Below are 56159 nucleotides of genomic sequence, written 5' to 3'. Positions count from 1 at the left end.
CTGGCCTCGTCCGCATTGGCAGCCACCGTAATGCGAAAGCCGCTGCCGGTCAGATATTGCGACAGCAAGTTTCGAATCCGGGTGTCATCGTCGACAATGAGCAGGTGCGGCGCATCGTCTGAAAGCGGAAGTTCTTCACTCACCAAAATCATTCCTTCTCTCTCCGGGCATTGGCGCCCGCCCTTGGTCCCCGGACGTCCCTATCCGGCATAAACTATCCTGCCTGTGGCAGACTGTCGATCTGTTGCCTTTGGCCCGGATTGACCATCGCTTTGAGGAAATGTTCGATCACGGCCCGGTCAGCCAGACCGATTTGCTCCAATGCACTGCCAATGCGGCGTGATTGCGGTGCGGCAAGCTCAAGCGCGAGTTCTCTGCCCTTCATGGTGGGATAGAGTTCGCGCTGCCGCCGGTCGCGCGGGCCGGGTATCTGCACGACATGGCCCGTGTCGATCAGCTGCTTGAGAACACGGGCGAGACTCTGCTTGGTGATTTGCAGCACATCCAGAAGTTCCGCAACGGTCATGCCCGGCTTACGGTTGATGAAGTAGAGAACCCGGTGATGGGCGCGGCCGAAGGTCAGCTTTTCCAGAATCAGATCCGGGTCGGCGGTGAAGTCACGGTAGGCAAAGAAAAACAGCTCGATGAGGTCGAGTTCGCGCGCATCCGCCTTGGTCAGGGCTGTCTCAATATGCCGATCCGGTGTATAAGGTTTCATGCAGGGCTCCCGCTCTCATTCATGTGTCGCCGAATAATATGTCAGTCTTGTTGACTTAATTTTAGACTGCTGATAATTTTTGGCAAGCTGTTGGCCGCATTTTGAATGAAACGAAAAGCCAATAAGTGTTTCCGGGACATTTTTCCTCATCGAAACGCCTATTGCTGCCACGCATGATCCGAAAATCGGTGCGATTTTCATCGGGGATCAGGCGGGAATTCAAAATGGACAGTGTCCTTTGCACGTTCAAGAAGAACGCGCGGCGCTGTCGGGAGCCAAGGTTCACCAATTGTGAAACGGGAACAATTGGCGTCGTCTCAAACCCGTCAAACGATCAGGAATCAAACGCCTGGAGGAAAACATGGCATCCGTACCATTTGATCAGCTTGAAGGTTACATCTGGATGAATGGCGAATTCGTTCGCTGGGCAGATGCTAAGGTTCACGTGCTGACTCATGGCCTGCATTATGCAAGCTCGGTCTTTGAAGGTGAGCGCGCCTATGGCGGCGAAATCTTCAAGCTCAACGAACACACGGAGCGTCTGCACGAATCGGCGCGTATTCTTGGCTTCACCATTCCCTATTCGGTCGAAGAACTGAACGATGCCTGCCGCAAGCTCCTTGCCAAGCAGGGCTTTCAGGATGCCTATGTGCGCCCGATCGCGTGGCGTGGCAGTGAGTCGATGGGCGTTTCGGCCCAGAACAACAGGATCAACGTGGCCATCGCCATCTGGCAGTGGCCAAGCTATTTCGACCCGGCGCAGAAGCTCAAGGGTATTCGTCTGGATATGGCGGAATATCGCCGCCCGGATCCGAAGACGGCTCCCTCCAAGTCCAAGGCCGCCGGCCTGTACATGATCTGCACGATCTCCAAGCACGCCGCCGAAGCCAAGGGCTATGCGGACGCGCTGATGCTCGACTGGCGCGGCCAGGTGGCCGAAGCCACCGGCGCCAACGTGTTCTTCGTCAAGGACGGTGTCATTCACACGCCGAAGCCGGATTGCTTCCTCGACGGCATCACCCGCCGCACGGTCATCGAGCTGGCCAAGCGCCGCGGCTATGAGGTTGTCGAACGGGCGATCATGCCGGAAGAACTGGAAGGTTTCGAACAGTGCTTCCTGACCGGGACGGCTGCGGAAGTGACGCCGGTTTCGGAGATCGGGCCACACCGCTTCACCGTTGGCGAGATCGCGATCAACCTGATGAACGATTACGCCGCCGAAGTAACACCGAAGAAAGCAGCGGCTGAATAACTCGCAGTATCAGAGCGCAAATAAGGCGCGCTCAGCCCGATACTGCAAGCTTGCTAACGAAAACAACCGGTTGATACCTCTTTATTGAGGCATCAACCGGTTTGACATTGCCCAAAACTTAGTCAACATGCCAGTGTCAGGCATGAGTCTGACGCGAAACGTTGACGGGGTGTCAATTATGGGTGCACTTCTTCCTCTCATCATCCAACTGATCTCAGGGGCTGTCGGCGGCAATATTGTCGGCGGTATTCTCAAGAACCTGACTCTTGGCCCGACTGGCAACACGATTGCCGGCGGCGTTGGTGGACTAGTGGGTGGCTACTTGACGCAATACCTTGGCGCCGGTGGTGCCCAGCTCGTGGCAAACGCAGCATCATCGTCGGGATTGGATCTCGGCTCAATCATCGGCAATGTTGCCGGTGGCGGTGTTGGCGGTCTTATCCTCACTGCAATCGTTGGTGCGATCAAGAACGCGCTGGCCAAATCCTGATCATCACAGGACGCAAGCGATTTTCAAGGGCGGTCCCATTGGCCGCCCTTTTTATTTGGGCTAAAGCCTGATGTACGAGATTTCCGAAAGCATAGGGTTAGAAGAAAATGGGACAATTGCAGGCCGGTATTATCCCCGTGACGGCCTTTCAGCAGAACTGCACGATCCTCTTCGACAGCGATGACAAGCATGGCGTCCTGATCGATCCGGGCGGTGACAATGATCAGGTGCTCCATGCCATCCGCTCCAACGGCATCACCATCGACGCCATCTGGATCACCCATGGCCATATTGATCATGCGGCGGGCGCCATGGACATGAAGGAGGCGCTCGGCGTCGATATCATCGGTCCGCACGAGGCTGATAAATTCCTTCTTGATTCAATGGAGGAGAAGGCGGTCCAGTACGGCATCCAGGGCAGCGGCGTGCGCAACTGCACGCCGGACCGCTGGCTTGCGGATGGCGATACGGTGTCCTTCGGGTCGCATGTGTTCGAGGTGCTGCATTGTCCGGGCCATGCGCCGGGCCATGTGGTTTACTACAACCGGGCCGCCAAGTTCGCGCATGTCGGCGATGTCCTGTTCAACGGTTCGGTCGGCCGCACGGATTTGCCGGGTGGCGACCACGAGACCCTGATCAACTCGATCAAGAACAAGCTGTTTCCGCTTGGCGACGATATCGGCTTCATCTGCGGGCATGGCCCCGGCGGCCGTTTCGGCGAAGAGCGCCGCACCAATCCGTTCCTGACCTGACAAAAAGGCCGCCGGAGCGATCCGGCGGCCTTTTTTCAATCCGGCTGATCAGCGATCAGTTGGCGTTGCAGAAATATGCACGTCCGTCATAACCGCGGAACGTACCGGTTTCTGGATTGAAAGAGCGGTAGCGGTCGGCGCAATAGCGATACCAGGCGCGTGACCACGGCTGGGCGCTGCCATAATAGACCGGGCGCACTTCGCGATAGACGCGAACCGGCGCGGCGCGATAGACGGGACGATCATCGTAGTCGCGATAGATCACGTCGGGTTCGCGTGGCTGGGCGAGTGCGCCGCCGATGAGCGCACCTGCGGCAAGGCCGATAGCGCCGGCTGCGAGTGCATCGCCACCGCCGCGATGATGATGACGGCGCCAGCCCCAATCATCAGCCGATGCCGACGAAGCAAGCGGAACGGCGATCGTTGCAAAAGCTGCCGTCGCAAGAATGGCAATTTTCATACCTTTAAACATCTGTGCCTCCTTTGAAGCATCCTTGGCGGAACTTTTGGAACCGCCTGATCGTGTTGGGCTGGACTTTCAGTGGGGGCGCCAGCCGTGATGTGTGTTTTAAACGTTCCAGAATGAATGCAAGCTGAACGGAAAGCGGGCACTTTCGTTCCCTGCATCCCATGCGGGAAAGGCACATCGACATCATAATATCAGCAAATCCATGGCAAGGAACGCGCGAAGGGTGCCGAAATTGGATAATTGGGGGGAATTTCCACGCAAAGCATCCGCTTTACGGACGCGCAGCCATCGCCGCGACCGGGGAGGTGGACTTTCAGGGAAAACCCCCGGGCGTGTCCGGGGGTCCCGAAGCGGCTTACGCCGCCTGAATTATTCCGTAACCGTGATGTTGACGGCCTTGGGGCCTTTGCCACGACGGTCAGGCTCGGTATCGAAGGAAACCTTCTGATTGTCTGCGAGACCTGTGAGGCCGGATGCCTGAACGGCGGAGATATGGACAAAAATGTCCGCTGCGCCATCATCCGGTTTGATAAAGCCAAAGCCTTTTTCACTGTTGAAGAATTTGACCGTACCGGTCTGTGCCATGCTCCGTTCCTTTTCCTTACTTACCGCGTTCCCCTCCGGGCTTGCGGGATTGGTAGTGCCGCCTTTTGTAAGATACATCCGGCGTAAATCATGCAGGCAGTTCTCGAATTCAGGAAAGGAGCCGATCATTGCCGGGATTTCTCCCGACCCGGTATTCTTGCGGTTCCGGCGCGCCGTTCTTCCAGTCTTCCAGTGTTCGCAGATGCCCGAACGCTTTGAGACTGCTAGAATAAGTGTTTTTTGGCAAGCAAAAGTTTTTCCATCGTTTAGGCGACTATATCGAACAGCTGTGCAGCCGACATACTTCGCCGCGCAAAATCGTTGCCTGCAACCCATGTATTAACCGCGCGGGCCGCCGCAATTCGAGGTTGTATGCGGTAGTGACGCCGCATAAAACTGTCCAAATGGTCAAATTTTGGCTTCTAACTCTAGCGGTTGCGCAGAACAATACATGCGCCGCCGGCGCCATGCAGCTTGGCGCAGATGGCATTGGCCTCGCCGCGCGTATCGGCGCCGATGCGCACGGCATAGATGCCGCGCCGGCCCATCGGCGTGCGATAGCGGCTGATGACCGGCTCGTGCTGGTTCAGGATGGCCGGAAAGGCGCGGCGCAGCCGTTCCATCTGGTTCACGGCGGCTGAGCGGCGGAAGTTTCCGGCAATCTGGATGCCCCAGGGTTTCGGCTTGATCTGCGCCATGGAGATCGTCGCCGAGCGGACAACCGGCAATTGGCGGCAGGCGGCATCGAAGCCCAGTTTGACATTGAGCGGCGCGGCGCCGATCTCCGCGCCCGCCGCAAAATCATCGGCCGGACGCCCTGTGATATCAAGCACATAGTCTTCGGTTTCGAGTGGCAGGAAACCGCCGCTCGACAGCCATTTCGACACGCGTGTCGGTCCGGCATTGTAGGCGGCCGCTGCCAGTCCCCAATTGCCGAAGGTGGCGCGCAGGTCCTTGAGCAGCGCCGCCGATGCCGGAAGCGCCTGGGCGAAATCGAAGGGATTGGCCAGTTGCCGCTCCCGGGCGGTGCCCGGCATGAACTGGGCGATGCCTTGCGCGCCGACCGGGCTTTCCGCCTGATCGTCGAAGCGGCTTTCCTTCCAGATCAGGCGGGCAAAGAAGTCGCGCGGCACGCCGTGGCCGTCGGCCTGGGTGGCGATGGCGGCGCATATCTGGCTGACGGTCGGGGCGGGCGGTTGCGGCGGTGCCGGTACGGACGGGTTATCGGCCGCAAGCACAATCGATGCGGTCAGCAAGGTGAGTGATGCCCCCAGAGCGATCTTACAAAGCGCGTTCACTCAGCCCCCATTCGTCACGCATTCCACTGATGAGCATAAAGCACAGAGAAATTGCAGAGGAAAGTCTGGAGAGGCTGTCGATCTAGACAGAAGCTGCGCTGGCCGGTGTTGCCGGAGCAAAGACCCGGATTGCCTTCTCCCGTATGCGGAAATGCGCAGGGGTCCAGGTGGTAAGGTCGCCGTCGGTGTTCACGGGGCGCGGTTTACTGGTTTTGATGGTGACTTGCGTGGTCTGGAAGGCCCGCACATCGTCCCAGCGGCCGTGGGTGCCTTTGCGCAGGCTGGGCAGGAGACCCAGCAACCGCCACCAGTGATCCACCTCCAGACTGTAGAAATCCAGCCGCCCGTCGTCGGCGGTCGCGGTTTCCTCTACGGTCATGCCACCGCCATAGTGGCGGCCATTGCCGACGGAAACCTGCATTGTCCGGATTGTTTCGACCGAGCCGTCATGCTCGACATAGGCGGTGAACAGCCGGGAGCGGGCGAGGAGGCGGGCCGCAACCATGGCATAGCCGAGCTTGCCCCAGCGCTTCTTGGCCTTTTCCGTCAATTCCGCGGCCAGTTCGGCACTGAAGCCGATACTGGCAACATTGAAGAACAGGTTGCCGTTGACTTCGCCGAGATCAATGGGGCGCGGTTCGCTGGAAAGGATCAGTTCCACCGCCTTGAGCGGGACGGGTGGCAGGCCGATCGTCCGGGCGAAATCATTGGCCGTGCCCAATGGCAGGACACCCAGTGGCAGGCCGGTCTCGACAAGACCGGCAGCGGCGGCGTTCAGCGTGCCATCACCGCCGCCGATGATCACCAGATCGCATGCATCCTGCATGCGCCTGATGAGGTTGGAGATGGATTCGTCCTTATCCGGTGACGCATCGACCAGCGTCAGCCCGCCGGTTTCCAATGCCTTGCGGATGGGATCGATCGGCTTCCGGCCGCTGCGCGCATTGGGATTGACGATAAACAGGGCGCGTCGTGGCGGTTTGGCTTGGGTCAACAGGCTGGTGCTCCGGTTTGCAGTCCGCCGCAGGTGGGGTTTGATTTGTGGCGAAACAAGGCAACGTCATGCCCCGGCTGGTGGATTTTGCCGGTGGCAAGCGCTACACAGCTGGGATCACCATTTCGGCAACGCATGAGAGTTCGAGAATGACCTCCCTCACCACCATCGGTTTTGACGCAGACGATACGCTCTGGGAAAACGAACAGTTCTTCCGCCTGTCGGAAAAGCATTTCGAGACGCTGCTTGCTCCCCACACGGATGTGCCCGACCTGTCGGACCGGCTTCTGGAGGTGGAACGGCGCAATCTCGATCTCTATGGCTTCGGCATCAAGGGTTTCACCCTGTCGCTGGTCGAGACGGCGCTGGAGGTGACGGATGGCAAGATACCGTCTTCCGTGCTCGGCGAAATCCTGGCGGCGGGGCGGGACATGCTGCGTCATCCCATCGAAACCCTGCCGCATGTGCAGGACACGCTGGAACAGCTGGCCGGGCGCTACCGGCTGGTCCTGATCACCAAGGGCGATCTCTTCGATCAGGAGCGCAAGCTGGCGCAATCGGGCCTTGGCGATTTTTTCGATGCGGTTGAAATCGTCAGCAGCAAGGACCGAGCCACCTATGAGCGGATTTTCAGCCGCCATGGCGATGGCCCGGAGCACAGCATGATGATCGGCAATTCGCTGAAATCGGATGTGGTTCCGGCCATTCAGGCCGGCGGCTGGGGCATCTATGTCCCGCATGCGTTGACCTGGGTGCTCGAACATGTGGATGCGCCGGTGGCGGAGCCGCGCTTCCGCCAGATCGACCATCTCGGCGATCTCGCACCGCTGCTGGCTGAACTCGGCTAGAGCCTTTCCAAGTTTGTCAGGCTTGGGATATGGTTTGTTTCCCCGAGGAATTTGCCTTGAGGGGTGTCCCGTGCGGACATCCATATATGTTTTTGAGAATATTCAATATTAGTTACGTAATAACATTAATTTATAGGAGTCATAATGTCGTTTATTTTTATGAAGTCTCCCTTTGGAACGCTACGGTTGGGCCTCCTCATTTTATGGCTGTTTGCCTTGCAGCAGCAGGCCCATGCACAGGATGCAGTGCCGGTGGTGAAGGAAGAATACATCTCCGCTTCGGATGTTATCACGGTTGAGAAGGATGGCAGCTACACCGTGGAGTGGCAGACAACGCGCCGGCTGCTTGATGCCAGCGGCCGTGACAGTTTTGCGAAAAAGACATTCAGCTTCAACGATCAGCTGGCAAGCCTTGACATCATCGAGGCGGAAACCATCAAGGCGGACGGGCGGCGCATCCAGGTGCAGCCGGATCAGATCCGGCTGCAGGAGGACCCGGCGGCGACGGGGCAGCCGGTGTTCAGCACGAGCAAGCAAAAGACCATTATTTTCCCCGACATCGAGATTGGCGACAGCGTTCACTATCGGGTGCGGAAAATTCAGAGGGAACCGGATTTTCCCGGGCATTTTGCCTATGCGGATTCTTTTGCTCCGGACGAACGGGTGCTTGCCTACACGCTGGTGTTGAAGGCTCCGAAATCCCTCGATCTGCGCAGTGAAGCCTTGGCGATGAACGAGGTGCGGGCGACGGATGAAAAGGGTGACGACGTTTGGAGCTGGAGCTTTGCCCAGCCCGACACCAGACCGCTTGACCACGGCAAGGCGGACGTCTTCGTAAACAGTCCGCATATCATCGTTACGAGTTTTGCCGATTGGAATGCCATCGCCCAGGCCTACCGGGCGCGCGCCGACGACAAGCTTGCGGTAACGCCGGAGATTCAGGCGCTTGCCGACGAACTGACGAAAGATGTTCCCGGCCGGCGCGAGCAGACGCAGCGGATCTATAACTGGGTGCGCGGCAATATCAGGTATGTCGCCCTGTATCTGGCACAAGGGGGCTACGTGCCGCATCCGGCCGGGGACATTCTGCGAAACCGCTATGGCGACTGCAAGGACCACGTTGTCCTGCTCGAAGCGCTTCTGCGCGCCAGGGGGATTGAAAGCCATGGCGCTCTCATTGCTTCGGGCGATCTGTTCAGTCTGCCCTCTGAAGCGCTGCCGGGCTATTTCGATCACATCATTACCTATGTGCCGGAATTTGATCTTTGTCTCGATTCCACGGCCGAATATCTGCCATTCGGTTTGAAAGGCTATTGGCTGTCGTCGAAAGCTGTCTTGCACGTGGATGGCTTGACGGGCGTCCGCACAACGCCCGCCATGACGGCGCCGGAGAATTCATTGTCCACCAGCACGACCTGGTCACTCAACATGGATGGATCGCTGCAAGGCAGGATTGTGGAAATTTCGCGGGGCGGCATATCGATTGACCGGCGCCGCGCCGTCGCGGGCGTCGATCCCCTGCAGCGTGCCGGTCTCGTGCAGCAGCTTCTTGCCCGCAACGGCTTGAAGGGCAAGGGCAGCTACACGGCGGACGATCCGAAAAGCGATGCGCGGGATTACAAGATCGATATCGATTTCACCGTCGATCAGACCGGCCTCGATCTGTCCGGTCCCGAGGCGTTTGCCATCACGCCCCCCTTGGCGTTGGGCTACTCCATACCGGACATGACCAGCTTTGCCATGGAGCGCCCCGAACCGCTCTATGCAACCTCCTGTGCGGCCGTTGAGCTCGACGACACCTATGATGGAACCATTCCGGAAGGTGTCGGCGTCCGCTCCCTGCCAAAATCCGTGTCGCTGGCCGAAGGGCCCATCCGGTATGATGCCGCCTATGCGGCGGAGGGACAGAAAATTCACGCAAGACGCCACTACGTCATGTCCATCGACCGGGGCTATTGCACGCCGAAAGATGTGGAACAGATGGCGGAGGCTGTGGGCAAGGTGCGCCAGGATCTGCAGCGGAAAGTTCTGCTGGCACCCGCCAGCGATTGATCGGAAACGGAGCAGGCCTCTTACTCGGCGGCGTGCTGGTCCTGCGCGCCGTCATCCGGACCGTTGGGGTCGCCCGCCATTGTCTCGCAGCCGAGATCGGGGAAGGCGACAACGCGGTTTCCGGCAAAATCGGTGCGGACGACCACCAGTCCCTGTTCCTCGAAATAGGTCAGGAGCCGCCGGGCGCGCCGGGCGGAATGGGTGCCGTAGGCGCGGGCAAGCGTTGCATCGGACGGGCAGGGATTGCCGGTGACCGCCGCCTGCGCGACAATGAAGAACACACCCTGCACATCATCGGGCAGGCTCTTGGACAGTTCCAGCGCCTGCTGCCACGGCTCGCTTTGCGCGGTCTCGCCGTCGATGCCGGCGCGGGCGACAGCCAGCTTGCGGCGGAAGGCGGGCAGCGACAACGCGTCGCCGGGGACGCGGCGGATGCGGCAGCGCACCAGAAAATCCTGATAGAGCACCGCGTCGGTGCGGAAACCGGCATCCGGGTCGCCCAGCATTTCCTGCATGACCGCATCGATCAGCGCGCTGCGTTCGGCTTCGTCGATTTCCGGGAACAGCGTCAGGGCGGGCGCTTCCGCTTCGGCCATTGCCTTGGCTTGGGTCAACTGCGCCAGGATGTCGGCCGTTGGGGTGGGTGGCGGCGGCGTGGGCGCGCGCCGCACGACCGGGCGCCGCTCTTCGGGCGCCGGCGTGAAGATCAGCTCATGCGCGTCGTCGGCCTGCTGCGGCAGCGGTGTCAGCTTCGGGCTGGACGAGCGGGCGGAGGTTTCGACCGGGCCGATGGTGACCGGCAGCGGACGGCGCGACAGCGCGGGCCCGAGGGCAACGAAGTGGCCGCGCGCCAGATCGCGGAACTGTTCGGCCTGCCGCCGCTCCATGCCGAGCAGGTCGGACGCGCGGGCCATGTCGATATCGAGGAAGGTGCGGCCCATCAGGAAGTTGGAGGCTTCGGCGGCAACGTTCTTGGCCAGCTTGGCCAGCCGCTGCGTGGCGATGACCCCGGCAAGTCCGCGCTTGCGGCCGCGGCACATCAGGTTGGTCATGGCTCCAAGGGACAGCTTGCGCGCCTCGTCGGAGACCTCGCCGGCAACAGCCGGGGCAAACAGCTGCGCCTCATCGACCACGACAAGCATTGGATACCAGTAGTCGCGCTCGGCATCGAACAGGCCGCCGAGAAAGGCCGCCGCGCAGCGCATCTGCTGCTCGACATCGAGGCCTTCGAGATCGAGCACCACGGACACCCGGTGCTGGCGGATACGCGCGGCAATGCGGGTCAGTTCATTCTCGGTGCGGGCGCCGTCGACGACCACATGGCCGTATTTGTCGGCAAGGGTGACAAAGTCGCCTTCCGGATCGATGACGCATTGCTGCACCCATTGGGCGCTCTGTTCGAGCAGGCGGCGCAGCAGATGGGATTTGCCCGAGCCGGAATTGCCCTGCACCAGCAGGCGCGTGGCCAGAAGCTCTTCCAGGTCGAGCATGGCTTTTGCGCCTGCGGGCGCCGCTCCCATGTCGATATCGACCTTCATTGCTTCTCCAGACCGGTGGTGATTCCGCGCACGGTCAAACGCGCGCGGACCTCCTTAGCATTCCTTTTCCGCTCATGCGCGAGCGATATGCCGCTTCTCCCCGGAAACCCACAGATGGTTTTCCGCATCGGTGCGGCGCAACACCGCGCCGAACTCCTGCATCCGCGCAACCACATAATCCGGTTCCATCAGCCCGTCGGGGAAATACAGCCCCGGTGCCACCTTTTCCCCGCCGGAAAGGCCAAGCAGGCGTTCCACCGCCAATGCCACATTGAGGGCAGTCAGAGGTGCCTGACCCTGCGGATGGACGATATCCAGGCGGGTTGTCGTCTGCTTGCCGGTGTTCAGTTCGCCACTGATTTCTATGACGATCTCGGTGGAAAAGGGTTTGCCCCGGCGGCGGCTGGCCGATTCGCCATACGCCATGTCGAAGCGGATGGAGTGCGCGCCGGTGGCAACGCCAAGGCTCAGGACGTCGAAGGGGGAATAGGCGCTGGCTTCGATCTGCTTACCGTCGATATCCGTGAAACTGCGGGTGGCTTCCGCGCCCGTGACCCAGCGCCATTTGCCGTTCTTGAGCGCCAGCGGATTGGGGGCGGATTGTGTCAGCCGTTCGAAATCGGCAAAGGCGGCCGGCCCGCCCATGTCCTGCTCGTCCAGCACCACCGCAATCGTGATTTCGTCTATCCGGCGGAAGTCTCGGGCGACCTGAAGCACGGGGAAGGTGGCCGACCCTGCCAGCCATGTACTGGCCATGAGAATCGCCGAACTGTTGGGTTTGTGGATGTAATGCGCCATCTCGGGGCCGACTTCGAACACTCCGCTGGAAACGCTGAGATAAGGCAGCTCACGCGCCTGCGCGAATTTCAAGCTGTTGAGCGTCTCGTCTTTCACGAACAGCACGACGGCGCTGAAGGCCTTGCCGGCGGGCTGGCCGAGATCGGCCCGGTCAAGATCAATGGAAACCGCTTCGGCACCGCCGAGAGTGTCGGCGACGGATTTTGCTTTGGCCAGATCACGTCCGCCGATGGCGATGGGCAGATCCAGGTGGAGCTTGCGCAGGGTTTGTGCGGCTTGCGAACCGACGATACCGGATCCGCCAATGATGAGGACAGGGGCTGCAATGGTTGTGGACATGGGAATTCCCTTCATGTTACTATAAGTAAGTTACCTTTAGTAATATATGGGCGTGCGATTGCAAGTCAAGGGGTTGGATTGCTAATCTGGTGAAAAAGGGAATCCGCATGAGCAAGACCACAGCCGCCAAGAAAATGCCGAAAGCCCAGCGGCGGGAGCAGCTCATGGAAACGGCGCTGGAGATCGTTCGCACACAGGGAACCGATGCGCTGACGCTTGGCTATCTGGCGGAGCGCGCGGGGGTGAGCAAGCCGATTGCCTATGAGCATTTCGGCACACGCTCCGGCCTGCTGATCGCGCTGTATCAGCAATTGGACCAGCAACAGGTCGATGATTTGTTGGCGGCGCTGGAACAGGCACCGAAGCAACTGGCGAGCGTCGCCCGGCTGATGAGCGAGGCCTATATGGCCTGCTACCGCTCCATAGGCCCGGAATGGCACGCCATCTCCGCCGCGCTCAAGGGCGATGAGGAGATGGAAGCATTTCAGAAAGCGCTGATCGACGGCTATGTCGATCTCTACCGCACCGCGCTGGCACCCTATTCGGCACTTTCTGCCGATGATCTGCGCCTGCGCTGTGTCGGTATCATCGGCGCAGCCGAGGCCATTTCCCGGGAAATGACCTGCGGCTGCGTTGACGAAGCCACCGCATCCGCCGCCCTGGGATCGCTGATCCTGCAATGGGTGGCCAACTGATACCGGATTTGCATCGAGGTGTTGCGTGGTTCGCCCTTCGACAAGCTCAGGAAGCTCACCATGAGGGATGTTGAGGATTGCAGGGAACTATAGTCTGCAGCGGTTATGATTTGCCTTGCACCAAACCACCTCCCTCATGGTGAGCTTGTCGAACCACGCAACACTTTTTCTGGGATCAGGCGCTCACTGTACGCCCAAGAAACTCCCGCATCAGCACGGCGACTTCTTCGGCATGATCTTCCAGAAGAAAATGCCCGCCATCGAAAATATGCAGCTCAGCATTGGGCAGTTGTCCGGCATAGGCCCTGGCCCCGGCAAGCGCGAAGAAGGGATCATGCTTGCCCCAGGTGATCAGCATGGGCGGCTGATGCTCGCGGAAATAGGCGTGGAAATGCGGGTACTGCTTGAGGTTTGACTGGTAATCATGGAGCAGGTCGAGCTGGGCCTCGGCAATGCCGGGACGGTCGAGGCCGTTCTGCGCGTGGGTCCAGGCATCGGGGCTGATGCGGGCCGGATCTTTCGCGCCGAACAGGTATTGGCCCCTTGTGTCCTCGATCGAGAGGTGGCGGCGCATGACGGCCTCCGTCTCCGCATTGCGGTCGGCCCACAGGCGGCGCGCGGCGGCAAAGCCGTCCGACAGGCCTTCTTCATGCGCCACGGCGTTCTGCACGACAATCGCCGTCACCCGTTCGGGATGGCGTGAGGCGAGGCGGAAACCGACGGGGCCGCCGAAATCCTGCGCGTAAAGGGCGTAGCGCTTGAGGCCAAGCTTCCGGGTGAATGCGTCGATGATGTCGGCGAGATGATCGAACGTATAGCGGAACGCCGTGTGGGACGGGGCGTCGCTATAGCCCGAGCCGGGATAGTCCGGCGCGACAACGTGGTAGCGGTCGGCCAGCAGCGGAATGAGATCGCGGAACATATGCGACGAGGTGGGAAAGCCGTGCAGCAGGAGCAGCGTCGGCGCGTCCTTCGGCCCGGCTTCGCGGTAGAAAATCTTGAGACCGTCGATCTCCTCGGTCCGGTAGCTGATCACCGGGCGTGCGTGTTCGTTCGATTGTGACATCGTTCCTGCTCCTGTTGGATGGGTGGCTTCACCGTCTAAATTGCATTTTGATGGTTACTCAAATGGAGTAACTTGTCAAATTGAATTTTGATGGTTACTTCTAGGGGCGAAAGGACATGCGATGCCGTTCATTTTTCTGGGCAATGCCCTCTGGCTGGATTTCGTCAACACGCAGATCATCGATGGCGCGCTCATCGATCTCATCGGCAATGACGGTGCGTTTCTGCAGTGGGCGAAGACGGCCGATCTTCAGGCTGATGAGGACGATACGGCCACGTTCGACGCGGCCTTGACCGAGGCGCAGACGTTCCGCGCGCACTTGCGCGCGGCGGCGGACAGTCTCGCGGCCGGGACGGCGCTCAATCCTGCCTTTGTCGCCGATATCAACCGGCGCATGGCGGAACATCCGGTTGCAACGGTTCTGGAGAATTCAGAGAGCGGATGGGCGACCAGCGCAAAGCCTGTCACCAGCGGGCCGCAAAGCGTATTGGCTGCAATCGCCACTGACTTTGCCCGGTTTGTTTCCACCGAAGCGACGAATGTCCGCCACTGCAGCAATGAGCGCTGCTGCATCGTGTTCTACGACACCAGCAAGAATCACACGCGCCGCTGGTGCAGCATGGAAACGTGCGGCAACCGGGCCAAAGCCGCCGGTCGCCGCGCGCGCGTTGTACAGTAGTCTTTACTGCTCGAGTCGCAGAAGCCTTGCGGCTTAATGCGCGATGGCGGGTTCGCCGACGCGGTCGTCCTTGCTGCTCTTGCGGATGGTCAGCGCCAGCAGCGCGGCGATCAGGCACAGGATACCGGCGGTGAAGAAGGCGGGGAGATAACTTGCATATTCCGTGCGGGCAAAACCGCCGCCATAGGCTGCCGATGCGGCGCCGAGCTGATGACCGGCAAAGACCCAGCCGAACACCATGCCGGCCTTTTCACGGCCGAAACGGTCCGTTGCCAGCTTGACCGTCGGCGGCACTGTGGCGATCCAGTCGAGACCGTAGAACATGGCGAACAGTGACAGACCGTAGATCGAAAAATTGCTGTAGGGCAGGAACAGCAGCGAGGCGCCGCGCAGGCCATAGTACCAGAACAGCAGCCAGCGGTTGTCGACCCGATCGGACAACCAGCCGGAGCCGATCGTGCCGAAGAAATCGAAGAAACCCATCATGGCCAGCACGCTGGCGGCGGTGACGGCCGCAAGCCCGTAATCACCGCAGAGCGCGACGAAGTGGGTCTGGATGAGCCCGTTGGTGCTGGCGCCGCAGATGTAGAAGGTGGCAAACAGCACCCAGAACGTGCTGGTGCGCGATATTTCCTTGAGGGTTGCCAGCGGCAGGATGATGAGCGACAGCAGGCCGCCGGCAATCGGTGCGGTCTTGGCCACGTCCTTCTCGCCATAGGCGGGCAGGCCGACATCGGACGGGCGGTCCCGCATCAGCAGGAAGACCGCGACGGCTGCGACGGCGAGCAGGGCGCAGACCATCATGGTCGCCGCGCGCCAGCCGTAGTTTTCACTGATGGAGGCCATGAGCGGCATGAAGGCCAGCTGTCCGGTCGCCGAGCTTGCCGTGAGCATGCCCAGCACCAGCCCGCGCCGGTCGGTGAACCAGCGGGTGGCAACAGTCGCACCAAGCACCATGGCGGTCAGGCCGGTGCCGAAGCCGATCACCACGCCCCACAGCAGGATGAGCTGCCAGATCTGCGTCATGCCGAGGGACAGGAAGGAGCCGCCCGCGATCAACGCAAGCGCCACACACACGACCTTCCGTACGCCGAAATAGTTCATGAACGCCGCAGCGAATGGCCCCATCAGCCCGAACAGCAGCAGCCGGATGGAAAAGGCGGTGGCGATCTGTTCCGTCGTCCAGCCGAATTCCTTTTCCAGCGGCACGATGAGCACACCGGGAGCACCGACCGCTGCCGCCGTGACAAGCATGGTGAGGAAGGTGACGGATACGACGACCCAGCCATAGTGGATATTGCGCCGGGCGAGCGCGGCAGCGAGAGGCGATGAAATCATGTTCGTGTTCCCTGGAGGGTAATCGGCTTTTAGATGATGGTCATCATATTGACTATTGATGACGGTCATCATATAAATTGTCAATGCAGTTTTTTTGAAGGATTGTTTCATGCGCGTCAGCAGGGACCAGGCAGCACAGAACCGCGCCCGGATCATCGAGATCGCCGGACAGCAGTTCCGCGAAAAGGGTTTTGACGGCATCGGCGTCGCCGATGTGATGAAAAGCGCGGGGCTCACCCATGGCGGTTTCTATGGTCATTTCAATTCGAAGGATGACCTGATCGCCGAGGCCTGCGCGGCGGCCATGGCTTTGTCGGTCCGGCGGTGGACCAGCCTGTCCGAGGCCTCGCCCGACGATGCACTGGGCGCGATCACCCAATCCTATCTGGCGGGTGATGCCCATGGCGAGGGACAGATGAGCGGCTGCATGATGGCAGCATTGGCGCCGGATATCGCGCGGCGCGGCGGTCCCGTCCGTTCGCGCTTCACCGAGGGCACCAAGGCGCTTCTTGATATTCTCGTCAACGCCGTGACCGGCCGCAGCAAAGCCCGGCAGCGTGAAAAGGCCATCGCCATCATGGCGGGGCTGGTGGGCACCGTGGTGCTGGCGCGCGCCGTGGATGATCCTGATTTCGCCCGGGAGATCAAACGGGTCGGTGCGGCTGTGTTCGGCAAGGACGCGGAGTAGGGATGGGATTTACACCCCCCTCTGTCCTGCCGGACATCTCCCCCACAAGGGGGGAGATGGGCGGCAGCCCAGAGGGGGGTGAGTATTCTGATCTACCGCCCCGGACGTCCCGTCTTGCCCGGGCGGCGCTTCTTGCGCGCATCGTTTGCGTCCTCATAGGAGCCGATGCCGCTGCGCTCGCGGCGAATAATGGCATCGTCGTTCCGGTTGGTTGCACCGGGAAGTGCCGGTTTTTCCGGCACGGCGCCGCGTACCGGCTTCTCTGTCCGGCCAACAGTCATCTCATCCAGCGTGTTCTTGCGGAATTGTCCACCGCCGAGCGGCCGGGTGGAATCGCCGCCCATCTCATCGAGATGCGGCTTGCGGAACAGCGGCGAGTTCGGATCGCTGTTCTCGTCGGTGACCACGCGGTGCATGGCGCGTCCGGCATTGTGCCGGCCCTTGGTGCGGCCGCTGACCGGGCTTTCCAGTTCCACTTCGCGCGCCATCGGGTCGTCCGATATGGCCAGCTCCGTCTCGCGCAGCCGCTTGATTTCGTCGCGCAGCCGTGCCGCCACTTCGAAGTCGAGATCGTCGGCGGCTTCGCGCATCTGCTTTTCCAGATGTTCGAGGTGCGATTTGAGGTTGTTGCCCATCATCGCGCCGGACTCGGCAAAGCCTGAAATATCCGCCCGGACGTGATCGCGCTCGTAAACGCTGTTGAGGATATCGCCGATGTTCTTCTTGATGCTGGCGGGCGTGATCCCGTTGGCCGTGTTGTAAGCCTCCTGCTTTTCACGGCGGCGGCTGGTTTCGGCCATGGCCCGTTCCATCGAACCGGTCACGTGGTCGGCATAAAGAACAACCTTGCCGTCGACGTTGCGGGCGGCGCGGCCAATCGTCTGGATCAGCGATGTCTCGGATCGCAGGAATCCTTCCTTGTCCGCATCGAGAATGGCGACGAACCCGCATTCGGGAATGTCCAGGCCCTCGCGCAGCAGGTTGATGCCGACGAGCACGTCGAAGGCGCCGAGCCGCAGGTCACGCAGGATTTCGATACGCTCGAGCGTGTCGATGTCCGAGTGCATGTAGCGCACGCGGATGCCCTGTTCGTGCAGATATTCCGTCAGATCTTCCGCCATGCGTTTGGTCAGGACGGTGACCAGCGTGCGGTAGCCCTTTGCCGATGTCTCGCGGATTTCGCCGAGAACGTCGTCGACCTGCGATTTGGCCGGACGCACCTCGACCGGCGGATCGATCAGGCCGGTCGGCCGGATGACCTGCTCGGCGAACACGCCGCCGGCTTCTTCCATTTCCCAATTGCTCGGGGTCGCCGAAACCGCAACGGTCTGCGGGCGCATCGCGTCCCATTCCTCGAAACGCAGCGGCCGGTTGTCCATGCACGAGGGCAGGCGGAAGCCGTACTCGGCCAGCGTTGCCTTGCGCCTGAAGTCGCCCTTGTACATCGCGCCGATCTGCGGAACGGTCACATGGCTTTCGTCGATGAAAACAAGCGCATTGTCGGGGATATATTCGAACAGCGTGGGCGGCGGCTCGCCCGGCTTGCGGCCGGTGAGATAACGCGAATAGTTCTCGATGCCGGCGCAGGAACCGGTCGCCTCGAGCATTTCGAGATCAAAGGTGCAGCGCTGCTCCAGCCGCTGCGCTTCGAGCAGGCGTCCTGCCTGGTTGAGTTCCACCAGCCGGTGCTTCAGCTCTTCCTTGATCGACTTGATCGCTTGGTTCAGCGTCGGGCGCGGCGTCACATAGTGCGAGTTCGCGTAAATCTTCACCTGGCTGAGATCGCCGGTCTTCTGGCCCGTCAGCGGGTCAAATTCCGTGATCGTCTCGATCTCGTCGCCGAACATGGAAATGCGCCAGGCCCGGTCCTCAAGGTGGGCCGGGAACAGTTCGATCGTGTCGCCGCGCACCCGGAACGAACCACGGGTGAAATCCATCTCGCGCCGCTTGTACTGCTGCGCCACCAGATCGGCGAGCAGTGCCCGCTGGTCGAGCCGGTCGCCGATCTTCATCTCGAAGGTCATGGCCGTATAGGTTTCGACCGAGCCGATACCGTAGATACAGGAGACGGAGGCGACGATGATCACGTCATCGCGTTCCAGGAGCGAGCGGGTGGCCGAGTGGCGCATCCGGTCGATCTGCTCGTTGATCGACGATTCCTTCTCGATGAAGGTATCCGAGCGCGGCACATAGGCTTCCGGCTGGTAGTAATCGTAATAGGAAACGAAATACTCGACCGCATTGTTGGGGAAGAAGGATTTGAACTCGCCGTAGAGCTGCGCCGCCAGCGTCTTGTTGGGCGCGAGGATCAGCGCCGGGCGCTGGGTTTCCTCGATGACCTTGGCCATGGTGAAGGTCTTGCCCGAACCGGTAACACCCAAAAGCACCTGTGTCTTGTCGTCATCGGCAATGCCGGAGACGAGATCGCGGATGGCCGTCGGCTGGTCGCCGGAGGGCTGGAAATCCGTTTCCATGCGGATGGCGATGCCGCCTTCGGATTTCGAAGGGCGGGCAGGGCGGTGCGGTTGCCAGGCCGTGCCGTTCTTGAACAGCGGATTGCCGCTTTCGATCAGGGCGGAGAGCGCGGCAACGGTGGCGGTGGCGCCGCCTGCGGGCAGGTTGGCGGTGTCTTCAAGCGCAATATCCAGGCCGGCGACCGGGTTCAGTCCGGCCGCCGCGCGCGTCTTCGGATCGCTCGATCCGCCGATGGAGGTGCCGCGCGAGGTCCTGGAACTGCTGGTTGGCTTGGCGGCTGCCTTCTTCGGCTTCGTCACCTTGGGCTGCGGCTTGGCCGTTTCCTCGGAAATCTGCTTGGCCCAATCGCTGATCGAGCCGGAGAGCGGTGTGCCTTCCAGTTCCGATTGCGGCGCTTCGCCGAAACCATCCGCGTTATATTTGTCAGGAGATTTAACCATGGGCTGAATATGGTGGGAGTCCGGCAAAATGGAAAGAGCCAAGTCCGCAAAAGTCGCCGGAAGCGGCAGGCTCCTGACATAAGGTTGTCAGGAGGATTGTCAGGGTGCGTCCTGTTGCGGGGTATCAGCCGTAGCGCAGCTTGAGGCCGAGAATGGTCAGGATCAGCAGCAGCGTCGTGGCGTTTGCCGCGATGACCGGCCAGGAACTGATCATGATCCCGTAGAACAGCCAGAGCAACACGCCAAGTGCCAGCGAAGCATTGCTGATGAGCGAAATGCTGCCGGTTTCCCGGTGCCGAACGATCTTGATGATCTGCGGAACCCAGCACAGGGTGGTGATCAAGGCAGCAAGACTGCCAACGAGCTCGATATGGAGAGGCACGGACCGATCTTTCAGAAAAAGAGAGAATTGATATATGAGCGAATTCTTCAAAAAAATACAGCGGAATCATGACTTAACCAACAATCCGCGATAAAAATTTATGTCGCGGATTGTTGGTTTCGTGTCTCCCGCCGCCGGCCTACTGAACGGCGCCGAGAAGCCGGGCGGGAAGATAGATCACAAGCGACGCTGCGCCTGTTATGACGGAGGTGCCATCGGCGAGAACGGACTGCCCGGCGGGTGTCTCATCACCGGACAGCACTTTCTGCGACAATTGCCCGCTGCGCACCATGTTCATCAGCGTCGGCGAGCTTGCGAATACCCCATGCGACCCGCCGTCGAGGTCGGACGCATCGAGGACGACGATGCCGAGTTTCTGCAGCACGGCGATGCTGGAGCCGTCGCCGACGCGCGGGTGGCCGCCGGTAATCCGTCCTGACACGCTCAGGGCACTGTCGGCGCGGGAAACCAGCACCGTAAAGGGTTTTGGCAGTTCGCCGATATCCCGGACCTGTCCCTGGAACACGTCGATATCGATGTCCGGCGCCGCCAGCATGACGCCTGACAGGCGGCGGAACACGTCGCGATGGCCGGTCTGCGCCAGTTGGCTCAGGGCTTCCATGACCACGAACGAGCCCATGGAATGGCCGACCAGCAGGATTTTCGTCGCCTTGGTCGCCGCGGCCAGTTGCAGAAGTTCGGCAAGACCGTCGCGGCCATAGGTGGCGCTGTCGCGGTCATAGACGTAAAGGCCGAGTGAACCCGCCGACGGCCAGGAATAGTGGACGGAAACGGCGGGAAGACCGTAATCATAGGCGAACTGCGCCTGCCGGAAGACGCTGTCGGCAAAATTGTTGTTGTAGCCGTGGACGAAAACAAACAGCTCGCGCTGGTTGGCGGGACGTTTGGCCAGTTCCGCGTTGATCTTCTCGACGAAGACCTGCTTGCTGCCATAGGGCTGGAACGCCGTTGCGGCAAAATCCCGGGCCGGATTGGGTTTGCTGCTGCTCTTTTCCACTTCGCCGCGCTTGTGGTTCGGCGGGATGCCGACATCGACGCGGGCAAAATTGAGGGTTGGGGAGCGCTTGGCCGAATAGGGCAGGGAGAGATTGTCCGACCGCTCGCGGCTGGTCGCGACGAAAATCGGAATGACGGCCTTGGGTCCGGTCTTGTCGTTCAGCACCGGCGCGGGCACCGCCGCATTGGCCTTGACGACATGTTGGGACGTGAGACCCAGCACAGCACGACCACCGCACCCTGTCAGCACAAGCATGACGAGCAGAAAGGCCGACAAGCGGGATACGGTCATGAACACACTCCGGACAGCACTCCGGAAGTTAGAACCAGTATTTCGGCCGCACTGCAACTTAAAAGCACCGCCCGGCCGGCGGCAGGCACGCCGAACGGCCGCCGGCGTGACAATTTTTCAACAACCGGGTGCTGCTGCGGTCAGACGATCAGTGGGTCGCGGCCCATGTTCAGATGCAGCTCGTGGCCGTCATAGGCATGGGCTTCGGCCACCGCTTCGTCGAGTTCGACGCCGAGGCCCGGCGCCGTCGGCGGGATGACATAGCCGTTTTCCCATTGAAGCGGCGTCTTGAGCAGCTTGGCATGGAACCCGCCAAAGGCCTGGATGCATTCGAGAATGAGGAAATTCGGGCTGCAGGTGGAAAGCTGTATATTGGCTGCGCCGACGATCGGTCCGCAATAGAGATGCGGGGCGATCTGCGCATGAAACGTTTCAGCCATGCCGGCGATCTTCTTGGCTTCCAGGATGCCGCCGACACGCCCCAGATCCATCTGCAGGATATTGGCGGCGCGGTTCACCAGCACCCGCTGAAACTCATATTTCGTGGCGAGGCGTTCGCCCGTCGCCACCGGGATCGTGGTGTGCTGCTGCACATAGGCCATGTTCTCCGGCATATCAGGCGGGACAGGTTCTTCGAACCACAAGGGATCGTAGGGTTCGAGCCGTCTGGCCAGCCGCACGGCGCTGGTCGGTGTCATCTGGCCATGGGTGCCGAACAGGATATCCGCCTTGGAGCCGACAGCCTCGCGCACCAGACGGACAAATTTTTCGCCGAGATCGAGTTCTTCGAGTGAAAGCTGGCGCGGGTCGAAGGAGGTGTAGGGCGCGACCGGATCGAATTTCACGGCGGTATAGCCCTGCGCCACATATTCCGCGGCGCGCTCCGCCGAGGCTTCGGCATTCCAGTAGATCGCCGAAGTCTCGCCCAGCTCGGGTTTGGGATAGAGATAGGTGTAGCTGCGCAGCCGCTCATGCACCCGCCCGCCCAGCAGTTCGTAGACGGGCTTGTCGGCTTCCTTGCCGATGATATCCCAGCAGGCCATTTCCAGCGCCGATACGGCGCCCATGATGGTTACGTCAGGACGCTGGGTGAAGCCGCCGGAATAGGCGCGGCGGAAAAACCGCTCGATGTGGTGCGGGTCCTGGCCGATCAGCCAGCGCTCGGCGACATCCTCGATCACCCTGCGCATCACCTGCGGGCTGACCGTCGAATTATAGGCCTCGCCGTAGCCGACAACACCCGAATCGGTGGTGAGCTTGACGAAGATGAACCACGTGCCTCCAAACGATGGCGGCGGGTTGCCGACGACGAAGGTTTTTATATCGGTGATTTTCATGGCCTGCTCCGGTGGTTCACTGTCCGCCCGACCCTAAGGGAGAGGGCGCGCATGTCAAAAACCGTGCAACGACCCCGCATGTCGGCTTTCTGACAGTTCTTGCACGGAAGGTCTTTCCATTGCCTCTATTGCACTGCATCATAAGCCCACATGCACATGCCTATGGAGACCGGACGTGAGTGAAGAAACCAAGCCGATCGGCGAACTGACCCTGCGCACGCTTGCCATGCCTGCGGATGCCAATGCGGCCGGCGATATTTTTGGCGGCTGGGTCATGGCACAGATGGACTTGTCCTGCGGTATCCGCGCGGCGGAACGGGCGCGCGGCCGGGTGGTGACGGCGGCGGTGAAGGAAATGGCCTTCGCCAAGCCGGTCAAGATCGGCGATACGCTGTGCGTCTACACGCATATCGAACATGTCGGGCGCACCTCCATCACGCTGAAGGTGGAAGCATGGGCACAACGCTACCTCTCCGACCTGATGGAGCGGGTAACCCATGCGGATTTCGTCATGGTGGCGCTTGATACGTCGGGCAAGCCGACGCCGGTGCCGCCGGAAGCCAAGGCCTAACCACCGATCATATACTTGTCCCAGAAACCGGCCTGCGGTTCGCTCTGCTCGACAATGTCGATCCACAGGCCCGACGGATCGTGAAAACCGAAACGGCGCTGGCCGAAAGGCTCGTCGGTCAACGGATATTCCACCTGCAATCCGCTCGCGGTGACCTTTTCGAAAGCCGCCGCCGCGTCATCCACCTGCAGCTCGAAACACATGCCCTTGCCGCCAAAGCTTTCCGGGCCGGGCGGCGCCGAAGGATGGTCCGGCGTCATGAAGGCGATGGAGGCCGTATGGTCTTCGCCTGCGAGCCAGCAGAACCATGTGCTGTCAAAACCGCTGGTGAAGCCGAGATGCCGTATCCAGAAATCGCGGCAAGCCTCTTTTTTCTCGGTGACGATGATCGGATAGCGGTCCGTGAAGCGCATGGTAAGCCTTTCCCAATGGTGGTGATTTGCGGCATTAGAGGCAGTCGGCATGACGATGACAAGGGCGTTTTGTCAGTAGTCTTCACACGCCCGCTTGCGGGATACACGCACCATCCTGTGGTTAAGATCGTAAAAGGCTTGGATTGGCGGCATTAATCAGGCAGCGTTTTTCAGGGTCTGATGTTGGAGGGCGATGCATGGCACTGTCTGGGGCAATCCGGAATTACGCGCGTATACGGGGCGGGAGCGACAGCGCGAAGGTCGATTTCGTCGAATTGTTCTTCGATCTCGTCTTCGTCTTTGCCGTCACCCAGATTTCGCACTTCCTGCTGCATGACCTCAGCCTCAAGGGGCTTGGCGAAAGCGCTCTGCTGCTCGCGGCAGTCTGGTGGGTGTGGGTCTACACGGCGTGGGTGACCAACTGGCTCGATCCGACGACGCCGCCGGTCCGGGCGATGCTGTTCGTGCTGATGCTGGCGGGGCTGGTGCTGTCAACGTCCATACCCACGGCCTTTGCCGGCCGCGGGCTGGTTTTTGCCCTGGCTTTCGTCACCATGCAGCTGGGCCGCTCGCTCTTCGTCATGTGGGCGATGCGCCACCACAACCGCTCCAACTACCTGAACTTCGTGCGCATCTCGGTCTGGCTTGGCGTTTCCGCCGTGTTCTGGATCAGCGGCGGGCTGGCCGATCCGGAAAACCGGGTGTTTTTCTGGCTGGTTGCGCTGCTGATCGAGCTGGCGGGTCCGGCGCTGGGCTTCCGCACCCCCGGCCTTGGCGCCTCGACGACGGCGGACTGGGATGTGGACGGCGACCACATGGCCGAGCGCGCCGCGCTGTTCATCATCATTGCGCTCGGCGAATCCATCCTTGTATCCGGCGCGACATTCGCCGAGCAGGAATGGACCTTCATTGCGTTCTCGGCCTTCCTGACGACCTTCGTCGCTTCGGTGGCCATGTGGCTGATCTATTTCAATGTCGGGCAACTGCGCGCGCACCACAAGATCGCCTCGACCGATGATCCCGGCCGCATCGCCCGCGTCGCCTATACCTATATCCATGTGCTGCTGGTGGCGGGCATCATCGTGGTGGCCGTTTCCGATGAACTGGTGCTGGCGCATCCACTCGGCCATTCCGCGCCCTCGGTGCTCTGGACCTCGATCGGCGGAACGGCGCTCTATCTCATCGGCAACCTGTTGTTCAAGGGCTATGTGGAGGGCAGGCCACCGCTTTCGCATATGGCGGGACTGGTCCTGTGCGCCGTTCTGGCCTTTGCGGGCGGTGCGCTCTCGCCGCTCGTGCTCGGTGCTGCAACCAGCCTGATCCTGATCGTGGTGACGATCTGGGAATATGTCGGCCGGATCGAGGAACCCGGCCACCGGTAGGACGCGCTAGCGGCAGGCGCGATGGCCGTTGCGCCGCTGCATCAGGTCGAAGTGGAAATGGTCGCGGTGGAAAATATCGTAGCCGGGGCCGAGCACCGTGGTGAAGTAGTCGCAGGCGTCTGAGCGGACATTGTTGAGCAGGCCGCGCTGCCGGAAGGCGAAGAACCCCGGCTTCTGCACCTTGATGTCGGTGCCGTTGTTCAGGGTGATCTTGGCGATATCCAGCGCATTGCCCTTGGAATGTTCGGACATGTTGGCGCCCGGCCGGTTGCTCATGGTGCGGCAGGAATAGCTCGAGGCCTGATGAATGGTGTTGACGCCGGAGAGATAGCGCAGCCGCGTCGACGGCTGCAGGTCGCCCTTGACCCAGCGGGCAAAGGCCAGAGTCATCTGGCAGTTCAGCGTCGCACTCGGTTTCAGCCGGATCTGGCCGCTGGCGAAGCCGCTGACCGTCAGCGGGTTGTCGATACGGCACACGCCGCCATCGTTGATCGGCGCGTGCTCCTGAAAGATGACGCCAAGCTGCTTGAGTTGGGTCCGGCAGGCGATTTCACCGGCGGGTATGGCGTAGCGGCTTTCGCTGCGCGCCATGGGGTCGCGCAGACCGCCACCGGCATAGCCGTAATTCTGTTCGCGGCTGGTCAGCGCGTGGTTCTCTTCCGTCATGACGGGTTGCGCGGCGGCGAGGTTCTGTTCCTGCGCCACCGGCTGGTCGGCTTCATTGTTGGCAATGCGGTTTTCTTCACCGGCCAGGGAATTGTCAGCCATTGTATTGTCGGGGGCAGCTGTGTCGGGTGTCATGTCCGCGGCGGGCGCCACCGCTATATAGTCGCCGGACTCCGCAGGGCTCGCGCCATGGCCGACATTGGCCTGCGGACGGCGCACATCGCCCATGCCGCAGGCGCTGAGCGCGGTTGCCGTGCACAGGACAAAGACGGTCGCAAGGCGCCGCAAGGGCACGGCGGACGACAACGCAAAACTCATGTCACCACATCCTTTTCGCCTGAAACCAAGCGCAGACATGGATAAAATAAGACCAAAGTGTAAAGGAAAGGTCAGCGGCGGCGGTAATGCCTGTGTCGGCAACAAGGCAGGAATTGCACCCTAGGCGGCATCCGTCCGGTTGCGCAGGGCCGGGACGATTTCAACCGTGATCATGGCGATGAAGATCAGCGCACAGCCGATCATGCCGTGGACCGTCATGCGCTCGCCGAGGAGGATGGCGCCGAAGAGCGCCGCGAACAGGGCTTCAGAGGAAAGCATGATGGCGGCCTGCGGTGCGCTGGTATAACGCTGGCCGACCGCCTGCAGGGTGAAGGCAATACCGCAGGAGAACACGCCGCCGAAGAGGATGGCCGGCCAGGATAGCATGACCGATGGCCAGTTGAACGGTTCCATGAACGCGGCAAGGGTAAAGCCGAACACGGCGCAGGTCAGGAACTGCACGAAGGAAAGCATGAAGGGCCGGCCGTTTTCATGCGCGAGACGGTTGATGAAGATGATCTGCAGTGCCCAGAAGACGGCGCACAAAATGGTCAGCCAGTCACCGGTCGTCAGATTGTTGAGCTGTCCGCCCGACAGGAGATAGATGCCGCCCAGCGCCGTCAGCGCACAGGGCCAGACGATCGGGCTCGGCCAGCTCCAGAACAGCATGACGCCGAGGATCGGCACCATCACCACATAGAGGCCGGTGAGAAAGCCGGAATTGGTGACCGTTGTCGTGGCAAGACCCATCTGTTGCAGAACCGAGCCGATGGACAGGAACAGGCCGATGAAGATGAAACTGCCGTAATCCCGGCGGGTGAGGCGATGTTTCGCCAGCCGTGCTTCGCGCCATGCCAGCGGCGCCACGGTGAGGCTTGCCAGGGCAAAGCGCAGTCCGATGAACAGAAAGGCGCCGACATTGCCGACGGCGCTCGCCTGTGCAACAAAACCGAGGCCCCAGATGGCGCCTGCGACAAGCAGCAACAGATTGGCACGGCCTTGCGTCATGATGAATCCACAGAATATCCGCGGTCATCCCTTGCCCGCAACCTGCTCTATCGATTGCCGTGATGGACTGCAAGAGCCCCGAAGGCAGCATTGCTAACCGGCGATACAGGGAAAACTGGCCGATCCGCGACATTTTCTACTTTCTTCGTGAAATCGCCGGAAAGAGTGCTATATTAAACGACGAATGACTGAACGGTTCCGAAGTCTTGAGCTTCGGTGACCGTTTTCTTTTTGTGTCGCGCGGCCCTGGCGGGGCGCATTTGACACTTGACTGCGAAAGGAGAGGGCATGGAAAAGGTCCCGATGACTCAAGGCGGATTTGACAAGCTCAAGGAAGAGTTGCGCTGGCGCCAGCAGGAAGAGCGGCCCCGCATCATCCTGGCAATTTCGGAAGCGCGCGCCCATGGCGACCTCTCGGAAAACGCCGAGTATCATGCCGCCAAGGAAGCCCAGAGCCACAATGAAGGCCGCGTCAGCGAGCTGGAAGGCTATATCGGGCATGCCGAAATCATCGATATCTCGAAATTGTCCGGCGACAAGATCAAGTTCGGCGCCACCGTCCAGCTGATCGACGAAGATACGGAAGACAAGAAGATCTACCAGATCGTCGGCGATCAGGAAGCTGATCCGAAAGCCGGCCGCATTTCCATTTCCTCACCCATCGCCCGTGCCCTGATCGGCAAGAGCGAAGGCGACACGATCGAGGTCAATGCACCGGGCGGCGCCCGTTCGTATGAAATCGTCGGGTTCAAGTTCGCCTGATATCGTGCCGGAACCGGTAAGCAACGTCGAGGTGATCGCTCCGAATTTCAAGCGCAAGCTTTCCGGGGTCACCTCGACTATCGTGCAGCTCATTCCGCTGCAGCGGGCCAACGGCGTCAAAATCGTGGCCATGGGACCGGGTCTTCCCGACACCCTGCCGAAAATCGGGTGGCGTTCGCTGCCCGGTTTCTGGTTCAGGCCAAAGACCAGACCCTTCCGAATCTGGCATGCCCGCCGCAACAACGAGATGCTTGCGGGTATTCTGATGCGCCATGTCCTGCGCATGAAGCTGTCCCTGCTCTTTACCTCGGCAGCGCAGCGTGACCACAAGCCCTTCACCAAATGGCTGATCCGGCGGATGAACGCCGTGATTGCCACCAGCGCCAAATCCGGCAGCTATCTGCAGGTGCCGCACACCGTGATCATGCACGGGGTGGATACGGACACGTTCCATCCGCCGGCAACGCCCGAGGATGCCTTTGCCGCCTCCGGCCTGCCGGGCACATATCTTGTCGGCTGTTCCGGGCGTATCCGCCATTCGAAGGGCACGGATCTTTTCGTCGATGCCATGATCAATCTCCTGCCACGCTATCCCGCGTGGACGGCCGTCATGACGGGCCGGACAACCGCCGAACACAAGGGGTTCGAGCAGGCGCTGCGCGAGAAGATTGCCAGGGCGGGATTGCAGGATCGCCTGCTCTTTCTGGGCGAAGTGCCTGACGTGAAACTCTGGTACCGCCGCATGAGTCTCTATGTCGCGCCGTCGCGCAATGAAGGTTTCGGCCTGACGCCGCTGGAAGCCATGGCCTCGCAAACCGCCGTTGTGACCAGCGATGCCGGCGCCTATGCGGAGATGGTGGAGCGCGCCACGGGCACCGTTGTTCCGGCGGGTGACCGGCCGGCACTGGAAGAGGCCATCGAACGCTATCTCGCTGATCCGGCAAAATGCGAGGACGCCGGAAAGGCCGGGCTCGAACATGTGCGGGAACATTTCCCGCTGCAGAACGAAGCGGAGAAAATCCTGACCGTCTACGAGCGCCTGTTCGCGGGCAGCAACCGGGCCGGATCATGAAGGTTGCCGCGTTCATCATTCACCTCAAGCGTGCTGAAAAACGCGGCGCGCATGTCAGGGCATTGATGCAGCGGCTACCGGTCGCAGCGGAGATTATCGACGCCGTCGACGCGCAGCAGCTCAGCGAGGCCGAAATCGCAGCGGTCTACAGCCGGACATCCCGGCATTTCCCGCCTTATCCCTTCCCGTTGCGCACCACCGAGATCGCCTGCTTCCTCTCGCATCGCAAGGCGTGGCAGGCGATTGTCGACGGCAATCTCGATGCGGGCCTGGTCATCGAGGACGATGTCGATATCGATCCGGGCTTTGCCGATCAGCTGACGCTGGCGATGGAGACGGTAAGGCCCGGCGATTACATCCGCTTTCCGCGCTGGACGCGTGGCGAAAAGGGCGGCGAGATCGCCCGCCAGGGCGGCAATGCCGTCATGCAGCCCGCATTGCCCGGCCTCGGCATGCAGATGCAGCTGATCGGCCGTGATGCCGCGATTGCGCTGCTTGCAGCAACGAAGCGGTTCGACCGGCCGGTGGACACAACGCTGCAGATGCGCTGGCTGCATCCCGTGCGCATGTTGTCCGCCCGGCCCATCACCATTCGCGAGATCGATTTCAATCTCGGCGGCACGGTCGTCCAGGGCAAAAAGACGCTTTCGGACAAGCTGAAGCGCGAAGTGCTCCGGCCGTACTACCGTGTCTTGCTGTTCTTCTATTCGAAAATTCGCGGTTAGAGCACCATCAGCGGTTCGTTCTTGACCGCACGGATGGTCAGCGACGTGCGGACGGAATCGACGTTCGGCGTCGACGTCAGGTCTTCGATGACGAAATTCTGGAAAATGCTGATGTCGCTCGCCACGCAATGCAGGAGGAAGTCGGATTCGCCCGACACCATCCATGCGCGGCGCACGATGGTCCAGCTGTTGGTTTTTTCAGCAAAGCTCTTCAGGTCGGCGTCCGATTGCCGGTGCAGCCTGATCATGCAGAAGGCGACGATATCCTGGCCGAGGATCGAACCGTTCAGGATGGCCCGGTAGCCCTGGATGATGCCGCCTTCCTCCAGCTTGCGCACCCGGCGCAGGCAGGGCGGTGCCGATATGCCGACACGTTCGGCAAGCTCCACATTGGTGATGCGGCCATTGTCCTGAAGCTGTTTCAGGATTTTCCAGTCGATCTCGTCCAAGTCCGCCTTCAAAGGCATGGTCTGATTATATCCCTGTCAAAAAGGCGCTTACGGCGAGCACCATAGGCGATTCCTGCCGCTGTGTAATGCATTCGCATTCGGTTACAAACAGGTTCATAGCATGGACCTACCGGCTCCAGAAGCTGCGCGTAAACAGAATGACGACCGTGATGATTTCCAGCCGGCCCGCCAGCATGAGATAGCTCAGGAGCAGAAGCGAGGGGTCGCTGAGCGTCGAAAAGTTGCCGACCGGCCCGATCGTATCGCCGAAACCCGGCCCGACATTGGAAAGCGCGGTCAGTGCCCCGGTGATCGACGTGCCGAGATCGTTGCCGAGGATCGTCAGCGCCGTGGCTCCAACGATCAGAGAGGACATGTAGAGGAAGATGAAGAGCAGCGCGGATTGCGCCACCTGCGGGCTGATTTCCGCGCGGCCGTAGCGCATTTTGATGACAGCATTCGGCATGATCAGCCGCGTCAGGCTGGCGGATGCCAACTGCCAGAGAATGATCAGGCGATTGAGCTTGATGCCGCCCGACGTCGACCCGGCACAGCCGCCGATGAACGTCACGATGAAGAAAATGCCGAGGGCTTCCGGCCCCCAGCGCGTATAGTCTTCGGTTGCAAAACCTGTGGTTGAGATAATCGATACGAGGTTGAACGCGGCGGCAATCAGGGCATCGCCAAACCCGATGCCGGTTTCCAGCGTGAGCCCCACCGCCAGGAAAAAGCTCAGGGTGGCGACGATAACGAGGAACAATGTCACCTGCGGGTCGGCGAGCGAGGTCAGGCGCTGCGGCATGACGGCCTTGATGTAGAGCACGAAGGGCAGGGCGCCGAGCATCATGAAGATGGTGGCGATGACGAGAATGGCCCGGTTGTGGGCATAAAAGCCCAAGGATGAATCATGGGTGGAAAAGCCGGCGGTGGCAACGGTTGTCATGCCGTGATTGACCGCATCGAACATGCCCATGCCGGCGGCGAAATAGGACAGGGTGCACAGCACCGTCAGGCTGACATAGGCGATGATGATGCCGGTGGCGATCTGGTGGATGCGCGGCAGGATTTTCTCCGACTTGTCGGAGGATTCCATGTGCAGGAGCTGGATGCCGCCCACGCGCAGCGACGGCAGCAGCAACAGGCCGAGGCCGACGAAACCGAAACCGCCGAACCAGCACAGCAGTGAGCGCCAGAGCAGGATGCCGCGCGGCATGGCGTCGAGCCCTGTCAGCACGGTGGCGCCCGTCGAGGTGATGCCGGACATGGATTCGAACAGCGCCTTGGCGAAACTGATCGGCAGCGTCGAGAAATAGAGGGGCAGGGACCCGAGCAGCGCCGCCGTGAGCCAGACGGAAACGATCAGGAGAAAGCCGAGGCGCGGGGTAAACCGGATATCGGGATTGTGAGTGGCGAGGGCGACAAGCCCGCAGAGCACACCGGTGAAAATCGCCGATTCCACGAAGGTGATCCAGTCCCGGTTGCCGATGTGCAGATCAACAGCGGCGGGAATCAGCATGGCTGCCGCCATGACCAGACCAAATCGCGCGCAAATATTGATGATGGTGCGAAAAATGAGCGGACCTCAGAACGGGAAGAGAGACATGGGAATGTTTCATAACCGGTTCCGTCAGGCGCCACAATGCGCGCCAAACGGCAAAACACCGCGTACAAGCTGTGGCTAACCGGCCTATATCACGCGCAGACCTTGCAACGGAGGGGGCTGACCCACTACCTTATGGCATTGGAAATGATCATAAGTCTGCTCCCAACCCGTTCTGGCTGAACATCTGTTTATAGGTCTTGATATGTCACAGCGCCACGTGCCCGTCCTCATTATCGGTTCCGGTCCTGCCGGCTATACCGCAGCCATCTATGCGGCCCGCGCCAACCTGAAACCTGTGATCGTTGCCGGTCTGCAGCAGGGTGGCCAGCTGATGATCACCACGGATGTCGAGAACTATCCGGGCTATGCCGATCCGGTGCAGGGCCCATGGATGATGGACCAGATGCGCATCCAGGCCGAACATGTCGGCGCCGAGATCATTCACGATATCATCACGGAAGTGGACATTTCCGTCCGGCCGTTCCGTCTCGTCGGCGATGGCGGTACGCAGTACACCTGCGATGCGCTGATCATCGCGACCGGCGCACAGGCCAAATGGCTTGGAATCCCGACCGAACAGGCCTTCATGGGCTTCGGCGTTTCCGCCTGTGCCACATGCGACGGTTTCTTCTACCGCAACAAGGATGTCGTCGTTGTCGGCGGCGGCAATACGGCCGTCGAGGAAGCGCTCTATCTTGCCAATCTGGCAAAGTCCGTCACGGTCGTGCATCGCCGCGATCATTTCCGTGCGGAAAAAATTCTGCAGGACCGCCTGTTTGCCCGCGAAAATGTCAAAGTCGTCTGGGACAACGTCATCGACGAAATCACGGGTACGGAGGCAAAGCCGCCTATGGCAGCATCGGTTTCCGGCGTCCGCCTGAAGAATGTCAAGACAGGCGAGACGACGGACATTGCGACGGACGGTGTTTTCGTGGCGATCGGCCATGCACCGGCAGTTGAACTGTTCAAGGGGAAACTCAAGCATAAGCCGAATGGCTATCTGTGGACCGCTGCGGATTCGACGGCGACCGATGTTCCCGGTGTTTTCGCCGCCGGCGATGTCACCGACGATATCTATCGTCAGGCCGTGACAGCGGCCGGAATGGGCTGCATGGCGGCCCTTGAGGCCGAACGCTGGCTGGCGGCACAGGAACCGGTGCGCCAGGCTGCCGAATAAGGGCGTTTGAGATAAGGCCGGTTGCGATATGCGGAACCGGAATGGGGGAGAGACTGCGCCATGTCGCTTGACTGGGACAAATTGCGAATATTCCATGCTGCGGCGGAGGCTGGGTCATTCACCCATGCCGCCGAGACGCTGCATCTGTCGCAATCGGCCATCTCCCGCCAGGTGAGCGCATTGGAGCAGGATGTCGGCGTTCCCCTGTTTCACCGGCATGCGCGCGGCCTGATCCTGACCGAGCAGGGCGAGGTGCTGTACCGCACGGCGCATGAAGTGCTGATGAAGCTGGAAAACGTCCGCTCGCGCCTCACCGAAAGCAAGGACCGCCCGTCGGGCAAGCTGCGCGTCACCACGACAGTCGGTCTCGGTTCCGGCTGGCTGATCGAGCGCGTGCAGGAATTCATCGAACTCTATCCGGAAGTGCAGCTGCAGCTGCTGCTCGACAATGAGGAGCTGGATCTGACGATGCGCCACGCGGATTGCGCCATCCGCCTGCGTCAGCCGCAGCAGCCTGACCTGATCCAGCGGCGGCTGTTCACGGTGCATATGCACGTCTACGCCTCGCCGGGCTACATCGCCAAATATGGCAAGATCGAAAACATCGACGAGATCGATTCCCATCGCATCGTCAGCTTCGGCGAACCGGCCCCGTCTTACCTGACCAACCTCAACTGGCTGGAAGGGATCGGCCGGTCCGACGGCAATCTGCGGCCTGCCGTTCTGCAGATCAACAACCTCCTGTCGATCAAGCGCGCCATCCAGAAGGGTGTCGGCCTCGGCGTGCTTCCCGATTACATGGTCGAGAAGGATTCGACCCTCGTGCGCCTGCTGCCGGAGATGGAGCTGCCATCCTTCGATACGTTCTTCTGCTATCCCGAGGGAATCAAGAACGCAGCGAAATTGCACGTGTTTCGGGATTTCCTTTTCTCGAAGGCGCGTACCTGGTCCTATTGACCGGTTGTTTTCGCATTTTTGCGAAAAAATTTTCTTTCGCAAGCGGGCCGGTTCGGAGCATGATCTTGCCGGATTGCACCGCAAACACGCGCTCTCATTTCAAAAATGCCGATAAATTGTCGGTATGCATTTGGTGCATGGGTGCATTGCACAATTGGGGGATTGCAAGAAACGGTTAAAGGGCCCATATCCACATCACTAGCCGATGCGTCTCCTCCTCCCATTGCGCATCCGCTAGTGTTCCCCTCTGGAGGTTTTGCCAGAAATGGCATCCTTCAAAACTTAAGGCCGGGCAATTGTCCGGCCTCTTTTCTTTTCTGGGGTATGTTTCCAAAAAATCAGCGATAGAGCGTTTCGTTTTCGAGCCCCGTGTAGAGGGACGCGACCTGATCGCCATAGCCATTGAACAATAGCGTCGGCACGGTTTCACCCGTGTGCAGCACGCGCTCCTGTGCCTGGCTCCAGCGGGGATGCGCCACCGCCGGATTGACGTTGGCCCAGAAACCGTACTCGTTCGATGCCAGCTCCTCCCAGAAACTCACCGGCCGCTTGTCGGTGAAGCTGATCTTGCGGATCGACTTGATCGACTTGAACCCGTATTTCCACGGCAGGGCGAGGCGGATCGGCGCGCCGAACTGGTTGAGCAGGGGCTTGCCATAGGCGCCCGTCACCAGAAAGGCGAGCTCATTGGCGGCTTCCGCCATGGTGACGCCCTCCACATAGGGCCAGCTATAGAGAAAGCCGTTCTGGCCGCTGGCCATGGACGGATCGTTGAAGGTCTCGAAGCGGATGTATGTGGCCGACGCGAGCGGTTTTGCCAGCTCAACCAGCTTGGCGAGCGAAAAGCCGGTCCATGGGATGGTCATCGACCATGCCTCGACACAGCGATGGCGGTAGAGGCGCTCTTCCAGCGGGATTTTCGCTTCAAGATCGGCGAATTCCATCGTGAACGGCTTTTCCACCATGCCGTCAATGTCGATCGCCCATGGATTGGTGATCAGGCTCTGCGCTTCCGCATAAATGCCCTTGTCCGAGCCGAATTCATAGAAATTGTTGTATGTCGCGTTGATCTCTTCCGGTGTCAGGCTGCGGTCGAGCGTATAGGCATCATTGCGCCTCGCCGGATAAAGCGCCGGGTTGCCGGCGGGTTTATGCTCGGCCGCTGCGCGCGCTGCCTTTGGCAGTGCCGTGAGCGCAGCGGTTGCCAGCGCACCAAGGCCCCAGGCCTGCAGCATCGACCGCCGGTTGAAGAATGCCGCCTCCGGCGTTGCCAGGGCTTCGGCTATCGCCCAGGCGGGCTTGCGGTGGATGGCGGCCATGACTGTTCTTTCATCTCTGCGGTGTTGCGCTGGAAATATGCCATTTCCGTGCAAGAACGATCAACACAAAGCCGTGAAGCTTTTGCGGCAAAGAAAAAGGGGCCGATGGGCCCCTTTTGTCTTCAATCCGGTTGTTCGATCAGCGCAGGCTGGCGCAGAAGCGCTGGATGCGCTTGCCGGCTTCCTCGAGCTTGGCATCCGATGTCGCATAGGAAATGCGCAGGTTCGGTCCAAGGCCGAACGCCGAGCCATGCACGGCGGCAACGGCTTCGCTCGACAGCAGTTCGCTGACGAAATCCTCGTCGGTTTCGATCACCTTGCCCGATGGCGCTGTCTTGCCGATGGCGGCTGCGCAGGACGGGTAGACGTAGAAGGCGCCTTCCGGCTTGGGGCACTGCAGCAGCGGTGCCTGGTTCAGCATGGAAACGATGAGATCGCGGCGGCCTTCGAACGCCTTCTTGAACACCGGCAGGTGTTCCTGCGTGCCATCCAGTGCCTCGACGGCGGCCCACTGCGAAATCGCGCTGGTGCCGGATGTCTGCTGCCCCTGCACCATGTCCATGGCGTTGATCAGCGCCTGCGGTCCGGCGGCGTAGCCGATGCGCCAGCCGGTCATGGCATAGGCTTTCGATACGCCGTTCATGGTCAGCGTGCGGTCGTAGAGGCTCGGCTCGACCTGTGCCGGGGTGACGAACTTGAAGTCGCCATAGGTCAGGTGTTCGTACATGTCGTCGGTGAGAACCCAGACATGCGGATGACGGACGAGAACGTCGGTGATCTTCTTCAGCTCGTCCCAGCTGTAGGCAGCGCCCGAAGGATTGGACGGCGAATTGAGAATGACCCACTTGGTCTTCGGCGTGATGGCGCGTTCCAGATCTTCCGGCTGCAGCTTGAATTCATGCTGCTGCGTGGCCGAGACGATAACCGGCGTGCCGCCGCACAGCGCCACCATTTCCGGATAGCTCACCCAGTACGGTGCAACGCAGATGACTTCGTCGCCGGGGTTCAGCGTGGCGAGCAGCGCGTTGTAGATGACGTGCTTGCCGCCCGTGGAGACGATGGTCTGGCTCGGCTTGTATTCCAGTTCATTTTCGCGCTTGAACTTGCGGGTAATCGCCTCGCGCAGCGGCACGATGCCGGAAACCGGGGTATACTTGGTTTCGCCGCGGCGGATGGCGGCAATGGCGGCTTCCTTGATGTTGTCGGGCGTATCAAAATCTGGCTCGCCCACGGAGAGCGAGATCACATCCCGGCCCTCGGCTTTCAGATCGCGTGCTTTCTGGGTTATCGCAATCGTTGCGGAAACCTTCACACGGGAAAGGGCGTCGGCGAGGAATGCCATGGTATCGTTCTCCTGAAGCGGGTGTTTGACAAGGGGTAGCCGGTGTGCGGGTCTGCTATGTCGCAACAGGCGCGGAATCGCAAGCAAAAGCGTGCGCAAAAGGCTTCACATCGCGCTGTTTCTATGCAGGGTGTGACATGAAACATTCAAAGCATCACCGTCGTTTATGCGATGTTTCACGCAAACCGATGAGACCGGACACCAGCGGCGATTTTCGCCCGCCACAGGAGACCAGCCATGCCGATACTTTACTCGCAGCTCAGCTCCGGAAATTGCTACAAGCCGCGCCTGCTGATGGCGAAGCTTGGCCTGCCGTTCGAGCATGTGGCCATTTCATCGACGGACGGATCGACGCGAAAACCGGAATTCACCGCCAAGAACCCCAATGGCAAGGTGCCGCTGCTGGAGCTTGACGATGGCCGGTTCCTGGCGGAGTCCAACGCCATCCTGCTCTATCTGGCTGAGGGAACCCGGTTCATCCCCGATGATTCCTATGCGCGCGGCCTGATGTATCAATGGCTGTTCTTCGAACAATATACGCACGAGCCCAATATCGCGGTGCGCCGCGCCCTGCTTGTCTATCCCGAGCGGGCGAAGGATGCGACGCCGGAACGGCTGGCGGCAACGCTGGAAGGCGGCAACAAGGCGCTGCTCGTCATGGAACAGCAGCTGCAGAAGACGCCCTATTTCGCCGGTGACGCCATCAGCATCGCCGACATCGCGCTCTATGCCTATACCCACGACGCCAACCAAGGCGGCTATGATCTTTCCGCCTATCCGTCCGTGGCGAAATGGCTGAGCCGGGTTGCCGGTGACGACGGCCACGTGCCGATCACCTGGCTGCCGGAGGCGTCAGGCGGCTGATTTGATTTCGCCGTCCGTGCCGGTCATGCCGGGCAGGCGGGAGGCGAGGGCGTCGATGAGTACGCGCATGCGCGCCGGCATGAAGGGCGCCCGCGGCCAGACGGCATAGGTGTCGAAAACCAGCGGTTCGACGTCGGGCAGAACCCGGACAAGACTGCCGCTGCGCACCCGTTCGCGAATGAGCCAGCAGGGCAGCCACGCGAGCCCCATGCCCGCGACCGCCATATCGGCGGCGGTATCCAGATCATCGAGGATCAGCCGGGTGCGGGCCGGGGCCGCATAGCTACCGCCCTTGCCGTCAGGGAAAAGCCAGGGCCGGGTGTTGCCGTCGCGGCCATAGACAATGGAGTCGTGCCCGGCGATATCCTCGATGGCGCGCGGGGTTCCGCGTGCGGCGAGATAGGACGGCGCTGCACAGATGGTCATGCGCTGGCGTGCGATGCGGCGGGCGGTGAGGACGGCGCTGTCGGGCAGGACCGCGTTGCGGACGACGAGGTCATAGCCTTCCTCGATCAGGTCCACCGGCCGGTCGGTGAAAGACACGTCGAAGCGCAACGCCGCGTATTGGCGGGAGAGGTCGGCGATGACGGGCGCCACGCAATAACGGCCGAATATCACGGGAACGCTGATGCGCAGGCGGCCAGCCGGCTGTTCCCTGTCGGAGGCCAGGGCACCTTCCGCCATGTCGAGTTCCGCCAGGATACGCACGCAATGCGCGTAGAAGGCGTTGCCGTCGCTCGTCAGCGTGAACGCCCGCGTGGTGCGATGGCAGAGACGCACGCCAAGCCGCTCCTCCAGCCGGGCGACCGCCTTGCCGACGGCCGAGCGCGACAGGTGCAGTTTTTGCGCGGCGGCGGAAAATCCGCCGGCATCCACCACCGTGACAAACTCCTGAATACCTGCAAGCCGGTCCATTCTTCGCTCCATTGTAGAATAAAACGATACAATAATGGGTGGAATGGGCGCAACTGCATCGTGCCGCGATCATATAAAACGCTGTTCTCACCCCGGCTGGCGGGGCATGCAAGGACAGAGATGATGACGAAGACGATGAAACGCTGGACGCTGAATGGCGCCGGACGCGGCAATCTCAAACTGGTCGAGGCCGAAGTGCCAACACCGGGGCCCGGTGAAATCCTGGTCAAGGCCGCGGCAGCTTCCCTCAATTACCGCGACAAGCTGCTGGTCGATCTCGGCTTTGGATTGCCGGCGCCCCAGACGGAACCGCTCACGCCGCTGTCGGATCTGTCCGGCACGGTTGCGGCGGTGGGCGCCGGTGTGACGCGCTTTGCCGTGGGCGACCGCGTCATCTCGACCTTCCTGCCCGACTGGATCGATGGCAATGGTCCCGGCACGGCGCGCGATCCCAATGGCCGCACCCTTGGCGGGCCGATGCCGGGGGTTCTGGCCGACTATGTCGTGCTGCACGAGGACTGGGCGGTGCGGGCGCCGGACACGCTGACCGGTCTCCAGTCCAGCACGCTGCCCTGCGCCGGCCTCACCGCATGGACCGCCCTGGTCGAACGCGGCAGGCTCAGGGCCGGGCAGACCGTGGTCGTCATCGGAACCGGCGGCGTGTCGATCTTCGGCATGCAGATTGCGCTGATGCATGGGGCAGAGGTTATCGTTGTCTCCGGCGACGACAAGAAACTCGCCTGGGCCCGGGAACTTGGTGCCCATCATGGGATCAACCGCCAGAAGGAGGATTGGGTCGAAGCCGTCTACCGGCTGACCGGCGATCGCGGCGCCGACCACATCCTTGAGACGATCGGCGGCGCCCATCTCGACAAATCCCTGCGCGCGGCGGCGGTCGGCGGACGCATTTCGCTGATCGGGGTGATCGACGGTTTTGAGATATCCGGCGGCTTTGGCCCGTTTGCCCGCAAGCGTGTGGTCGTCGAGGGCATTCAGGTCGGGCACCGGCGGGCATTGGAGGATCTGGTTGCCGCGTTCGAACTGTCGGGTGCTACCCCCGTCATCGATGCCGTTTACACCATGGCGGATTTTGCCGATGCGCTCGATCATCTGGACCGCGGACCGTTCGGCAAGGTGGTTGTCGAGATCGGCTGAGGGCGCCGAGATTCACAATCGGCAGGCTCAATCCGAGCTTGCCGATTGTATGCGGTGAATATCCTCAATGAAAGGTTGCATGGGGCATGGTTTCATTCTGCCAATGGCCAGGCTCCGTTCTTGACAGCGCCCCGGGTTGGGGTACCATCCTGTTTTATTGCATTTGAACGAATTTTATTGCCTCTCATTTTCAGCACGAAGGTTGATTGCCATGAAATTATTCACGCCCGCAAAGTCTTCTTCACCCCAGCGATTTGTAGCCGAAGCCATTGATGACGTGCTTGAGCGCCGTCAGTTTCTCAAGACCCTATGTGCCTGTTGCGGATTGTTCGCGCTGGGCGTCTCGCCACTGCACGCCGCATTGAACATTCAGCCCGCCCCGGCCCGAAAGATACATGACGTCTTCGATGTGCAGGCGCGTGACATCGAAGAGCGGATGATTGCCTGGCGGCGGGATATCCATGAAAATCCGGAACTGGGCAACCAGGAGGTCCGCACCTCGGCGCTCGTGGCGCAGCACCTGAAGGCGCTTGGCTATGACGTCCGGGAGAAAGTCGCCACCACCGGTATTGTTGCGGTTTTGAAAGGTGAGGCGGGGGCAGGTCCGGTCATTGCCCTGCGTGCCGATATGGACGCCCTGCCTGTCGAAGAAAAGACCGATGTGTCGTTTGCGTCCAAGGCGCGGGCAATCTGGGATGGCGATGACGTGCCTGTCATGCATGCGTGCGGTCATGATTGTCACGTGGCCATCCTGATGGCGGCCGCTGAAATCCTCGCGCAGAACAAGGCACATCTCAAGGGAACGGTGAAGCTGCTGTTCCAGCCTGCCGAGGAGAAACTGCCCAGGGGTGAGATCGGCGGCGCCCGAAAGATGCTGGAAGAGGGCGCCTTCGCTGATCCGAAACCCAATGTTGTGTTTGGCCTGCATGTCGGCAGCAATCTTGCTGCCGGAATGGTTGGTTATTGTTCCGGTCCTGTCACTGCAGGGTCCGATGCTTTTCGGCTGACGGTGAAGGGCAAGCAGACGCATGCCGGGGCCCCCTGGAATGGTATTGATCCCATCGTCATCGCTTCGGAAATCGTATCGTCCATGCAGACGCTGGTCAGCCGTGAAACCGATGTCGTGCGCGAGCCGGCGGTTCTCAGCGTCGGCGTGTTCAAAGGCGGGACACGCTACAACATTATCCCTGCCAAGGTGGAACTGGCAGGCACGCTGCGCACCTCTGCCGAGCGGCAACGCCAACAAATGATGGAGCGCTTCACCGAACTGGCGACGCTGGTCGCTAAGGGCATGGGGGGTGAGGCAGAGGTTATCTGGGAGGCGAACGGCTATCCGCCTGTCATCAACAACCCGGAACTGACAACCAGGATGGCCCCGACGCTTGCCCGTGTTGCCGGGATAGACAACACGAAGCTGGTCGAGCGCGGCATGGGCGGCGAGGACTTCTCCTATTTCGCGCAGGCCGTTCCCGGCTTTTTCTTCAGGGTCGGGATCACGGGCAAGGGGCTGGATCCGCGGGAAGTGCCGGCCAACCACTCCGATCTGTTCCTGGTCGATGAAAGCGGCCTCATCGTCGGCTTGCGCGCCATGCTGCAACTGGTGGCTGATTACTCCGAAAGCGATATCGTCTGAGCCAGCCCGGAAATGCAAAAAGGCGGGATCAAAATCCCGCCTTTCCAAATTTGTATATTCGAAAACCTGTCGATTTTCGCGTGCGGCGATTAGCCGGCAACGCTGAGGTTGTCAGCGGACGACTTGCCCGAACGACGATCCTGTACGATTTCGTAGTTGACCTTCTGACCGTCATTGAGGCCGCGCAGTCCTGCGCGCTCAACAGCGGAGATGTGTACGAATACGTCTGCACCGCCGGTGTCAGGCTGGATGAAACCATAGCCCTTAGTGCTGTTGAACCATTTCACTGTTCCCGTAGCCATGGGAAATTCCTTTCAGAGATATAAGACAGGCAACATACAGCTATGCTGCCCAGGGAATCGAACCTATGCAATGGAGTTCATCAGGAAGCGCAACGGGTTACGCAGGTCGCAAAGTCACTCGACCGATAAATCGATGCGGGATACATAAGACAGAATCGGAGCCGAAACAAGCGGGATTCAAATCGGCCGCATGTGCCCGTCACGCGCCCGCCCTTGACCGGGCGGAATTCAGCCTTACTTCCCTTGGGTAAATCCGGCGCTTTATCCGGTGCAATCCAATCAACAATGATAAAGTGGAGAGGCCGAATCACGGTCGTCCACGGGGCTAGAGCCTTTCCTGCCTAAATAGAATCGTTCTGCCGGAGGGAATTTGGTTCAAGGGCGAGGGATTTGGCGAGGCCGATGTTTATCCATCGGGTGAAGACAAAGCCCGATGGCATTGGGCCAAATTCACCCGGCCCGTCGGGTTTCCGGCTGGCGGCCAACCACTTTGTCAGGCAGCTTCGTCCGATGGGTAAACATCGGCCTTGCTACCTTCCGTGTGGGTTGTCTCGCCATCCGAGAAACAGAACTGTTTCTATTTAGGCAGGAAAGGCTCTAACTGATGGCGGAAGACAAACAGAGCAAGACGTCCGCCATCGCCGTTGCCGGCGAAGTACAGGCGGGCCTGCTTTCTCAGCTCCGCGTTATCTTGCATGTCTACTGGATATCACCCGTCCGCAACCGGCTCGTCCTGCTGCTGCTCAGCATGTTTGCCATCATCATCATCACCTCCGCCGGCCAGGTTCGTCTCGTGCAATGGAACGGGCGCTTTCTCGACGCGCTTTCCCATCGCGATTTCACCGCGTTTCTCAACGAACTGCTGGTTTTTCTGGGCATTGCCATCTGCCTGTTGATTCTGGCCGTCGGGCAGACCTGGTTCAATCAGATGACCCGCATGAAACTGCGCGAAGGTCTGACCCGCGACCTCATCGGCGAGTGGCTGGTTCCCCGGCGGGCCTTCAAGCTGTCGAATTCCGGGCCGATCGGCGTCAATCCGGATCAGCGTCTGCACGAGGATGCGCGCCATCTTGCCGAAATGTCGACCGACCTCGGCTTCGGCCTGTTGCAGGCCTCCATTTTGATGATGAGCTTCATCGGCGTGCTCTGGGGCCTGTCCAGCGGCTTCATCTTCAACGTCTCCGGCCACAGTTTTTCCATTCCGGGCTATATGGTGTGGGCGGCCATCCTCTATGCTGGATCCGCTTCATCCATCAGCTGGTTTGTCGGGCGCAAGCTGATCAAGCTCAATGCCGACCGCTACCAGCGTGAATCCGACCTGCGCTTTTCGCTGATGCGCGTCAACGAGCACATCGATGCGATTGCGCTCTACCGGGGCGAACAGGATGAAAAGGTCCGGCTTGGCCTGGATGTCGATTCGCTGCTCGCCGCGATCCGCCAGCTGGTAACGGCCTGGACGCAGCTCGTATGGGTGACCTCCGGCTATGGCTGGTTCACGCAGGTCGCCCCCTATCTGGTGGCCGCCCCAGTATATTTTGCCGGTAACCTGTCATTCGGTGGTCTGATCATCGCCGTCGGCGCCTTCAATCAGGTCCAGGCATCGCTCAAATGGTTCGTCGACAATTTCAGTGCCATTGCCGACTGGCGTGCCACGCTGTTGCGCGTGACGTCATTCCGGCAGGCGGTCCAGTCGATGGACACGCTGAACAGCGTCGAGCAGCGCATCAAGTTCTCCCAGTCGGAAGGCAACCAGCTTGTTTTCGATACGCTCAAGATCACGGCGCCGCTGGCAACCGTGCGCCTGAAGGAGAAAAAGGCGGTCGTCAATGCGGGCGAACGGGTGCTGATCACCAGCGAACCCGGCATCGACAGGACATTGCTTTTCCGTGCGATTGCCGGTCTGTGGCCATGGGGTGCCGGCAATATTGCCCTGCCGAAAGACACGGCGATCCTCTATATGCCGCGCTCGCCCTATTTCCCGCCGGGCAGCCTGCGCGAAGTCATGTCCTATCCGCTTGGGAAGGATGCCTTTCCCGACAGCGAACTCATTTCGGCGCTGCATGAGCTCGGCCTGGACCGCCTCAAGACCATGCTCGACTTCCGCTCGCGCTGGGACCGCGAACTGAGCGACGACGAGCAGCAATCCCTGGCCTTTGCCCGCCTGATGCTGCACAAGCCGGATTGGGTGGTCATCGACGAGGCGCTGGATGCCATGGAAGCGGGCGCACATGACCGGGTGATGGCCGTGCTGCGCGACAAGCTCGCCAAGTCCACCGTGGTGCATATCGGGCGCGAGGACATGAGCAATCACGTCTTTTCCAAGGTGCTGCACTTTGTCAGCGATCCCACGGGACACGGCATGGAAGCGGAAGGGCTGAGCGGCGTCTAGGCGCTTTGCCGCTGCGCCATTTGTGGTGCGTGGTTCGACGAGCTCACCATGAGGGATGGAGTCGGCTGCAGGGAGCTAAGTTCTGCAACGTTTGTGATTAACCTTGCACCAAACCACCTCCCTCATGGTGAGCTTGTCGAACCACGCACGCCAAATAACATGCCGTCTTGCTATTGCCTCACATGAACAGCGGGGCATGCTCCTTGACCCAGTGGCTGAAGCGGCGGGGCGGGCGGCCGATGACCTGCTGGACGCTTCTGGTGACGGCACGCCCTTCCGGCGGCGGATTGCTGTTCCATGCCACGACATAGTCGATGACGTCTTCGCCGATGCCGAGTTCGCGCATGGATTGCCGCGTGTGCTCCTCGCTCACCTCGACATAGCGGATCGGCTTGCCCGTCACCGCGCTGATCGCCTTGATCTTGTCCGGTATGGTCAGGACTTCGCAGCCCGTCAGCTTGAGGGTCCTGCGGGCGTGGCCGCCATGGCTGAGAATCCGGGCGGCGACCGCTGCCACATCCGCCTCGTGGATGAGGGTTCTTGCCGTGCTGCCATAGGGCTCGCGCACGATATTGGCCGACTTGATGCTCTTGATCCAGCCAAGCGTGTTGGACATGAGATCGACCGGCTGCAGGATGGTCCATTCCAGATCACTCGCCCGGACGGCCTCCTCGACGCTTCCGGCCCGCCCGTCGCTGAGCACGCTGATGCGCTGCACGCCCTCCCAGCGCGCCAGCTGGACAATCTCGGCGCCGTTGTCGAGAGGCGTGTAATCGTCGCCGCCGATGGTGATGAGATGCATGCCGGCCACGCCGGCAAGCGCCCGTTCGAATGTTTCCGTCCGTGTCAGGTCGCCCTCGACAACCTCGACGCCCGCGGGCAGATTGGCGCGCCGCGCATCGCGGGTGAGCGCCCGCACGAGATAGCCGTTTTCCAGCAGTTCATTGACGACGTGCCGGCCGACATTGCCCGTCGCGCCTGTCACAAGAAACCGTTTTGCCTGAAACAGCCGGAGAAACTGTGCGTCTGTAAGTCGTTCGATATCGGTCAACATGCGTGCTCCTGAGTGGATGGATTCCGGGCGGAGTGAAGCTTATAAAACCTCAACTTAAGTTGAGGTCAATCGCGGATGCAGGTCATTTTGTCCAAGCTCCGGCGGGTCTGGTTTCCGCTCTTTGCTGCCGTTACCATCGGCGTGCCGAATCTTGACAAGGGCCGGGCTTTGCAATATTAAACTATTTAGTTATTTAACCAGTAGGTAATGTAAAAAATATGACGCCTGACCGTCTCAGTGGCATTCTGGCCGCGCTCGCCGATCCGACGCGGCGCGCCATTCTGGCGCGGCTTGCCGAAGGTGAAACCTCCGTCACCGAACTGGCGGCGCCGTTCGATATGAGCATGCCTGCGGTTTCAAAGCATCTGAAGGTGCTGGAGCGGGCCGGGCTGATTGCCCGCGGCCGGGCGGCGCAGTGGCGCCCCTGCCGTCTGGAAGCCGGGCCGTTGCGCGAAGTGTCGGACTGGCTCGACCATTACCGGCGTTTCTGGGACGAGAGCCTCGACCGGCTGGAGGATTATCTGCAGGCGCTGCAGAAGGGCGACCCTGAGGGAACGCCCAACTGAGTGAGGGAAAATCCGGTCACGGCATGGGCCGCGACCGGAGCAAGTATCAGAAATAATCCTGCAGCGGGCGCACTTCGAGCGAGCCTGCCTTGAGTGCCGCAATGGCTTCGGCCACCGCATCGGCACCCGACAGGGTGGTGTAGTAGGGCACCTTCTGCATCAGCGTGGCGCGGCGCAGCGATTTTGAGTCCGAGATCGCCTTGGCGCTGTCGGTGGTGTTGAACACCAGCTGCACCTGCCGGTTGCGGATGGCGTCCTCGACATGCGGACGGCCTTCCTGGACCTTGTTGATCTTCTGCGCGGCAACGCCGTTTTCCGCGAGGAAACGCGCCGTGCCGCCGGTCGCCAGCACCTTGAAGCCAAGATCTGCCAGCCGCTTGACCGGCGCAAGAATGCGCTGCTTGTCCTCGTCGCGCACCGAGACGAACAGGGTGCCGTCACGCGGCAGGTCGACACCGGCACCGAGCTGCGCCTTGGCAAAGGCCAGCGCATAGTCGTAGTCGAGGCCCATCACTTCGCCGGTCGAGCGCATTTCCGGTCCGAGCAGGATGTCGACGCCGGGGAAACGGGCGAAGGGGAAGACAGCTTCCTTGACGGCGATGTGCTTGCGCGCGGTGCCGGACGGCTTGCCGCCATAATTGGCCAGCGCCTCGTCCAGCGTTTCGCCCGCCATGATGCGCGCGGCGATCTTGGCGATCGGCTTGCCGATGGTCTTGGCAACGAAGGGTACCGTGCGCGAGGCACGCGGGTTGACTTCCAGCACATAGATCGTGCCGTCCTTGATGGCGTATTGCACGTTCATCAGGCCGACAACGTTGAGGGATTTTGCCAGCGCGGCGGTTTCTGCCTCGAGCTGGGCAACGATGTCAGCCGAAAGCGAATGCACCGGCAGCGAGCAGGCGCTGTCGCCCGAGTGAATGCCGGCTTCCTCGATATGTTCCATGATACCGGAAACCCAGGTGTTCTTGCCGTCGCACAGGCAATCCACATCGACTTCGATGGCTTCGCTGAGATAACGGTCGAACAGCAGCGGGTTCTTGCCGAGCAGGGTGTTGATCTGGCCGGTCTTGTCGTTCGGATATTTCTGCTTGATGTCTTCCGGCACGAGTTCGGGAACCGTGTCGAGCAGATAGCTCTGCAGGGCGCGCTCGTCATGGATGATCTGCATGGCGCGGCCGCCGAGAACATAGGACGGGCGCACCACCAAGGGGAAACCGAGTTCACCGGCAATGGTGCGGGCCTGTTCCACGGAATAGGCGATGCCGTTCTTCGGCTGCGTCAGGTCGAGCTTGATCAAGAGCTTCTGGAAGCGGTCGCGATCCTCAGCCAGATCGATGGCATCCGGCGAGGTGCCGAGGATCGGGATACCGGCCTTTTCCAGCGCATCGGCGAGCTTGAGCGGTGTCTGGCCGCCGAACTGGACGATGACGCCGTGCAGTGTCCCGGCGGTCTGTTCGGCGCGCAGGATTTCCAGCACGTCTTCGGCGGTCAGCGGTTCGAAGTACAACCGGTCCGAGGTGTCATAGTCCGTCGATACCGTCTCGGGGTTGCAGTTGATCATGATGGCTTCGTAGCCGGCATCGCGCAGGGCGAAGGCGGCATGGCAGCAGCAATAATCGAACTCGATGCCCTGGCCGATCCGGTTGGGGCCGCCGCCGAGGATGACGACCTTCTTACGGTCGGAAACCTGGGCTTCCGAGGCGAGGGCGCCGGCGAAGGGCACTTCATAGGTCGAGTACATATAGGCGGTCGGCGAGGCGAACTCGGCCGCGCAGGTATCGATGCGCTTGAAAACGGGGTGCACGTCAAGCTTCTTGCGCAGCTTGACCACATCGTTGGGGTCGACCTTGGCCAGGCTGGCGAGGCGGGCATCGGAGAAACCCATGCCCTTCAGCATGCGCAGGTTCTGTGCGTCCTGCGGCAGGCCGTGCTCGCGCACACGCTCTTCCGTGGCGATGATTTCCGCCATCTGCTGCAGGAACCACGGGTCGATCTTGCAGCCCTCGTGCACTTCCTCGACGGAAAGGCCGAGGCGCAGCGCCTGGGCCACCATGCGCAGGCGGTCCGGCGTCGGCGTGCCGATGGCGGCGCGGATGGCATTGTTGTCGCTGCCTTCGCCAAGGCCGGGAATGGCGATTTCATCGAGACCGGTGAGACCGGTTTCAAGGCCGCGCAGCGCCTTCTGCAACGATTCCTTGAAGGTACGGCCGATGGCCATGACTTCGCCGACGGACTTCATTGCCGTGGTCAGCGTCGGCTCGGCGCCGGGGAATTTCTCGAAGGCAAAGCGCGGGATCTTGGTCACGACATAGTCGATGGACGGTTCGAACGAGGCCGGGGTGGCGCCGCCGGTGATGTCGTTTTCCAGTTCGTCCAGCGTGTAGCCGACGGCGAGCTTGGCGGCGATCTTGGCGATGGGAAAGCCGGTTGCCTTGGACGCCAGCGCCGAGGAGCGCGACACGCGCGGGTTCATTTCAATGACGATCAGGCGGCCGTTTTCCGGATTGACGGCGAACTGCACGTTCGAACCGCCGGTCTCGACGCCGATCTCGCGCAGCACCGCAATCGAGGCGTTGCGCATGATCTGGTATTCCTTGTCCGTCAGGGTCAAGGCCGGGGCAACGGTGATGGAGTCTCCGGTATGGACGCCCATCGGATCGATGTTCTCGATGGAGCAGATGATGATGCAGTTGTCCGCCTTGTCGCGGACGACCTCCATTTCATATTCCTTCCAGCCGAGAACCGATTCCTCGATCAGCACTTCGGTGGTCGGCGATGCATCGAGACCGCTGCCGATGATTTCGTAGAATTCTGTGCGGTTATAGGCAATGCCGCCGCCGGTGCCGCCCATGGTGAAGGAGGGGCGGATGATGGCGGGCAGGCCGACATGGTCGAGCGCCGCACCGGCCATGCCGAGCGCGTGCGAGACGTAACGCTGCTTGCGGTCGCCTTCGCCCAGCTGCCATTCGGTTTCGAGCTTGTCGAGCGCCGCATCAAGCTCGGCGCCGGAATATTTGGCCTTGACGATTTCGCGCTGCTCCTTGTGCAGGCGGCGGTCGAGGTTTTTCACGTCGGTCGCATTGGCCAGCATGGATTTGGGTGTTTCCAGGCCGATCTTGGCCATGGCCTCGCGGAAAAGCGCGCGGTCCTCGGCCTTGTCGATGGCTTCGGCATTGGCGCCGATCATTTCGACATTGTAGCGGTCAAGCACGCCCATGCGGCGCAGCGACAGGGCGGTGTTCAGCGCGGTCTGGCCGCCCATGGTCGGCAGCAGGGCGTCCGGACGCTCCTTGGCGATGATCTTGGCGACGACTTCCGGGGTGATCGGCTCGATGTAGGTGGCATCGGCCAGTTCCGGATCGGTCATGATGGTGGCCGGGTTGGAATTGACGAGGATGACGCGGTAGCCTTCCTCCTTCAGGGCCTTGCAGGCCTGCGTGCCGGAATAATCGAACTCACATGCCTGACCGATGATGATCGGTCCTGCGCCGATGATCAGAATAGATTTGATGTCGGTGCGTTTTGGCATGGCTTCTTCCTATCAACAGCGTGCTGCACAAAAAACCGCACGGACTTGACCGTACGGGCAGACACAAAATTCCTAATGCGAGGCTAAGGCTGCCTTATAGGCAAAGCGATCGGATTACGTAACCCCAAAAACGCGCAAATCCATGCTTTTTCGCCGCAGTTTCGCGGGGGGCGAGCACGGGACGACGCTTTCTACCTATCCGGATCCGAAACAGGCGGATGGCGCTGCATTATTCGGTCATGAAAATTGATTGGGAATCCATTGCAGCCACCAGTTGAAAATAGCATCGTGCATGGAACAAATAAGGAGCTATACTGTTGATGTGCAACATATCAGCGGCATGGCCGAGGGTTCATCTGGAGGTGGGTAATGCGCTGGCAGGGCGGTAGGCAAAGTGACAATGTTGAGGACCGCCGCACCGATGGCGACGATGGCGGCACTCCCGGCGGCATGGGCAATGGCGGCGGCTTCCGCTTTCCCAGCGGCGGCGGCATACAGTCCGTGCGCGGCGGCGGCATATCCGGTATCCTTGTCCTTGCGGCCATTTTCCTGTTCCTGAAATTCTGCACCAATATCGATCCGATGCAGATTCTGGTGGATGGCGGCATGATGGATCAATCATCGCCGGGACAAAGCCAGAGCCAGTCGCCCGCCTCACGCCCGACGGCGCAGGCCAATGACCAGATGACGCAGTTCGTCAAGACCGTCCTGGCCGAGACCGAGGATGTCTGGACCGGCATTTTCCAGGCGGAGGGCAAGCAGTATCCGCCGCCCACCCTGGTGCTGTTCAGTGGACAGACCCGTTCGGCCTGCGGTTCCGCCAGTGCGGCGACAGGACCGTTCTATTGTCCGGGCGACCGCAAGGTCTATATCGATCTGAACTTCTACAACGAGCTGGACAAGAAGTTCGGCGCATCGGGCGACTTTGCCCAGGCCTATGTGCTTGCCCATGAAGTGGGCCACCACGTGCAGAACCTGATCGGTGTCCTGCCGAAGTTCAACCAGATGCGCCAGAACATGAGCGAGGCAGACGCCAATGCCATGTCCGTGCGGGTCGAATTGCAGGCGGATTGCTTTGCCGGTATCTGGGGGCATTTCACCCAGCAGAAGGGTATTCTGGAAGCGGGCGACCTGGAGGAAGCGCTGAATGCCGCCAAGCAGATCGGCGACGACACCTTGCAGCGCAAGATGCAGGGCTATGTGGTTCCCGAAAGCTTCAACCACGGCACGTCTGCCCAGCGCAGTTCGTGGTTCAAGCGCGGCTTCGACAGCGGCAAGCTCGACAGCTGCGATACGTTCAGCGGCGCGATCTGATAAGACGCGCGCTGCATGATGAGTGGTGCGTGGTTCGACAAGCTCACCATGAGGGAGGTTGAGAGTTGCAGGGAGCCTTATTCCGCGACGTTCGCGATTGGCATGCAGCTAACCCACCTCCCTCATGGTGAGCTTGTCGAACCACGAACCACGCACCTGCAAGCTTGAAATCACAAGAGGCTAAACGGCGGTCTGCTGATCCGTGAAATCCCGTCCCAGCGCCAGCGATACGGCGGCCTCCGAATGGATCGTGGTCGAATCGAACACCGGCAGGGCGATATTGTCATCGGTGAGGGAGAGGCAGATTTCGGTGCAGCCGAGAATGACGCAGTCGGCTCCGGCTTCCTTGCCGCGCACGATGATCTTTTCCAGCGCCTGGCGGGACTCTTCCGTCACGATGCCGCGGCAGAGTTCGTCAAAGATCACCGCGTGGACTTTTGCCCGGTCGATTTCATTGGGAACCATAACCTCGATGCCGAATGCATCGCGCATATAGTCGGCGTAAAATCCGTGTTCCATGGTGTAGCGCGTCGCCAGCAGCAGCGGGCGTTGCTTGCCGGCGGCGGCAAGCACCCGGCCGGTTTCCTGCCGGATGTCGATCAGCGGAATGCTGACGGCACCTGCTACCTCGTTGGCAACAAGGTGCATCGTGTTGGTGCAGATGAGAACGCAGTCGGCGCCGGCCGCTTCAAGTCGCGTGGCTGCATCCGACAACAGCGCCGCGGCATCGTCCCAGCGGTTGCTTTTCTGCAGGGCGACGACTTCGGAGAAATCCAGCGACTGCAAGGCCACCTTGGCGGAGGCAAGGCCGCCCAGCCGGGCGCGGACGGCTTCGTTGATCTGCCGGTAATAGACGGCCGTGCTTTCCCAGCTCATACCGCCAATCAGCCCAATCGTGCGCATTCTCATTCTCCCATGGAAGTCATTGCGGGAATAATAATCCAGATGCCGCGCGAACGGTTCGCAAAGTTTGCGGATTAAACCTGTCTCCCTGCAAAAGATTGGCGTATATTCCTGCTACAACGCCGAAATATTGCACGGGAATGGATATGCTCGACCATCGTGACCGTAAAATCCTGGATTTGTTGCAAGCGGATTCGTCCATTACCGTGTCGGATCTGGCCGACCGGGTCAGCCTGTCCGTCTCCGCCTGTTCCCGCCGCATCCAGCGCCTGGAGGAAGAGGGCTATATCGCCCGCCGCGTCGTTCTGCTCGACCGGCCGGTGATGGGGCTGCCGACGACAATGTTCGTCATTGTCCGCACCGCGCGCCATTCCGCCGACTGGCTCGAGCAGTTCCGCGCCGCGATCATCGATATCCCTGAAATTGTCGAAGTGCACCGGATGACTGGCACCTTCGACTATATCCTCAAGCTCGTTCTCCCGCGCGTCGAAGCCTATGACGGCATCTACAAGGCGCTGGTGGAAAAGGTCGAGTTTTTCGACATATCCGCTTCGGTTTCGATGGAGACGCTGAAGGCAACCACCGCCCTGCCGACCCATTATGCCAGGTAGGGATGTGGCAGCATATGTCAGGAGATATTGGCCCGGCGCACAATCGGGACCTATTTTCCCGATTTTCTGACTATGTTCACGTATTGTTTCGCTCGTGGAAATCGATTATGAGCATTTTCCGGATCAATTTCGTTCCGGAACGCCAAAAGTGAGTTTCGATGATTGATCCTGTCCTTGCCAAGCGCGGGCTGACTCTTGTCTTTGTCATGCTCCTTATGGATGTCATCGGCATCGCGATCATCGTGCCGGTCATGCCGGCCTATCTCGAACAGCTGACGGGATCGGATGTCAGTCACGCGGCCATTGACGGCGGCTGGCTGCTGTTTGTCTATGCCGCGATGCAGTTCGTTTTTGCCCCGCTGATCGGCAATCTGAGCGACCGTTTCGGCCGCCGTCCGGTGCTGCTTGCCTCGGTGTTCACCTTTGCCATCGACAATCTGATCTGCGCGCTCGCAACGAGTTTCGGCATGCTGTTCATCGGCCGCGTGCTGGCGGGCATCAGCGGCGCGAGCTTTTCCACCGCCTCCGCCTACATCGCCGATGTCAGCACGGACGAGAACCGCGCCAAGAATTTCGGCCTTCTCGGCATTGCCTTCGGCGTCGGCTTTATCCTCGGTCCGATCATCGGCGGCTTGCTCGGCGAGTTCGGTCCGCGGGTGCCGTTCTTCGGTGCGGCGCTGATCGCCTTCCTGAATTTTCTCGTGGCCTATTTCTTCCTGCCGGAAACGCTTGCAACGAAGAACCGCCGGACGTTCGACTGGAAGCGTGCCAATCCGCTCGGCGCTCTCAAACAGATGCGCGGCCACCGGGGGATCCTGTGGATCGGTCTCGTCTTCTTCATGCTCACCCTTGGCCACATGGCCTATCCCTCGGTGTGGTCGTTCGTCAGCGCCTATCGCTATGACTGGAACCAGCGGGATATCGGCCTGTCGCTCGGCGTGTTCGGCATGGGCGGCGCGCTGGTCATGGGTTTCATCCTGCCGCGCGTCGTCGCCCGCTTCGGCGAGTGGCGGACGGCAGTGATCGGGCTGGTTTTCACGGCGCTCGGTTTCTTCGGTTATGCCGCGGCGTGGCAGGGCTGGATGGTCTATGCGGTCATCGTCGCGACCTGCCTGGAAAGCCTGGCGGATCCAGCCATGCGCAGCATCGCCGCCGCCAAGGTTTTGCCGTCGGAGCAGGGCGAATTGCAGGGCGCGATGACCAGTCTGTTCAGCATCACCAATGTGATCGGCCCGCTGATTTTCACCCAGATTTTTGCGATGTTCACCGCGCCGGCGGCATCGGTTGCCTTCGGCGGCGCCCCCTATGTGCTCGGCGGGCTCTTCGTGGTGATCGCCGTCGCCGTCTTTGTCCTGCGGGTGGAAAAGCCCGCCATTGCCGCGCATGAGCCGCTGGAACAGGCGGCAGCTATTTGACTGGCCGCCCCTTTGCGCTATGCAACGGGTCCCACCCGCCGAAACGAGGTTTTCCATGTCCATTGAAAAACGTATTCCGCTCAATTCCGATGGTCTGTCGCTGTCCCGGCTGGTGCTGGGCGCCTGGCGGCTGCTCGATCAGGGCGCAAAACCGTCCGCGGCTGAGGTGGCACGCCTGATCGACGAGGCGATTGCGCTTGGCCTGACCAGTTTCGATCACGCCGATATCTACGGTAATTATGGTGTCGAGGCGGCTTTCGGCGCGGGCCTTGCCGGCTGGAGCGGCAAGCGCCAGTCGATCGAGCTGATCACCAAATGCGATATCATGCTGACCTCGGACCAGCGCCCGGAAAACCGGGTAAAGCATTACGATACCAGCGCGGCGCATATCAAGGCGTCCGTCGACCGCTCGCTGCAGAACCTCAGGACCGACTATATCGACGTGCTGTTGCTGCATCGCCCCGATCCGCTGATGGATGCGGATGACACGGCGGCGGGATTGCAGGCGGTTGTGAAGGCCGGAAAGGTGCGCGCCGTGGGCGTGTCGAATTTCACGCCGCCGCAGATCGATCTGCTGGCATCGCGCCTGCCATTTCCTGTGGTAACGAACCAGATCGAAATGTCGGTGACCGCCACCGAGCCGCTCACCGATGGCAGTCTCGACCACGCCCAGCGCCTGCGCTATGCGCCGATGATCTGGTCACCGCTTGGCGGCGGCAGCCTGTTTACCGGCACGGGCGAGCAGGAGCAGCGCGTGCGCGCCGCGTTGCAGGCGGTGGGGGGTGAACTCGGTGTTGACGATATCGCGGCGGTTGCCATTGCCTGGCTGTTGCGCCATCCGGCGCGGCTGGTTCCCGTGCTCGGCAGCCTGAAGCGGGAGCGTCTGGCGAAAATGGTGGCGGCGCTCGATATCACGCTCGAGCGCCAGCAGTGGTTTGCCATCCTGAAAGCCAGTACCGGCCGGGATGTTGCTTAAGTTATAAGCTGCATTCCCGCTGTGCGTGGTTCGACAAGCTCACCATGAGGGAAGTTTGTGGGCTGCAATCAAACCACCTCCCTCATGGTGAGCTTGTCGAACCACGCACCATGGGGATGCAATATTTATCTTAGGCGGCCTGATCGCGCTCGGGCAGGGGCGCAAGACCCTGACGGGCGCGGATCAGATTGGCGAAGCGGCGGAACAGGTAGTGTGAGTCCTGCGGGCCGGGCGAGGCCTCCGGATGGTGCTGCACCGAGAAGATGGCCTTGCCGGTGACGCGCAGGCCGCAATTGCTGCCATCGAACAGCGAGACGTGGGTTTCTTCCACGCCGTCGGGCAGTGAATCCGCATCAACGGCAAAGCCGTGGTTCATTGAAACGATCTCGACCTTGCCGGTGGTGTCGTCGCGCACCGGATGATTGGCGCCATGGTGGCCCTGGTGCATCTTCTTGGTGTCGCCGCCGAGCGCCAGTGCCAGCATCTGGTGACCGAGGCAGATGCCGAAGACGGGAATGTCGGTCTTGATCAGGTCCTGGATGGCCGGAACCGCATATTTGCCTGTGGCAGCGGGATCGCCCGGGCCGTTCGACAGGAAAATGCCGTCGGGCTTGTGGGCAAGCACGTCGTCCGCCGTTGCTGTGGCCGGAACGATGGTGACCTTGGCGCCGAGCCCGGCGATGAGACGCAGGATGTTGCGCTTGATGCCGTAATCGATGGCAACCACGTGGAATTCCGGCGCGATCTGCTGGTCAAAGCCTTCGTTCCACACCCATGGCTTCTCGGTCCAGACCGAGCTCTGGCCTGACGTGACGTCCTTGGCCAGATCGAGGTCGAGCAGGCCGTGCCAGGCGGCGGCGCGTTTGGTCAGGGCCGGAATGTCGAAATTGCCGGCGGGATCGTGGGCGATGACGCCATTGGGCATGCCCTTTTCGCGGATGAGTGCGGTGAGCGCACGGGTATCGACGCCGGCAAGCGCGATCACGCCGCGCGCCTTCAGCCAATCGTCGAGATGTTCGGCGGCGCGGTAGCTCGAAGGCGCCGTGATGTCAGCCTTGAAGATGGCGCCGACGGCCCCGGCGCGGTTGGCCGGGGTCAGGTCTTCGATGTCTTCCCGGTTGGTGCCGACATTGCCGATATGGGGGAAGGTGAAGGTGACGATCTGGCCGGCATAGGAGGGGTCGGTGAGGATTTCCTCGTAGCCGGTCAGCGCGGTGTTGAAGCAGACTTCCGCCTCGCAGGCGCCGGTTGCACCCAGTCCCTTGCCCTCGATCACCGTTCCATCGGCCAGAACCAGCACCGCTGTCGGCTTGAATTCTGTCCAGGCTGCGGTCTTTGCACCTGCGTCTGTCGTTATCGGGGCGGTCATGCGGCACTCCTGCGTGGGCTTGCGTCGTCGTTCTTCATTGGGCATTGAAAAATGCCGTTCGGTATTCCATATGACATGGCTGAACGCGGTGGTCGATTGACCTTACCACCGCTGCAACAACCCAAAATGTCTGGCTAGGTCACGGACCTTAAAGAAAACCGCGCTTCCGGTCAATTGCGACACGACAACTCTTCGTGGAAATCGGTTCCGAACCGGTTCGCCGCGATGATTGATTTCGTTCGGACCCGCCGGTAGGCTGCGCGGACAACAGGAGAGTAAAGCCATGCGCGATACCATCGCCGGGGCACTGACAACCGCCATCAAGGCACAGGACAAGCGCCGCGTTTCCACGCTGCGCCTGATCATCGCCGCCATTCAGGATCGGGATATTCTCAATCGCGGATCGGGCAAGGACCCGGTCACGGGCGATGAGATCAGCGCGATTCTGGCCAAGATGATCAAGCAGCGCGAGGAATCCGCGAAGCTCTACGAGGACGGCAACCGGCTTGAGCTTGCCGAGCAGGAGCGCAGCGAGATCGAGATCATCCGGGGCTTCCTGCCCAAGCAGCTGGGCGACGAGGATATCCGCCAGGCCTGCTCGCAGGTCATCGAGGAAATCGGCGCTGGCGGCCTGCGTGACATGGGCAAGTGCATGAATGCGCTGAAGGAAAAATACGCCGGCCAGATGGACTTCACCAAGGCCAGCGGTATCGTCAAGGAAATCCTGCAGTAAGCTGCCGACACGGCACGCACAGCGGACGGGATGCGCCGGGCGCGGCATTGCCTTGCCACGCCCGCGATCGCATCTGGCCATTGCAAAGGAGGAAAGACGGGCGGTCCCTGGGAACGCGGGTCTTG

Annotated in this window: 52 protein-coding genes (1 of these 52 running past the window's edge); 25 read left to right on the top strand and 27 right to left on the bottom strand. The window is 60.9% G+C overall.

Features of this window, described 5'->3' with window-relative positions; all coding sequences use genetic code 11:
* Positions 1 to 152, bottom strand: partial view of a response regulator gene (locus ACIQWS_RS20630; protein WP_403183868.1) — the 5' end (the start) only. 559 nt of this gene lie to the left of the window's left edge; only the first 152 of its 711 coding nucleotides appear in the window; its start codon is at positions 150 to 152; the stop codon falls past the left edge of the window.
* 62 nt (positions 153 to 214) lie between these two features.
* On the bottom strand, positions 215 to 718 hold the full coding sequence (locus tag ACIQWS_RS20625; RefSeq protein WP_403183865.1) for a MarR family winged helix-turn-helix transcriptional regulator: 504 nt from the start codon (positions 716 to 718) through the stop codon (positions 215 to 217).
* Between the two features lie 361 nt (positions 719 to 1079).
* Here ACIQWS_RS20625 and ACIQWS_RS20620 point away from each other — a divergent pair, with 361 nt between their 5' ends.
* The 3 genes from ACIQWS_RS20620 to ACIQWS_RS20610 all read left to right on the top strand — a co-directional run bounded on the left by ACIQWS_RS20620 (position 1080) and on the right by ACIQWS_RS20610 (position 3212).
* Complete coding sequence (locus ACIQWS_RS20620) at positions 1080 to 1970, top strand: branched-chain amino acid aminotransferase (RefSeq protein ID WP_346304964.1); 891 nt, start codon at positions 1080 to 1082, stop codon at positions 1968 to 1970.
* 178 nt (positions 1971 to 2148) lie between these two features.
* Complete coding sequence (locus ACIQWS_RS20615; protein WP_346304952.1) at positions 2149 to 2460, top strand: hypothetical protein; 312 nt, start codon at positions 2149 to 2151, stop codon at positions 2458 to 2460.
* Positions 2461 to 2567: 107 nt separating this feature from the next.
* Positions 2568 to 3212 carry an MBL fold metallo-hydrolase gene (locus ACIQWS_RS20610; protein WP_403183863.1) on the top strand — a complete coding sequence of 215 codons (645 nt, stop codon included), beginning with the start codon at positions 2568 to 2570 and terminating at the stop codon, positions 3210 to 3212.
* Positions 3213 to 3267: 55 nt separating this feature from the next.
* Here the strand turns inward: ACIQWS_RS20610 and ACIQWS_RS20605 are convergent, their stop codons facing one another.
* The 4 genes from ACIQWS_RS20605 to ACIQWS_RS20590 all read right to left on the bottom strand — a co-directional run bounded on the left by ACIQWS_RS20605 (position 3268) and on the right by ACIQWS_RS20590 (position 6558).
* Positions 3268 to 3684 carry a BA14K family protein gene (locus tag ACIQWS_RS20605; RefSeq protein ID WP_223612596.1) on the bottom strand — a complete coding sequence of 139 codons (417 nt, stop codon included), beginning with the start codon at positions 3682 to 3684 and terminating at the stop codon, positions 3268 to 3270.
* Between the two features lie 366 nt (positions 3685 to 4050).
* Complete coding sequence (locus ACIQWS_RS20600; RefSeq protein WP_105732051.1) at positions 4051 to 4266, bottom strand: cold-shock protein; 216 nt, start codon at positions 4264 to 4266, stop codon at positions 4051 to 4053.
* Positions 4267 to 4694: 428 nt separating this feature from the next.
* Positions 4695 to 5522 (bottom strand): transglycosylase SLT domain-containing protein, encoded by an 828-nt coding sequence (locus tag ACIQWS_RS20595; RefSeq protein WP_403184211.1) that lies wholly within the window; start codon positions 5520 to 5522, stop codon positions 4695 to 4697.
* Between the two features lie 124 nt (positions 5523 to 5646).
* A complete protein-coding gene (locus ACIQWS_RS20590; RefSeq protein ID WP_403183860.1) occupies positions 5647 to 6558 on the bottom strand; it encodes a lipid kinase in 912 nt (303 codons plus the stop codon).
* Between the two features lie 149 nt (positions 6559 to 6707).
* Between ACIQWS_RS20590 and ACIQWS_RS20585 the strand changes: the two genes are divergently transcribed.
* Together ACIQWS_RS20585 and ACIQWS_RS20580 are read left to right on the top strand one after the other, a co-directional pair.
* The gene (locus tag ACIQWS_RS20585) at positions 6708 to 7406 is read left to right on the top strand and encodes an HAD family hydrolase (protein ID WP_403184208.1); all 699 of its coding nucleotides are present in this window, start codon (positions 6708 to 6710) and stop codon (positions 7404 to 7406) included.
* A 144-nt stretch (positions 7407 to 7550) separates the two neighbouring features.
* Positions 7551 to 9458, top strand: a complete 1908-nt coding sequence (locus tag ACIQWS_RS20580) for a DUF3857 domain-containing transglutaminase family protein (RefSeq protein WP_403183858.1) — start codon at positions 7551 to 7553, stop codon at positions 9456 to 9458.
* A gap of 20 nt (positions 9459 to 9478) precedes the next feature.
* Here ACIQWS_RS20580 and ACIQWS_RS20575 read toward each other — a convergent pair whose 3' ends face one another.
* Both ACIQWS_RS20575 and ACIQWS_RS20570 read right to left on the bottom strand, forming a co-directional pair.
* Entirely contained in the window at positions 9479 to 10996 is a 1518-nt protein-coding gene (locus ACIQWS_RS20575; protein WP_403183856.1) for a helicase HerA domain-containing protein, read from the bottom strand.
* A gap of 72 nt (positions 10997 to 11068) precedes the next feature.
* On the bottom strand, positions 11069 to 12133 hold the full coding sequence (locus ACIQWS_RS20570) for an NAD(P)-dependent oxidoreductase (protein ID WP_403183853.1): 1065 nt from the start codon (positions 12131 to 12133) through the stop codon (positions 11069 to 11071).
* Between the two features lie 107 nt (positions 12134 to 12240).
* On the opposite strand from ACIQWS_RS20570, the gene ACIQWS_RS20565 reads away from it, so the two are divergent.
* The gene (locus ACIQWS_RS20565) at positions 12241 to 12828 is read left to right on the top strand and encodes a TetR/AcrR family transcriptional regulator (RefSeq protein WP_403183850.1); all 588 of its coding nucleotides are present in this window, start codon (positions 12241 to 12243) and stop codon (positions 12826 to 12828) included.
* 175 nt (positions 12829 to 13003) lie between these two features.
* On the opposite strand, the gene ACIQWS_RS20560 is transcribed toward ACIQWS_RS20565, so the two are convergent.
* Positions 13004 to 13894 (bottom strand): alpha/beta fold hydrolase, encoded by an 891-nt coding sequence (locus tag ACIQWS_RS20560; RefSeq protein WP_403183845.1) that lies wholly within the window; start codon positions 13892 to 13894, stop codon positions 13004 to 13006.
* Between the two features lie 121 nt (positions 13895 to 14015).
* Here ACIQWS_RS20560 and ACIQWS_RS20555 point away from each other — a divergent pair, with 121 nt between their 5' ends.
* Positions 14016 to 14573: a CGNR zinc finger domain-containing protein gene (locus ACIQWS_RS20555; RefSeq protein ID WP_403183843.1), complete on the top strand. Its 558-nt coding sequence runs from the start codon at positions 14016 to 14018 to the stop codon at positions 14571 to 14573.
* Positions 14574 to 14606: 33 nt separating this feature from the next.
* Here ACIQWS_RS20555 and ACIQWS_RS20550 read toward each other — a convergent pair whose 3' ends face one another.
* Positions 14607 to 15911: an MFS transporter gene (locus tag ACIQWS_RS20550; RefSeq protein ID WP_403183840.1), complete on the bottom strand. Its 1305-nt coding sequence runs from the start codon at positions 15909 to 15911 to the stop codon at positions 14607 to 14609.
* 109 nt (positions 15912 to 16020) lie between these two features.
* On the opposite strand from ACIQWS_RS20550, the gene ACIQWS_RS20545 reads away from it, so the two are divergent.
* Complete coding sequence (locus ACIQWS_RS20545; protein ID WP_223612604.1) at positions 16021 to 16599, top strand: TetR/AcrR family transcriptional regulator; 579 nt, start codon at positions 16021 to 16023, stop codon at positions 16597 to 16599.
* Between the two features lie 92 nt (positions 16600 to 16691).
* Here the strand turns inward: ACIQWS_RS20545 and uvrB are convergent, their stop codons facing one another.
* From uvrB to ACIQWS_RS20525, 4 genes are all read right to left on the bottom strand, one after another.
* Entirely contained in the window at positions 16692 to 19514 is a 2823-nt protein-coding gene (gene uvrB, locus ACIQWS_RS20540) for an excinuclease ABC subunit UvrB (protein ID WP_403183837.1), read from the bottom strand.
* A 124-nt stretch (positions 19515 to 19638) separates the two neighbouring features.
* Entirely contained in the window at positions 19639 to 19896 is a 258-nt protein-coding gene (locus ACIQWS_RS20535) for a SemiSWEET family sugar transporter (protein ID WP_223612606.1), read from the bottom strand.
* 139 nt (positions 19897 to 20035) lie between these two features.
* Positions 20036 to 21205 carry an alpha/beta fold hydrolase gene (locus tag ACIQWS_RS20530; protein ID WP_346307430.1) on the bottom strand — a complete coding sequence of 390 codons (1170 nt, stop codon included), beginning with the start codon at positions 21203 to 21205 and terminating at the stop codon, positions 20036 to 20038.
* Between the two features lie 140 nt (positions 21206 to 21345).
* On the bottom strand, positions 21346 to 22542 hold the full coding sequence (locus ACIQWS_RS20525; RefSeq protein ID WP_403183833.1) for a mandelate racemase/muconate lactonizing enzyme family protein: 1197 nt from the start codon (positions 22540 to 22542) through the stop codon (positions 21346 to 21348).
* A gap of 226 nt (positions 22543 to 22768) precedes the next feature.
* Here ACIQWS_RS20525 and ACIQWS_RS20520 point away from each other — a divergent pair, with 226 nt between their 5' ends.
* Positions 22769 to 23113 (top strand): acyl-CoA thioesterase, encoded by a 345-nt coding sequence (locus tag ACIQWS_RS20520; protein ID WP_403184206.1) that lies wholly within the window; start codon positions 22769 to 22771, stop codon positions 23111 to 23113.
* On the opposite strand, the gene ACIQWS_RS20515 is transcribed toward ACIQWS_RS20520, so the two are convergent.
* Entirely contained in the window at positions 23110 to 23526 is a 417-nt protein-coding gene (locus ACIQWS_RS20515) for a VOC family protein (protein ID WP_403183830.1), read from the bottom strand. The genes ACIQWS_RS20520 and ACIQWS_RS20515 overlap by 4 nt on opposite strands.
* Before the next feature lie 197 nt (positions 23527 to 23723).
* On the opposite strand from ACIQWS_RS20515, the gene ACIQWS_RS20510 reads away from it, so the two are divergent.
* Positions 23724 to 24908 carry a low temperature requirement protein A gene (locus ACIQWS_RS20510; protein WP_403183827.1) on the top strand — a complete coding sequence of 395 codons (1185 nt, stop codon included), beginning with the start codon at positions 23724 to 23726 and terminating at the stop codon, positions 24906 to 24908.
* Between the two features lie 6 nt (positions 24909 to 24914).
* On the opposite strand, the gene ACIQWS_RS20505 is transcribed toward ACIQWS_RS20510, so the two are convergent.
* A complete protein-coding gene (locus ACIQWS_RS20505; protein ID WP_403183824.1) occupies positions 24915 to 25892 on the bottom strand; it encodes an extensin family protein in 978 nt (325 codons plus the stop codon).
* 120 nt (positions 25893 to 26012) lie between these two features.
* Positions 26013 to 26900 carry a DMT family transporter gene (locus tag ACIQWS_RS20500; protein ID WP_223612612.1) on the bottom strand — a complete coding sequence of 296 codons (888 nt, stop codon included), beginning with the start codon at positions 26898 to 26900 and terminating at the stop codon, positions 26013 to 26015.
* 288 nt (positions 26901 to 27188) lie between these two features.
* On the opposite strand from ACIQWS_RS20500, the gene greA reads away from it, so the two are divergent.
* The 3 genes from greA to ACIQWS_RS20485 are packed head-to-tail and all read left to right on the top strand — an operon-like array spanning position 27189 to position 29459.
* Positions 27189 to 27662 carry a transcription elongation factor GreA gene (greA, locus tag ACIQWS_RS20495; protein ID WP_112526015.1) on the top strand — a complete coding sequence of 158 codons (474 nt, stop codon included), beginning with the start codon at positions 27189 to 27191 and terminating at the stop codon, positions 27660 to 27662.
* Positions 27634 to 28734: a glycosyltransferase family 4 protein gene (locus tag ACIQWS_RS20490; protein WP_403183819.1), complete on the top strand. Its 1101-nt coding sequence runs from the start codon at positions 27634 to 27636 to the stop codon at positions 28732 to 28734. Before greA ends, ACIQWS_RS20490 begins: the two co-directional genes overlap by 29 nt.
* Positions 28731 to 29459, top strand: coding sequence for a glycosyltransferase family 25 protein (locus ACIQWS_RS20485; protein ID WP_403183815.1), 729 nt, complete (start codon positions 28731 to 28733; stop codon positions 29457 to 29459). Before ACIQWS_RS20490 ends, ACIQWS_RS20485 begins: the two co-directional genes overlap by 4 nt.
* Here ACIQWS_RS20485 and ACIQWS_RS20480 read toward each other — a convergent pair.
* Positions 29456 to 29926: an Lrp/AsnC family transcriptional regulator gene (locus ACIQWS_RS20480; RefSeq protein WP_223612615.1), complete on the bottom strand. Its 471-nt coding sequence runs from the start codon at positions 29924 to 29926 to the stop codon at positions 29456 to 29458. The genes ACIQWS_RS20485 and ACIQWS_RS20480 overlap by 4 nt on opposite strands.
* A gap of 109 nt (positions 29927 to 30035) precedes the next feature.
* Positions 30036 to 31436, bottom strand: coding sequence for a TrkH family potassium uptake protein (locus tag ACIQWS_RS20475; protein ID WP_403183811.1), 1401 nt, complete (start codon positions 31434 to 31436; stop codon positions 30036 to 30038).
* Between the two features lie 277 nt (positions 31437 to 31713).
* On the opposite strand from ACIQWS_RS20475, the gene trxB reads away from it, so the two are divergent.
* Together trxB and ACIQWS_RS20465 are read left to right on the top strand one after the other, a co-directional pair.
* Positions 31714 to 32688 carry a thioredoxin-disulfide reductase gene (gene trxB, locus ACIQWS_RS20470; RefSeq protein WP_346307438.1) on the top strand — a complete coding sequence of 325 codons (975 nt, stop codon included), beginning with the start codon at positions 31714 to 31716 and terminating at the stop codon, positions 32686 to 32688.
* Positions 32689 to 32748: 60 nt separating this feature from the next.
* A complete protein-coding gene (locus ACIQWS_RS20465; protein WP_105732078.1) occupies positions 32749 to 33645 on the top strand; it encodes a LysR family transcriptional regulator in 897 nt (298 codons plus the stop codon).
* A 338-nt stretch (positions 33646 to 33983) separates the two neighbouring features.
* Here ACIQWS_RS20465 and msrP read toward each other — a convergent pair whose 3' ends face one another.
* Both msrP and ACIQWS_RS20455 read right to left on the bottom strand, forming a co-directional pair.
* Positions 33984 to 34964: a protein-methionine-sulfoxide reductase catalytic subunit MsrP gene (msrP, locus tag ACIQWS_RS20460; RefSeq protein ID WP_403183803.1), complete on the bottom strand. Its 981-nt coding sequence runs from the start codon at positions 34962 to 34964 to the stop codon at positions 33984 to 33986.
* A 139-nt stretch (positions 34965 to 35103) separates the two neighbouring features.
* A complete protein-coding gene (locus ACIQWS_RS20455; protein WP_288193566.1) occupies positions 35104 to 36306 on the bottom strand; it encodes a pyridoxal phosphate-dependent aminotransferase in 1203 nt (400 codons plus the stop codon).
* A 237-nt stretch (positions 36307 to 36543) separates the two neighbouring features.
* Between ACIQWS_RS20455 and ACIQWS_RS20450 the strand changes: the two genes are divergently transcribed.
* Positions 36544 to 37170, top strand: a complete 627-nt coding sequence (locus ACIQWS_RS20450) for a glutathione S-transferase family protein (protein WP_403183799.1) — start codon at positions 36544 to 36546, stop codon at positions 37168 to 37170.
* Here the strand turns inward: ACIQWS_RS20450 and ACIQWS_RS20445 are convergent.
* On the bottom strand, positions 37159 to 38085 hold the full coding sequence (locus ACIQWS_RS20445; RefSeq protein ID WP_403183796.1) for a LysR family transcriptional regulator: 927 nt from the start codon (positions 38083 to 38085) through the stop codon (positions 37159 to 37161). The two genes, ACIQWS_RS20450 and ACIQWS_RS20445, sit on opposite strands and share 12 nt — an antisense overlap.
* A gap of 123 nt (positions 38086 to 38208) precedes the next feature.
* Here ACIQWS_RS20445 and ACIQWS_RS20440 point away from each other — a divergent pair, with 123 nt between their 5' ends.
* Entirely contained in the window at positions 38209 to 39240 is a 1032-nt protein-coding gene (locus tag ACIQWS_RS20440; RefSeq protein ID WP_403183793.1) for an NAD(P)-dependent alcohol dehydrogenase, read from the top strand.
* Between the two features lie 211 nt (positions 39241 to 39451).
* On the top strand, positions 39452 to 40873 hold the full coding sequence (locus tag ACIQWS_RS20435; protein ID WP_403183789.1) for an amidohydrolase: 1422 nt from the start codon (positions 39452 to 39454) through the stop codon (positions 40871 to 40873).
* Positions 40874 to 40962: 89 nt separating this feature from the next.
* Here ACIQWS_RS20435 and ACIQWS_RS20430 read toward each other — a convergent pair whose 3' ends face one another.
* On the bottom strand, positions 40963 to 41175 hold the full coding sequence (locus tag ACIQWS_RS20430) for a cold-shock protein (RefSeq protein WP_027233379.1): 213 nt from the start codon (positions 41173 to 41175) through the stop codon (positions 40963 to 40965).
* Positions 41176 to 41779: 604 nt separating this feature from the next.
* Between ACIQWS_RS20430 and ACIQWS_RS20425 the strand changes: the two genes are divergently transcribed.
* Complete coding sequence (locus ACIQWS_RS20425; RefSeq protein ID WP_346307444.1) at positions 41780 to 43564, top strand: ABC transporter ATP-binding protein/permease; 1785 nt, start codon at positions 41780 to 41782, stop codon at positions 43562 to 43564.
* Positions 43565 to 43742: 178 nt separating this feature from the next.
* Here the strand turns inward: ACIQWS_RS20425 and ACIQWS_RS20420 are convergent, their stop codons facing one another.
* Positions 43743 to 44618: an NAD(P)H-binding protein gene (locus ACIQWS_RS20420; protein WP_403183784.1), complete on the bottom strand. Its 876-nt coding sequence runs from the start codon at positions 44616 to 44618 to the stop codon at positions 43743 to 43745.
* Between the two features lie 218 nt (positions 44619 to 44836).
* Between ACIQWS_RS20420 and ACIQWS_RS20415 the strand changes: the two genes are divergently transcribed.
* Positions 44837 to 45184: a helix-turn-helix transcriptional regulator gene (locus ACIQWS_RS20415; RefSeq protein WP_223612626.1), complete on the top strand. Its 348-nt coding sequence runs from the start codon at positions 44837 to 44839 to the stop codon at positions 45182 to 45184.
* 46 nt (positions 45185 to 45230) lie between these two features.
* Here ACIQWS_RS20415 and carB read toward each other — a convergent pair whose 3' ends face one another.
* Complete coding sequence (carB, locus tag ACIQWS_RS20410; RefSeq protein WP_403183779.1) at positions 45231 to 48713, bottom strand: carbamoyl-phosphate synthase large subunit; 3483 nt, start codon at positions 48711 to 48713, stop codon at positions 45231 to 45233.
* Between the two features lie 369 nt (positions 48714 to 49082).
* Here carB and ACIQWS_RS20405 point away from each other — a divergent pair, with 369 nt between their 5' ends.
* Positions 49083 to 50027, top strand: coding sequence for a neutral zinc metallopeptidase (locus ACIQWS_RS20405; RefSeq protein ID WP_403183775.1), 945 nt, complete (start codon positions 49083 to 49085; stop codon positions 50025 to 50027).
* Between the two features lie 180 nt (positions 50028 to 50207).
* Here the strand turns inward: ACIQWS_RS20405 and ACIQWS_RS20400 are convergent, their stop codons facing one another.
* The gene (locus ACIQWS_RS20400; protein ID WP_403183772.1) at positions 50208 to 50930 is read right to left on the bottom strand and encodes an aspartate/glutamate racemase family protein; all 723 of its coding nucleotides are present in this window, start codon (positions 50928 to 50930) and stop codon (positions 50208 to 50210) included.
* A gap of 146 nt (positions 50931 to 51076) precedes the next feature.
* On the opposite strand from ACIQWS_RS20400, the gene ACIQWS_RS20395 reads away from it, so the two are divergent.
* The 3 genes from ACIQWS_RS20395 (at position 51077) to ACIQWS_RS20385 (ending at position 53932) form a co-directional block, all read left to right on the top strand.
* Positions 51077 to 51541 carry an Lrp/AsnC family transcriptional regulator gene (locus tag ACIQWS_RS20395; protein ID WP_403183769.1) on the top strand — a complete coding sequence of 155 codons (465 nt, stop codon included), beginning with the start codon at positions 51077 to 51079 and terminating at the stop codon, positions 51539 to 51541.
* Positions 51542 to 51699: 158 nt separating this feature from the next.
* On the top strand, positions 51700 to 52956 hold the full coding sequence (locus ACIQWS_RS20390; RefSeq protein ID WP_403183766.1) for a TCR/Tet family MFS transporter: 1257 nt from the start codon (positions 51700 to 51702) through the stop codon (positions 52954 to 52956).
* A gap of 55 nt (positions 52957 to 53011) precedes the next feature.
* Positions 53012 to 53932, top strand: a complete 921-nt coding sequence (locus ACIQWS_RS20385) for an aldo/keto reductase family oxidoreductase (protein ID WP_403183763.1) — start codon at positions 53012 to 53014, stop codon at positions 53930 to 53932.
* A 130-nt stretch (positions 53933 to 54062) separates the two neighbouring features.
* Here the strand turns inward: ACIQWS_RS20385 and carA are convergent, their stop codons facing one another.
* Positions 54063 to 55301: a glutamine-hydrolyzing carbamoyl-phosphate synthase small subunit gene (carA, locus tag ACIQWS_RS20380; RefSeq protein ID WP_403183759.1), complete on the bottom strand. Its 1239-nt coding sequence runs from the start codon at positions 55299 to 55301 to the stop codon at positions 54063 to 54065.
* Positions 55302 to 55584: 283 nt separating this feature from the next.
* Between carA and ACIQWS_RS20375 the strand changes: the two genes are divergently transcribed.
* Entirely contained in the window at positions 55585 to 56034 is a 450-nt protein-coding gene (locus ACIQWS_RS20375; RefSeq protein WP_403183756.1) for a GatB/YqeY domain-containing protein, read from the top strand.
* The last annotated feature ends 125 nt before the right edge of the window (positions 56035 to 56159 follow it).

Source organism: Phyllobacterium sp. NPDC097923 (assembly GCF_044760925.1).
Taxonomy (GTDB): Bacteria; Pseudomonadota; Alphaproteobacteria; order Rhizobiales; family Rhizobiaceae; genus Phyllobacterium; species Phyllobacterium calauticae.
Note: the sequence above shows the minus strand (reverse complement) of the source record. Positions and strands in the feature narration are given on the sequence as shown.

Coding starts and splice junctions, on each gene's coding strand:
- ACIQWS_RS20580 (WP_403183858.1), top strand. CDS start 7,551: ATGTCGTTTATTTTTATGAAGTCTCCCTTTGGAACGCTACGGTTGGGC.
- ACIQWS_RS20520 (WP_403184206.1), top strand. CDS start 22,769: ATGCCTGCGGATGCCAATGCGGCCGGCGATATTTTTGGCGGCTGGGTC.
- ACIQWS_RS20605 (WP_223612596.1), bottom strand. CDS start 3,684: ATGTTTAAAGGTATGAAAATTGCCATTCTTGCGACGGCAGCTTTTGCA.
- ACIQWS_RS20405 (WP_403183775.1), top strand. CDS start 49,083: ATGCGCTGGCAGGGCGGTAGGCAAAGTGACAATGTTGAGGACCGCCGC.
- ACIQWS_RS20550 (WP_403183840.1), bottom strand. CDS start 15,911: ATGATTTCATCGCCTCTCGCTGCCGCGCTCGCCCGGCGCAATATCCAC.
- uvrB (WP_403183837.1), bottom strand. CDS start 19,514: ATGGTTAAATCTCCTGACAAATATAACGCGGATGGTTTCGGCGAAGCG.
- trxB (WP_346307438.1), top strand. CDS start 31,714: ATGTCACAGCGCCACGTGCCCGTCCTCATTATCGGTTCCGGTCCTGCC.
- ACIQWS_RS20610 (WP_403183863.1), top strand. CDS start 2,568: ATGGGACAATTGCAGGCCGGTATTATCCCCGTGACGGCCTTTCAGCAG.
- ACIQWS_RS20530 (WP_346307430.1), bottom strand. CDS start 21,205: ATGACCGTATCCCGCTTGTCGGCCTTTCTGCTCGTCATGCTTGTGCTG.
- ACIQWS_RS20430 (WP_027233379.1), bottom strand. CDS start 41,175: ATGGCTACGGGAACAGTGAAATGGTTCAACAGCACTAAGGGCTATGGT.
- ACIQWS_RS20390 (WP_403183766.1), top strand. CDS start 51,700: ATGATTGATCCTGTCCTTGCCAAGCGCGGGCTGACTCTTGTCTTTGTC.
- ACIQWS_RS20400 (WP_403183772.1), bottom strand. CDS start 50,930: ATGCGCACGATTGGGCTGATTGGCGGTATGAGCTGGGAAAGCACGGCC.
- ACIQWS_RS20620 (WP_346304964.1), top strand. CDS start 1,080: ATGGCATCCGTACCATTTGATCAGCTTGAAGGTTACATCTGGATGAAT.
- ACIQWS_RS20515 (WP_403183830.1), bottom strand. CDS start 23,526: ATGCGCTTCACGGACCGCTATCCGATCATCGTCACCGAGAAAAAAGAG.
- ACIQWS_RS20565 (WP_403183850.1), top strand. CDS start 12,241: ATGAGCAAGACCACAGCCGCCAAGAAAATGCCGAAAGCCCAGCGGCGG.
- ACIQWS_RS20545 (WP_223612604.1), top strand. CDS start 16,021: ATGCGCGTCAGCAGGGACCAGGCAGCACAGAACCGCGCCCGGATCATC.
- ACIQWS_RS20425 (WP_346307444.1), top strand. CDS start 41,780: ATGGCGGAAGACAAACAGAGCAAGACGTCCGCCATCGCCGTTGCCGGC.
- ACIQWS_RS20560 (WP_403183845.1), bottom strand. CDS start 13,894: ATGTCACAATCGAACGAACACGCACGCCCGGTGATCAGCTACCGGACC.
- ACIQWS_RS20510 (WP_403183827.1), top strand. CDS start 23,724: ATGGCACTGTCTGGGGCAATCCGGAATTACGCGCGTATACGGGGCGGG.
- ACIQWS_RS20445 (WP_403183796.1), bottom strand. CDS start 38,085: ATGGACCGGCTTGCAGGTATTCAGGAGTTTGTCACGGTGGTGGATGCC.
- ACIQWS_RS20450 (WP_403183799.1), top strand. CDS start 36,544: ATGCCGATACTTTACTCGCAGCTCAGCTCCGGAAATTGCTACAAGCCG.
- ACIQWS_RS20415 (WP_223612626.1), top strand. CDS start 44,837: ATGACGCCTGACCGTCTCAGTGGCATTCTGGCCGCGCTCGCCGATCCG.
- ACIQWS_RS20435 (WP_403183789.1), top strand. CDS start 39,452: ATGAAATTATTCACGCCCGCAAAGTCTTCTTCACCCCAGCGATTTGTA.
- ACIQWS_RS20555 (WP_403183843.1), top strand. CDS start 14,016: ATGCCGTTCATTTTTCTGGGCAATGCCCTCTGGCTGGATTTCGTCAAC.
- ACIQWS_RS20505 (WP_403183824.1), bottom strand. CDS start 25,892: ATGAGTTTTGCGTTGTCGTCCGCCGTGCCCTTGCGGCGCCTTGCGACC.
- ACIQWS_RS20440 (WP_403183793.1), top strand. CDS start 38,209: ATGACGAAGACGATGAAACGCTGGACGCTGAATGGCGCCGGACGCGGC.
- ACIQWS_RS20385 (WP_403183763.1), top strand. CDS start 53,012: ATGTCCATTGAAAAACGTATTCCGCTCAATTCCGATGGTCTGTCGCTG.
- ACIQWS_RS20455 (WP_288193566.1), bottom strand. CDS start 36,306: ATGGCATTCCTCGCCGACGCCCTTTCCCGTGTGAAGGTTTCCGCAACG.
- ACIQWS_RS20490 (WP_403183819.1), top strand. CDS start 27,634: ATGAAATCGTCGGGTTCAAGTTCGCCTGATATCGTGCCGGAACCGGTA.
- ACIQWS_RS20615 (WP_346304952.1), top strand. CDS start 2,149: ATGGGTGCACTTCTTCCTCTCATCATCCAACTGATCTCAGGGGCTGTC.
- ACIQWS_RS20585 (WP_403184208.1), top strand. CDS start 6,708: ATGACCTCCCTCACCACCATCGGTTTTGACGCAGACGATACGCTCTGG.
- ACIQWS_RS20475 (WP_403183811.1), bottom strand. CDS start 31,436: ATGGCGGCAGCCATGCTGATTCCCGCCGCTGTTGATCTGCACATCGGC.
- ACIQWS_RS20525 (WP_403183833.1), bottom strand. CDS start 22,542: ATGAAAATCACCGATATAAAAACCTTCGTCGTCGGCAACCCGCCGCCA.
- ACIQWS_RS20625 (WP_403183865.1), bottom strand. CDS start 718: ATGAAACCTTATACACCGGATCGGCATATTGAGACAGCCCTGACCAAG.
- ACIQWS_RS20500 (WP_223612612.1), bottom strand. CDS start 26,900: ATGACGCAAGGCCGTGCCAATCTGTTGCTGCTTGTCGCAGGCGCCATC.
- ACIQWS_RS20480 (WP_223612615.1), bottom strand. CDS start 29,926: ATGCCTTTGAAGGCGGACTTGGACGAGATCGACTGGAAAATCCTGAAA.
- ACIQWS_RS20375 (WP_403183756.1), top strand. CDS start 55,585: ATGCGCGATACCATCGCCGGGGCACTGACAACCGCCATCAAGGCACAG.
- msrP (WP_403183803.1), bottom strand. CDS start 34,964: ATGGCCGCCATCCACCGCAAGCCCGCCTGGGCGATAGCCGAAGCCCTG.
- ACIQWS_RS20465 (WP_105732078.1), top strand. CDS start 32,749: ATGTCGCTTGACTGGGACAAATTGCGAATATTCCATGCTGCGGCGGAG.
- carA (WP_403183759.1), bottom strand. CDS start 55,301: ATGACCGCCCCGATAACGACAGACGCAGGTGCAAAGACCGCAGCCTGG.
- ACIQWS_RS20420 (WP_403183784.1), bottom strand. CDS start 44,618: ATGTTGACCGATATCGAACGACTTACAGACGCACAGTTTCTCCGGCTG.
- ACIQWS_RS20485 (WP_403183815.1), top strand. CDS start 28,731: ATGAAGGTTGCCGCGTTCATCATTCACCTCAAGCGTGCTGAAAAACGC.
- ACIQWS_RS20395 (WP_403183769.1), top strand. CDS start 51,077: ATGCTCGACCATCGTGACCGTAAAATCCTGGATTTGTTGCAAGCGGAT.
- greA (WP_112526015.1), top strand. CDS start 27,189: ATGGAAAAGGTCCCGATGACTCAAGGCGGATTTGACAAGCTCAAGGAA.
- ACIQWS_RS20600 (WP_105732051.1), bottom strand. CDS start 4,266: ATGGCACAGACCGGTACGGTCAAATTCTTCAACAGTGAAAAAGGCTTT.
- ACIQWS_RS20575 (WP_403183856.1), bottom strand. CDS start 10,996: ATGAAGGTCGATATCGACATGGGAGCGGCGCCCGCAGGCGCAAAAGCC.
- ACIQWS_RS20570 (WP_403183853.1), bottom strand. CDS start 12,133: ATGTCCACAACCATTGCAGCCCCTGTCCTCATCATTGGCGGATCCGGT.
- carB (WP_403183779.1), bottom strand. CDS start 48,713: ATGCCAAAACGCACCGACATCAAATCTATTCTGATCATCGGCGCAGGA.